The organism is Pedobacter psychrophilus (genome assembly GCF_001652725.1).
GTDB classification, from domain to species: domain Bacteria; phylum Bacteroidota; class Bacteroidia; order Sphingobacteriales; family Sphingobacteriaceae; genus Pseudopedobacter; species Pseudopedobacter psychrophilus.
In genome coordinates this window covers 230,687-288,357 of sequence record NZ_LWHJ01000031.1, presented here as the reverse complement: position 1 = coordinate 288,357, position 57,671 = coordinate 230,687, and the positions used below count along the sequence as shown (strand labels likewise).

The window sequence follows — 57,671 nt, the reverse complement described above, 5'->3', positions numbered from 1 at the left end:
GGCGCTTACAGCAGAGTTCCAGAAGGGGCAGAGATTGTGCAAACTACCGATGATGGCGAAATCATCACTTGGCAAACTAATAAGTATGGAGGAATACTTTTTGCAACAACATTAGACCCATACATAGAGCATGGAATTCGACAAATCACTCATTTAGATAATTATGTTGATAAAATGACTGAATGGCTTTGCGGTATTAAACCTGAAGGAGAATTTGAGTTTATTGATTCGGATTATGGTGTAAATTTGGTTTCTGCTTAAAGTATAATGTTTTGTATAAATTTATAGGGATAGGTTAATTATTAGGAATAAGATTTTCAGGGCTTTGGGTGGGGCATAAGTTGAATCCTTTTAACTTTTCAATATAACCTTATTACTCCTACATAATGGCTATAATCAAAAAAGGATATCATTTTAATCAATAACACAAGCAGAAGGTATCTACAATTAATCAGAAATCAGTTAATCTGATTGATAACAGGCAATTTTATAAAACTATTTAATTCGCCTTCTATTTCATTTGATGATTTCTCTCTCAACTTATCAATGTCATAATGCCTATCAAAAAATTCATCGCACCATAAACAAATGTTTTGTGTAGCTCTTCCTCGTTCTAAAGCATATTCTTCGGTAATTCCAATACTTTCACCCATTTTATAAGGCGTTCCATTGTTTAAAGTTTGGAAAATTGGAGACTCTTTAACTCTTAAAAGCACATCATTTACTTTCTCATTTCTAGCATCACCCATTGCTTTTTTAGTTCCAGGGCAGCAAGGGTTTATCGCCCAAAGCTGAATGCTTAATTCTTCAATTACATCAGTATGACCGCCTAAGAAGTTTTTTGCTCCAGATTGTATCTTACAAAAATTGTGAAGTGGGTCTTGCATCCACAAGTCTTTTTCATATGCTCTTCCTCTTGCCCAATTTCCACCGAGCCACATTTCTTCATTGGCTCCAAAATAAGAGTAAGTTTTCCAGCTTGGGTTAACTTTTTGACGTTTACCCTCTTCATAAACACCCACAGTAATATAAGGCATCACATCCACCAATCCTCTGCTATCAAATAATTCTTTCAGCGGAGCTAATTTTGCACCAGCATGTTTATGAAAACGATCTAAACTTGCAATGCTAAAACTTTTGACACCTTTTTGAAGTAATTCATCTAAAATTTTTGGCTTTAATAAATCGCCATTAGTTTGCAAAGCGATGTTAAAATCATTGCCATATTTTTCTGTAAGGGTATCTAAAATTAGATACAATTGCCTTTTGTCAGCCAACGGTTCACCGCCGCTTAATATAATTCTACCTAAATTTTCTGGTAAATTAGAGATGATTTGGAGACATTCTTCATCGCTCATCCTTTTACCTTTTGGGCCAGAATCATTGTAGCAATGGTCACACTCATCATTACAAAGTTGAGTAAAAACCCAATAGATTGTTCCGTAATCGTTATAATCTCTTTCTGTTTTCAATTTCAAGGGTAGGTAATTAAATTGTTCTGTTTAGTTTTGAAGGGTTTTGTTTGGTGTGGAATACGTCGTTGATTATAATTTCATTGCCATTTGAATTTATAGAATAAATGATTTTATAAGATTTAAAAACCATATACCTGTAAATAATTTCTCTCTTCTTCAAAAATTCTTCTTGTTGACAAATCAAAGGATTTTCTAATAACTTTGCAGGCTCTGAAATAATTTCTGCTCTAAACTTTATAGCAAATGATTTTGATTCTCTTTTTGATAAATAAAAGTAAATTTCATCAAGTTGAAGTTTTGCAAATTTTGACCAAATAATTTTCATTATTACTTGTATTGAGCTAGCAATTCTTCGCTAGTATAAAAATCGCCGTTCTTAATATCAGCTTCAGATTGGTCAATTCTTTTATTCAATTCCTCAATAGATATAGGCTTAAAATGATTATTGTCAAAATCCTTGTCGTAATGTAAAACCTTTTCTAATTCTGAAATAGTAACTTCATTTTCGATAGTTAAAAATTGTTTAACAAATTCTATTTTTCTAGTTTGTAAGTCCATAATTTTTCCTTTTATCAAATATACTTAAATCAAATTTTAAGTTTACAAATTATTCCAAAATTCAATTTCTGATTTTACACCCGTTTTGTCTGCTTCAATAAAATCTTTTTTGCTGTCAAAAATCTCTAATAATCCTTTATCCATATATGAAATTTTATCGCCCATTAATAAAGCTTCTTTTAGATCATGGGTGACAAATAAAGCCGTAATGTTAAATTTTTTGGCAATGGTTTTATACAATTGTTGCATGGTTGCCCGGGTTTCCACATCTAAGCTGCTAAAAGGTTCATCTAATAAAATCAAAGGTGGATTAATGATTAAGGCTCTTCCAAAAGCTACACGCTGTTTTTGTCCTCCAGAAATTTGATGAGGCATTTTCTTATCATGGTCTTTTAACTCTAAACTTTCTAACATTTGCTCTACCTTTTGTTCAACATCGGCGGAAGCCAATTTTCTAATTCTTAAGCCAAAGGCGATGTTTTCAAAAACGTTTAGATTAGGAAATAACAAAGGTTCTTGAAAAAGGTAAACTATATTTCTTTCATTAGAATTTATGTTACTTATATTTTTCTCGTTTAAAAAAACATCTCCTTTATTTTGCTCCTCAATGCCAGCAATTATTTTTAATAATGTTGATTTACCACAACCACTTTTACCTAAAATACTTAAAGTTTGATGTGCTTCTAACCCAAAAGAAACATCCTGGATGACCAACTTATCTTTATATTTTTTTTGAATATGATTGATTTGTAAAAACATTATTTAGCTTGTTGAATGATAAATTTTTTGTTGAACCACAACAAAATTACTGGAGGCAAAATCAATAAACAACAACTTAAAGCTGCATAAAAAATATTTGCTTCGGTAATAAATTGATAAACTTTAATGGTGAGGGTTTCTACTTTTCCGTAACCAATAATACTTGTCAGTCCAAACTCGAACCAAGAGATTAAAAAGCACTGAAAGAAGCAAACTAAGATTAAACTTTTAGCAATCGGCATTACAATTTTACGGAAAGCGTAAGAGGTTGTACCACCCAATGTTGAAACCAAATCTTCATATTGTTTAATTCGCTGGTTCCAAAATCCAGTAAAGAAAATCACACTGTAAGGAAAGGCAATAATTAATTGAGCTAAAATAATTCCTTGAACATTACCGGTTAAACTCATTTTTATAAAGTAATACTTAAGGCAAAGCGCAAATATAACTGGTGATAATGCAAAAGGAAAATAGGTAAGCATCAACAGTTTTTTTCTGTATTTATGATATGCAATATATTTACTGGTAATAAAACCCAAAAGCGTAGCAAACAAAGCAACAGATAAAGCGATGACTAATGAAATTAAAAAACTTGGAGCAATATTTCCTCCGGAAAAAAACAGATAACTCCAGTTTTCAAATGTAAATTGTTGAGGTAATATGGCAGGAAAGCGCCAGTTTTTACTAAAAGAAAGAAAAAATAAAGTAATAATTGGCGTAATAAATGATATCGCCAAAAGCCAAAGTAATATGTTTCGTTTCTTAAATGTCGTACTCATTTTTATTGGTTTTAAGAACAAGCATCAATAAACTTAAAATGATGATGGTATAAATTACCGCGACGGCATATCCTTGTGGAATATCATATAAATTGAATTTTTGGAGTTTTCTTACCGCTAAAACAGAAACCGTTTCTGGTGTAGAACGTCCTAATAAAAGAGGCACTTCATAAGCACCTATCTTAAAAATGAAATACATCACAATATTAGGAAAGCTCTTTTTTAATAAAATTGGAATAGAAATCCTGAAAATCGATTGTCGATTTTTTGCTCCTAAAGAATTTGCCAATTGCGTATAATCATCGATTCTTTCTGTTTGATATAACCCTGTATATAATAGCGTAAAAAAGGGTAAACTCAAGAAAAATTGAGCAACAATAATTCCGAAACTATATTGATCATTTACCAAATTCGGAAACGATTGTATATTATCGATAATACCTAATTGATAACAAATGCGAGATAAAATTCCAGAATTGCCTAAAAACTGAGCAAAAAAGAAAGCCGCAACAATGGATGGAAAAGCCAAAGGCATATAAACCAAATAGGAATAAATGCCTTTACTAAATTTTTTATGGAAAAATATCGCTATAGCCATTGAGATTACAACGCTTAACGTTAACGAGGCAATTGCTAACCATCCACTATAAAGAAAAGAAATTACTACATCATTATTTTCAAATAATGCCGACCAGTTATCTAACGTAAAACCTTGATTTAAACCTCCGATCAAGCCAAAACTATAAGCCAAAGCAAAACCAAAACCTAAAATTAGGGGAAGAATTGCAAATACAAAAAGCAATAAAAATGAAATGATATGTATTGGCTTTTGTTTAGACATCAGCAATAAAACATGAATATTGATATTGTAGAACTTTGGAAATCAACTTTAAACTTTTTTTAATTTTTACTTTTTACTTTTAACCTATAACTTAATACTTATAACCTACTTCTTCTCAATCACTTTCTTCCTAAAATCTTCTGCTACCTTAATCATATACATAGAATGAGGCTCAACAATCGCTTTTGCTAATACCTCTTGTTCTGTCATTCCGTATTTAGGTTTTTCTAAAGCATCGTATTTTGCTTTCATTTCTGGCGTTAATTTAGTAACATCAAAAATTGGTGTTCCACCGCTGTTATTGATGTCGCTTTTTTCAATTTGAGCTTCCGGAGAAATTAAATAATTGATCACAACCAATGCGCCTTCTTTGTTAGTCGCATTAAATGGAACAGCCAAGTAACTAGTATTATGGATGCTACCGGGTTTTAGTACATACCCAATCGTAGTTTTTGGAAATAAACCTTCTTTTATTCCTTTATCAACTGCTGTAAATCCAAAAGAAAAACCAAAATTTACTTCTCCTGTTGCATATAATTGAGCGATGGTGACTGCGCTCTCAGGAAAAGTTTCTCCTTTTTTCCAGAAATATTTCTTATTTCTATTGATGAAATCCCAAAGCTGATTGCTAAGCTTATCGTATTTTTTTTGGTCGAAATCTCCATTTAAATTTTCGCTTCCTCCAGCCAACTCAATTAACCATGTTTTTAATAGTGTATAGCCCGTAAAATCTAAAGATAAGGTGAACTTACCTGGATTTGCTTTCCAATAAGCTTCAAAATCTTGCATACTTACAGGTGGATTTTTCACTTTTTCACCATCTGTCAATGCAATAAAAGACGCTTTACCCCATGGTGCTTCATAACCATTTATCTCTTGTTGAAAATCATATTTAATGATTGGATCTTCATAATTGATAAATTTAGAATTTGGTAATTTATAATCAATTGGGCCAAATAAGCCTTGAAATTGTTGTATTTGGAAAAAAGTTTCTCCATTAATCCAAACCATATCTGTTTGTCCTTTTTCAACACTAGCTTCTTTTTCGCTCATGATGCTGCTCACAATTGATGGGCCTTGACCAGGAATGATTTTTAAAGTAATGCCAAATTTTTCATTAATTTTTGGGACTAATACATCATCGATATATTTATTTGATTTTTTATCACCGGCATATTTCATCCAGGTAACCGTAGTTCCCTTGGCTTTTTGAGTGATTTGTTCCCAAGATTGTTGCATCATTGGGTCATTATTGATATCGGCAGAACCCGATGAGGTCTTTTTATCGTTATTACACGCAATCAAACTTAAGATGGCAAGTGCTGAAAAGAGTGTTTTTAGTTTTAGCATTTTTATAATTTTAAATATCTTAAAAATAATTTTTTAAATAGCTTTGAAAATATGGCAATATTTAGCAATTCAGAATCTTTTCATCAGCACCAAATTTGGAATGTTTTAGTCCAAAAATATGTTGATGCTCATGGCTTTGTAAATTATAAAAGCTTCAAAAATAATGAGACTGAACTTGACGAATACTTAGATTTAATCACCCAAAATCCACCTAAATCCAGCTGGTCAACTTCAAAAAAACTGGCTTATTGGATAAACGCCTATAACGCTTTCACTGTAAAACTCATCATGAATAATTACGGTGTAGGTGATATTAAAGCAATAGGAGCTGCACATCAACAATCTCCTTTTAAAATCTCTTTTTTTAAAATAGGAGAGGAGGATTTTACTTTAGACAGATTGGAACATGAAATCCTTCGTAAAGAATTTAATGAACCAAGAATCCATTTTTGCTTAGTTTGTGCTTCTTTTTCTTGTCCCAAATTTAGAAACGAAGCCTTTATTGCCGATAAATTAGAAGAACAACTGGATGATCAAACCAGTGATTTTATTAATGATCCTGATAAAAACTCGTTAAACCATAACCCAATCGGCATTTCTAGTCTTTTCCAATGGTATTGGAGTGATTTTTCTGCTTATTTTACAGATACTAAATCACTTTTAAATTGGATAAATAAATACTCAAAAACACCAATCAATGTAAATGATGAGATTGAGTATTTACCTTATAATTGTGCTTTAAATGGTATTTAAGCTATAAGTTTTAGGTGATAGGTTTTAAGTATTAGCCGTAAAGTAAAACTTAGAACCTACAACCTAACACCTACAACCTAATCCCTTCTCAACAGACTTTCAATAATTTTTTCCTCAAAACCCGGTAAAGTTTTGTAGGCATATTTCACTTTCCTTTTAGATTTAAAATCATAAGAAACTTCTAAAAACTCTTTTTCTGTTCTGGTATCTCTGCCAAAAAAATTCGAGTCATTTTTCTTAATATTGATTTCTACTGGGATATCTTCATAATATTTAAAGTATTCTGGATGTGTGAAATAACCTAATGGCGTACAATCATAAGGGATAAATCCATCAACGCCAAATGCTGTTTTTGCCCTGGCTATCCAGGGTAATAATTGCTCATAAACCCATTGGTCGCCTTCATGACCGTTTCCATTTAAGCGATCTACATCTACAGATCCCAATAAAATAGAACAGCTACATTCAAATCCAGAAAATAAGAGTGGAATATTGGTATCTAAAATTACTTGCATAGATTCCACATCCTTTTCAAAATTATAATCTAATACAGGTTGATTTCCCAAACCAGGTCTAAACTCAAAATCAGGTTGGCGGCCTAAACAAAAAGAAATTTCTTCTATTTGGCTAGCTAGTTCTGGATGGTTTTTTAAAACTGTAGCAATATTTGTGTTAGGGCCTAAAGCTATAATACTCAGTTTTTCCTTGCGTAAAGCATCGGCTAAAGCTCTTGTTGCATCGTTTTCTATTCCCAAATCATTTGCTAAGTCCGAGCCTTTATAAACAGGTATTTCTGGTCCGTTATGATACCATTTTAAGAATTTTTTTGTGACATCATAGCCATAATCTGCATTGGTTACAATGCTTATACCAACAATTTCAATATTTTTCTGACGTAAAGCCATCATTAAAGTGATGCCATCATCCACTTCTCTTGGCGTTGGCGAAGGGATACCAATCATAATATCGCAATCAAACCATATTTTTTTAGGAGTATTTTCCATCTTCATTATTTTTTATTTTGGGTGTTCCCCGAAAAAAAATCGGGGTCGGGCTTTACACTATATCTTTTTATTTTTCCTCTTTTAAAAACGTTTAAGATGAAAAATAAAAAGGATCCGTTTCAATCCCTAACACAAGGTTTAACTATTTATTAATAATGCCGCTTTTTCAAGTAAGGCCACTTTTTCTTTTAAATCTAAATCTAATGGTAATTGAGCTAAACCTATTAGCCTTCTCATAATCTCTATCCCAATAAATTGCTGAAATAATGTCTCATCAAAATTCTGTGATTTTACATAAAATTTATTTAAAGTTTCAAATACATCATCAGTTTGTTGGGCAAGATGCATGTGCGCATGCAAAACTCCTAAGTCAAACTCGGCTTTACCATAAAAAGCAAATTCTGGGTCAATAACCATTAAACCATCTTTGCTATTTAACCAACTTCCCGGATAATAATCGCCATGTAAAAGGTAGTTGTCATCTGCTAAATAGGATTTGCCTAATTCCGATATTTTGTTTTTTAAAACTTCATCGTTTTTATAGGTCATTGAGATTTTTTGAAGACCAGGTGTTACTGTATCTAAATCAAATCCATTATCTTCTAAAAAAGGATAAATAAAAATATGCTCATGATTTAATGCTCTCAATTTACGGTTCGCCATCAATTCATTTGGCTTAGTTAATTTGAAATTGCTATGCAATTCATGAACAAAGACCGCAGCAAGTTTTGCATCCTCTAAATCCAAAATCTCGCCTTTCTTATATAGTGAAGAATAGTCATTTGCCAGGCCTAAATCTTCCATTATAAGGATATGATGTTTAGCATCAGAAAGCAATATTTTTGGAGTGCGATGTTTTATGAAATGATGCGAGTCAATATGATCATAAAAGGCACTTTCTACCAAAATACGCTCTTTTGGAGCAGCTATGGATGGATATTTTTCTACGTAAGGTCTAGCTTGCTTAATGATGAAAGTTTTATCATCCACAAATAACCTTAAAGTATAGTTCATATTACCTTCTCCAGGTTTTTCCGCTTTTGAAACAACTTCATGAGCTTTAATAAGCTCATGAAGTTGTAAATAATTAGTTATTTCTGAAAGATTATTTTGGTCTAAATTCATTGTTTTCAATTAAAAGTTACCAAATACATAGCGTACACCAAATTGGAATTGACGTGGTGGGGCAGCAGCTCTTATTATTAAAGTATTCGCACTTCTAGGGCCTGGTTGGATTTGATTACTGGAGGCTCTGGTTGATGCAAAACCCGTTAAATTAGTACTATTTAAAAGATTATAAATATCAGCAGAGAATTCTATACCAGATTTATTTTTTAAATTCCATCTGTATTTAGCAGAAAAATCAAATGAAGTTGCGCTTGGTAAACGATCGTTGTTTCTTGTTTCACCAAAAGGTATATCAGCAGGTAATCCTTGGCTTTCTCCATTTCCATTTAAATCTGTAACACCTCCATATTGAGTTGCAATTGCGTAATGAGTAATGGGCTGTCCGCTTTGAAAAAGCATTGCAGGGGTTAGTGTTAAATTTTTTATTGGATAATAGGTAAATAAAGCATTGATAACATGGGTACGGTCATTATCTCCAAATGCATATTCTGCATCCCAATTATTAGCATCTTGCGCTCTAACATTAATTCCTTCTGTATCATTTTTGATTTTTGAAAGGGTATAAGAAAAGCGATAAGAAAATTTTTCTCCTTCACCTTTTGTTTTGGTCATAGAAAAATTTGCTGCTGCATATCTAGCTTTACCAGATGTTTCAGTCATATATACATCTCTCGCAATACCACTTAAATCCTGTCCGCCAATTGTTGCCACAAATTGACCATTAACCGTTTTAATAGGTACCGGTCTGATGCTGTTTGCATAAGTTGTTGTTCTTACAGAACCCGATTGTTGTGGATCAAATGCTGGAGGAGTATTTAAATTCGTTATCCTGTAAAGATCATTTGTATTAGAAGCCACAAGACTCACGTCAAATAATATATTATTTGCTAATTTTCTTTGGTAACCTAATGTATATTGATCTGAATAGGGATTTTGATAACCATTAGGATTTTTTATTCTAAAATTAGAATTAGACTGAAAATCTCTATTTCCTTGTGACTCAGAAGCAGATTTCCCTTGTAAATAAGCAGGTGTTGCGCCTTGTTCAAAAATTGCTCTTAAATTTCCTGGATAGGTTATTCTATCTAAATCTGCATCTTTATCTAAGAGACCTAATCGCTGAAGCTCTGCAAGTTGTTTTTTAAAGTTTGGTGAATTATTACTAAACTGTAGATTATCACTTGTAACAGAATATTTTATTTTATCATAAAATCTTCCTATACCTCCACGGATAACATTATTATCATCTAATTTATAGTTAAAACTAAATCTTGGGCCAATGTTATTTCTATCTCCATGAGTATCGCCAGCTTTAGAAAGATTATCGTAATCATATCTAACACCTAAGTTAATATCTAATTTATCAGTTGCTTTAAAATTATCTTCAGCATAAATATTAAATACATTTTGTCTTACACCAAATACTTTTTGATCCAAATCTACTTTGTATTGTCTCACCTCAACATTAGTTGGAATATCATTAATATCTAAAGCTGCTCCAATATTTCTACTTTTTAAATCCGCCAATTGTTGCGCATTTAACCTAACTGTATAAAAGCCATAGGAGTTTCCAGCGCCTAATAATGCAAAATCTGAAGTAGTAAACTCTGCACCACCTAATAAATAGTGTTTTCCAGCTTTATACCTAAATTTTTGCTGTAATTGATTGGTATATTCATCATCATCAAAAATGTAATCTATAGAACCTATGTTTGCTATTGTTACTCCTGTAGGGTCTTGAACAGTAACACCTGGCTTACCAAAATTTGGTCTGTCTCTATAATTCCATCTAAAAAAAGAAGTTTGAAAATTAGTTTCAGCTTTTAGCTTAGAGTTGATATTGTAGTCATTTTTTAAAGCAATTAAATAAGTTCTGTTTTTTTGTGTAGAACCAGAAGAAGGGAAATTGTTTCCTCCAGTTAAACCTCCACCTTGTGCATCTACATCAAAAGAACCAACATTTGCTCTTAAGCTACTGTGAAAATTTTTGTTCCAATATTGATCAATTTTAGCTGAAGCATAAGTGAAGTAATTTTTACCTCTAACAGCTTCATTAACGCCTAGCTGAGGAACATTTAACAGGTTATCTTTAATATCGTTGGTCTGTTCTAAATTGAAGTAAAAAAAGGTTTTATCTTTTTTAATAGCACCACCAATTCCAACACCCAACTGCTGTCTTTGGAAACCATCTTTAACTTGATTACCATATAAATCTAAACTTGCGAAAGCAGATTTACTATCAACTATAGAACCCGGACGTGTTAAGTAGAAAACTTCCCCAGTAAAATCATTTGAACCAGAACGAGTTTCTAGGTTTACAATTCCATTGCTAGTATTACCATACTCGACAGAATAATTATTTGTTAAAACGCTTACACTTTCTGTAAAACCAAAGGGTGTATTAAACTTAGAATTACCTAAAAAACGTTCGTTATTATCCATACCATCTATTAAATAATTGGTATAAATGCCGCTTAAGCCGTTTATTGCAATACTTGGTGCTTCGTTATAACCTAAAGAAGAAATGGTAATATTTGGCAAACGATATAAACTTTTAGTCACATCTCTTCCTTCAATAGGTAAAGTTTGTATTTGAGCCTTAGATACATATTGAATTACTGAAGCATCTGTTTTATTGATGGTTACAGATTTATTCTTATTATCTACGACTGCAACTTCTTGTAGTTCATAACCGTTTTTTCTGGTTAAAACTAAATTGATTGCCTTGGTTTTTTCATTACTATTAATAGAAACCGTAACAGAATTTGCATTATAGTTTATTGATGGTCTAACTTTTAAAACATATGTTCCTGTTGTTAAATCAGAAAAATTTGCGATTCCTAAAGAATTTGTTGGCGTACTTTTGTTAAAGCCTTTAGTTGTTAAATTAACCTCAATATTAGTGAGGTTTTCTCCATCTGCATTTTTTAGGTTTACAGAAAGAGTAGTTTGCGCATAGGCAAATATGGTTGCAAAAATTGCAACAAAAGAAAGTATAATTCTTTTCATTGAATTAGTTAAAATAGATTAAATAAAATAATATGGGGTTGTTATAAAGCTGAGAAAGCGGGTGGTGGACCTCTAAACAATAAGGTCTCGCTAAGTATTAATCTTAAAAAGGATAAGGTGTGATAAACTGTAATCTTAGGCTCAAGTTTTTTAATAATGTTAATAAAAATCTTAACCAAAATATTTTCTTTAAAATAAACCGAAAAGTCCTTTCCATTATCTATATCAAATAAAATGCTTGTTTTAAAAACAGGGCTTTTAGACTCTTTAAATAGTGAGATTAAATTTTGATAAGTTTTTTTTGTTTGCCAGCCAATAGTTTCAAAAGTAGATTTATTAAAATGTTTTTTTGGAACGCCCATTAAGTAGGTTCCTCCATCTTTTGTGGGACCCAGCACCACATTTCCCTTTTCTGTTTCTACTAAAGCATTTTGAAGATTTTCTAAAGTAAGATTAGGACAGTCATTTCCGATACAAATAACATTTTCATATCCTTTATCATAAATGCTAGAAAATGCATTTGAAATCCTTTCTCCAAAAGTTTTACCGTTTTGGTGGTAAGTATCAATTAAGAAGGTATCTGCTGTTGTTTTTTTAGAAAGATTATAAAAATGTTTTGTTAGATAAGCGGAAATTTTTTTTGTGGCAGTTTTTGAGGATAAATAAGATAAACTTTTAGACCTTGCATCAAAATCTGGTAAATGTGCAAAAAGTATAATCGCTGATTTATTCATTTAATGGAACTATTTTTTCTAATAACGATATTTAATCATCATCGGTTTTGAGTTTCTACTACTAATGTAAAGGATTTATTTGAATTTAAATTTAGTAAATATGTTTATATGATAATATATTCATATATTTGATCCGTTATGACGGATACTTTAAAAAGAAATCTTACCCCACAAAAATTAGAGAAAGCAGCATATATTTTAAAAACGGTAGCTCATCCCATAAGATTGGGAATTATAAATTTGCTTGACGAACATGAACAATTAAGCGTCAACCAAATTTGTGAATATTTAAAATGCGAGCAATCACTTCTATCGCATCATTTAACAAATATGAAGATAAAAGGGTTGTTAAAAGCTGATAAGCAAGGAGTTCAGGTTTTTTACTCTTTAAAAGAAAAAGACTTGATTAAGCTTTTAGATTGTATGGAAAACTGTAACTGCAATATGTAATGGAGTTTCATATTTACATAACTTATTTCCTGGCTTTATTTATTGGTATTTCTTTAGGTTTAACCGGTGGGGGTGGTTCAATCTTAACAGTTCCGGTTTTAGTTTATGCCGCTAGGATAGAACCTGTAGTTGCAACCGCCTATTCTTTATTTATAGTTGGTTTAACCTCTTTAGTTGGTGCTGGAAATTATATTAAAAAAGGAATGGTAAATATAAGGATGGCAATAATTTTTGCTATTCCAGCCTTTATCACTGTTTGGTTAATGCGGAAGTTTGTAATCCATGCTATGCCAGATCATCTTTTTAGCATTGGGAGCTTTGTTATTACAAAAGATTTATTTCTGATGCTATTCTTTGCTTTAATCATGCTTATTTCGGGGTTTAAAATGGTTTACGGAACTGAAAAACAATTTCAGGAAGGTAAGGATATTAAATATTCCCTGGTATTATTTAACGGAATCATAGTGGGGATTTTATCGGGTTTAGTTGGTGCTGGTGGTGGATTTTTGATAGTGCCTGCTTTGGTTTTTTTTATGAGATTGCCAATTCATAAAGCCGTTGGTACGTCATTGCTGATTATCGCCATTAATTCTTTAATTGGTTTTACTGGTGATATTTTGAATTTACCAAATATAAATTGGAGTTTTTTACTCATATTTTCTGCTATTTCATCTATAGGGATTTTCTTTGGGATTTATTTGAACCAATTTTTAAATAGCGAAAAACTAAAAAAAGTATTTGGATATTTTGTCCTCATCATGGCAATCCTCATAATTTTTGAAGAATTATTATGAAAGAAAATTTAGCCTCAGATTATTGGAATAACAGATATAAAAGCGAGGAAACAGCTTGGGATTTGGGAGTAGTATCTCCGCCTATAAAAAAATATATAGATCAACTAAAAAATAAGGAATTAAAAATTCTAATTCCTGGTGCAGGGAATGCTTACGAAGCGATTTATCTATTACAGAATGGCTTTAAAAATGTTACTGTAATAGATTTTGCTTCATTACCATTAAAAAATTTAAAATCTAAATTGACTGATATCAATGAAACTCATTATCAATTAATTAATGATGATTTTTTTAATCACCAAGGTGAATATAATTTGATTTTGGAACAGACTTTTTTCTGTGCTATTGATCCTCTTTTTAGACCAAAATACGTTGACCATTGTTATCAATTATTAAGAGAAAATGGAAAATTAGTTGGTGTACTTTTTAATAAAGAATTCCCATTTGAAGGCCCTCCGTTTGGCGGTAGTGAAAAAGAATATGTAGAATTATTTAAAGATAAATTTAGGATAATAGCTATGGAAATGGCACATAATTCTGCAACACCAAGGCAAGGTTCGGAGTTATTTATAAATTTCTGTGTAAAGAAGTGAAAAGGTTAAAGTAAAAAGTGATAGAAGTCTTATTTTTCATTTATTAGGAAGGGTAACTTTAATACCACAAGATAAAATAAAAGACATGAAAATAGAACAAATTTATACAGGTTGTTTAGCTCAAGGAGCATACTATATTGAAAGTGATGGCGAAGCAGCGATAGTTGACCCATTAAGAGAAACCGCACCTTATATAGAAAAGGCAAAGCAAAATAACGTAAAAATCAAATATGTTTTTGAGACACATTTCCATGCGGATTTTGTGAGCGGACATGTAGATTTAGCTCAAAAAACAGGTGCAGAGATTGTTTATGGTCCTACGGCAGAAACAGGTTTTGATGCACACATTGCAAAGGATAACGAAGAATTTAAAGTCGGTAAAATTATCATTAAGGCTTTGCATACACCAGGACATACACCAGAATCTACCACGTATTTATGTTTAGATGAAAACGAAAAGCCTTATTGCATTTTTACAGGCGATACATTATTTATAGGTGATGTTGGCCGTCCGGATTTGGCACAAAAATCTACAGAAACTACGCCAGAAGCAATGGCTGCTGCGTTGTACGATTCTTTGAGAGAAAAAATTATGCCATTGCCAAATGATGTTATCGTTTATCCTGCCCATGGTGCAGGTTCTGCTTGTGGTAAAAATATGAGCAAAGAAACTTTTGATACTTTGGGAAACCAAAAGGAAACCAATTATGCTTTAAGCGATATTTCTAAATCGGATTTTATCAAAGAATTAACCACAAATATTTTACCTCCACCACAATATTTCCCAAAAAATGCAAAGATGAATAAAGAGGGAATTGATACGATGGATGAAGTTTTTGAGCGAGGTTTAAATGCTTTAAGTCCAGATGAATTTGAACTAGCAGCTAATACAACTGGTGCTTTAATTTTAGACGTACGCTCTCCTGAAGACTTTTCAAATGGCTTTATTCCGAATGCTATTTTTATTGGATTAGATGGATCTTTTGCACCTTGGGTAGGTGCATTGGTTACCGATTTAAAACAACCATTATTGTTGGTAGTAGAAGATGGTAGAGAAGAAGAAACTGTAAAAAGATTGGCGAGAGTGGGTTATGATTTTACTATGGGCTATCTAAAAGGGGGCATGTTAGCATGGAAAAAAGCTGGAAAAGAAATAGATAAAGTAAAAACAATTTCTGCTGATGAACTGAAAAATTTAAAGGATAAAAAAAACTTGCAAGTTTTTGATGTGCGCAAACCCTCAGAATTTGAAGCTGAACATTTAAAAATCACTGAAAATCAACCTTTAGATTTCATAAATGATTGGACAAATAATTTCGATAAGCAAAAGCCTTATTATTTGCATTGTGCAGGTGGCTATCGCTCCATGATTTCATCTTCCATTCTAAAAGCTCGTGGGTTTGAAGATATTATCAATGTAAATGGAGGCTTTGCCGCTTTAAAAGATGCAGGATTTGAAACTGTTGGAAATCATTAAAATAAATATTTGGGCGTTTTAACAGGCTATTCGCTAAATCTTTTTGTGAAAAACAAAAAGGATATCGCTGCTATCCCTAACGCAAAAAAAAACGTCATGTCGAAGATAGGAGACATCTCACCAGAAAGTTTGCCATTATAAAGTGGAACTTATTTGTGAAACCTCTCGTTCCTCGAGGTGACGAAAAAGAGAATAACCACATTTTGAAACTAATCTACGTCTATTTATTACTCATTACACAATACTAATATCTCAATTCTAAATTTAATATGTTAGAAATCATTAGACAACCTTGGCCGTGGTATTTGGCAGGAATATTAATAGGGTTAACCGTACCCGCATTGTTATTATTAGGAAATAAAACCTTCGGGGTTTCCTCATCATTAAGACATATTTGCGCAGCTTGTTTGCCTGCTAAAATTCCGTTTTTTAGTTATAATTGGAAAAAGGAAATCTGGAACTTGTTTTTTGTAGCAGGTATTTTGATTGGTGGTTATATAGGAGCGCAATTCCTGTCTAATCCTGAACCAATTAACATTGCAGCAGAAACCAAGGCACAATTATCCGCCTTAGGTGTTAAAGATTTTAGTGGCTTAATGCCTTTAGATTTATTTGGTGTAGACCAAATATTCACACTGAAAGGATTTATATTTATGGTATTAGGTGGTTTTATGGTGGGTTTTGGAACTCGTTATGCCGGAGGTTGCACATCTGGCCACGCCATTATGGGTTTATCAAATCTGCAAATCCCATCGCTTATTGCAACCATCTGTTTTATGGTTGGAGGTTTCATTTCAACATGGATTTTTTTACCTATCATCTTTAAATTAATTGCCTAATGCAAGAAATAGAAGAATTTGTGATTCAGCATCCACTAGAGTGCGAAGCACCAAACGAACAATTAAAGAACGAAAGTTTATTCGCCAATTTAAAATATCTAATTCTTGGGATTTTATTTGGAGTCGTGTTTGTTAAATCAGAAATCATTTCGTGGTTTCGTATTCAAGAAATGTTTAGGTTATCTGCATTTCACATGTATGGAGTAATTGGAACCGCAGTGCTCGTAGGAGCAATTTCGGTTTTTTTGATTAAGAAGTTTAACGTCAAAACCACAGAAGGCGAAAAGGTGGTTTTCCATCCTAAAACATTTAATAAAGGCCAAATTATAGGGGGCTTAATTTTTGGTTTTGGTTGGTCTATTACAGGCGCATGCCCTGGTCCATTATTCGCTCAAATTGGAAGTGGGTTTTTAGCACTAATTGTTACACTATTAAGTGCAATCGCTGGAACTTGGGTTTATGGAAAGTTTAGAGATAGTTTACCGCATTAAAAAATGAGCGAAGAAGTTTATTTAAAACAAGTAATTCCAGCTTACTTTATTAATCAACCTGAACAAGTAATACTAAGAAAAAGAGTAAAGGAATTAATAGATATAGATTTTGGCTATTTTTATTTCAATGGTGAAAGCAAAGTAGAGAAAACACTTCTATTTGATATTCATGATGAAGAATTTTATAAAATAAATTTCGAATCTGATATTTTAGAATTAAGGGATAGAAAAAATGAACTAAAAATCGTCAATCAACTCAAAAATTTTAGGATTGAATTTTATATTTCTTATGGAAATGTAAATGAAGATTATAGAAATCCTGTAATAATGGGAATCGATGAATTATTGTATTTCTTGACAAAAAAGGTGAATGATAGAATTATTAAAGATATTTCATTTCCTAGATTGGATTATTTAGAATACAATGAATTAGGAGATGATTTTATAAGTTATGGAAGAGTTTTAATAAATAAATACTTTCCTGAATATAAAGGTGAAGTATTTAATCTTTTTGAAATTGATAATGAATTAAAAGAATTATTTGCAGTATCCTCCAATTCTTTAGCCTTTCTTGTCAGATTTAAAGATAGGGTAAAAGAAGAATTAATTGTTGCTAAAGAATATAGTCATATTTCAAATCTCAATATCTATCCAAGATTTAATAATGCAATTGCAGAAACAGCAGGATACATTTATAATATATGGGAAAGAATAATATTTATCTTAAATGAATTTTTTCCAAAGAAAAAAAATAAAACTAATTACCCTCCTTCATACGAGCAATATTTTATAGATAAGAATAAAGAATTTGAAATTAAGGTAGGTTATGTTAATGATGAATTTTTATGGTTTATAGGAGGTTAAAAGATGAACATATAAAGTTAGGGTCTCTTCGTCATCCATTAGTACATTATAATAAATTCAGGGAAGTAAAAGGAATGAGAAGTGCTAAGTTTATGTCAGAATTTCATTCTATAAAGGATATTGAAAAAACAATCAAAGACTATGAAAGTGAAGTATCATTTCTAAACGCAGAACTTTTTAATATTAATATTGCCTTAAGGAAATCATTAATATTAATTGAAAAGTGGTCAAAAATAGAATTGATATGAAACCAGCAAAATTCTACATCTATCGTCACATCATCGCTTTAACCTTTTTAATCATTTTAGGATTAAGATTTGGGAAAATACGTGGAGTTTTAATTGTAATCGTAGTTTATTTGGCACTAAATATGGACGCATTAAAGTGGCTTTACATTCGATATTTTAAGAGAAGAGATGGTTAGGTTTTAGTTTGTTAGTTGATTAGCCAATTTGAACATAACAAACTAATTATCTAATCACCTAACCAACTAACTACCTAACTATCTAAAAAACTAAAAAATGGCAAACTTTAAAGAACTCATTAATCAAGATAAAACAGTACTAGTTGATTTTTTTGCTACATGGTGTGGTCCATGTAAAACAATGTCTCCAATTTTAGAAGACTTAAAAAAAGAGATGGGCGATAAAATAGCTATTATAAAAATAGACGTTGATAAAAATCAGCAAGCTGCCCAAGTTTATAAAGTGCAGGGCGTTCCAACGCTAATTTTATTTAAAAATGGAGAACAAATGTGGCGAAAATCTGGTGTGTTTGTAAAAAGCGAATTAATGAAAATAATCAATCAATTCTCTTGATCAAGATTTTGCAGCTTCCTCTAATTGCTGAATATCAAATTTCGACATTTGCATAAAAGCGTACATCACTTTTGGTGCAGTTTCTGGGTTGTTCATTAACTTACCTAATATTGAAGGAACAATCTGCCAGGAAATACCATACTTATCATCTAACCAACCACATTTCCCTGGCTTGCCACCTTCGCTTAATTTACTCCAATAATGGTCAATCTCATCTTGGTTCTCGCAAGTAATTACATAAGAGTTTGCAGGAGAGAATTTATATTCTGGTCCACCATTTAAGGCCATAAATTTTGTTTCATTCAACTCAAAAATTACGGTTATAGGGTTTTCAGAAATTATTTTAGAATTTTTAAATATCGAACAATAAAAAGTGGCAGCTTCTTTAGCTTTCCCATCAAACCAAAGGCAGGGGAATAATTTATTAGACATAGTTTTTTAGCTTATTAATAAGTTTTAAAAGTAAAGAATTCATTTCGTCATTCCTCATTAAATTTACAATTCTAAGAGTTTGGTTGCTTAGCATTTATCGTCATTTTTCGCTAATTTTGCAGGCTTTTACTACAAAAGCACATTTATTTTTTTATAAGCAGAGAAAGCTTTTTTATGGATAACAAACATATTGACCTTGGCGAACAAAGTGAAGTTGAAGTTTACGGAGCTAGGGTACATAATCTAAAAAACATTGATATATCTTTTCCACGTAATAAACTGGTAGTAATTACTGGTTTAAGCGGTTCTGGGAAATCTTCTTTAGCATTTGATACCATTTATGCCGAAGGTCAACGCCGATATATGGAAACATTTTCTGCATATTCTAGGCAGTTTATGGGCGGTATGGAACGACCAGATGTAGATAAAGTTTCTGGCTTAAGTCCGGTGATCGCTATAGAACAAAAAACAACTTCCAAAAATCCACGTTCTACAGTTGGTACCATTACTGAGATATACGATTTTATGCGTTTGCTTTTTGCCAGGGTTGGTGATGCTTACTCTTATAATACTGGCGAGAAAATGGTTAAAATGTCTGAGGACCAGATATTAAATCAAATTCTGAAACAATTTGATGGCAAGCCAATTAACATTTTAGCTCCAGTTGTAAAAGGGAGAAAAGGGCATTATCGCGAACTTTTTGAGCAAATTAGAAAACAAGGATATTTAAAAGTAAGGGTTGATGGGGAAATAGTTGACGTTGTCCCAAAAATGCAATTGGACCGTTATAAAATCCATGATATTGAAACTGTTGTAGATCGTTTAATTGTATCTGAAAGTGATAAAAAACGTCTTTACACTTCAATTCAATCTGCTTTAAAAATTGCTAAAGGAATTATAAAAGTATCTGACAAAGAGAATAATAGCTATCATTTTTCTAAGTTTTTGATGTGCCCAACTACGGGTGTTTCTTATGATGAGCCTCAACCAAATTCTTTTTCATTTAACTCGCCTTATGGCGCTTGTCCAGAGTGTGATGGTTTAGGATATATTTTTGATGTGGATGAGGAATCTGTTATCCCAAATAGAAAACTGAGTATTATTAATGGTGGTTTAGCTCCTTTGGGCGATTATCGTGAAACTTGGATTTTCCAGGTAATCAAAGCATTAGGAAAAAAATATGGATTTTCTTTATCGCAACCCATTGAAAAGTTAGAATCAAAAGCAATTGATATTTTGCTACATGGTATTGATGAACTGATTACCGTTCCAGTTGAATATAATAAGTGGAATGTTCAAAACTATCAAATTCAATTCGATGGAATCATCAAAATGTTGGAGGAGCAAAATGATAAAAAAGGTGATAATGCTAACCACGATTTAGAAAGTTTCAGGGTATTAAAACAATGTCCTTTATGTGAAGGAGCAAGGCTTAAAAAAGAATCATTACACTTTAAAGTGGATGAAAAAAATATCTTCGAATTAGCTTCAATGGATATTACGAATTTGCAGAGCTGGTTTGAAAACGTTGAGGACAGATTAAGTGAGCGTCAAAATATCATCGCTAAAGAAATTTTAAAAGAAATAAGGTCGAGAATTGGGTTTTTAGTTGATGTTGGTTTAGTCTATTTGACTTTAGATCGTACAGCAAGAACGCTATCTGGTGGCGAAGCACAGCGTATCAGATTGGCAACGCAAATTGGTTCCCAATTGATGAATGTGATGTACATTTTGGATGAACCATCCATCGGTTTGCACCAAAGAGATAACGATAGATTGATTAAAGCTTTAAAAAATCTTCGTGATTTAAGCAATACTGTTTTAGTGGTAGAGCATGATAAGGATATGATCTTAGAAGCTGATTATGTGATAGATATGGGTCCGGCAGCTGGCGTACATGGCGGACAAGTTGTAGTACAAGGCACTGCCGCTGAAGTTTTGGCTTCTCATACTTTAACAGCTTCTTATTTAAATGGGGAAAGAGAAATTGCGATTCCTGAGAAAAGAAGGGAAGGAAACGGAAAAGTTTTGTCACTTAAAAAAGCAAATGGAAATAACCTCAAAAATGTAAGTGTAGATTTTCCCTTAGGAAAACTGATTTGCGTTACTGGAGTTTCTGGAAGTGGAAAATCTACTTTAATTGGAGAAACTTTATATCCCGTTTTAAATAAGCATTTCTTTAGAGCAAAGAAAACGCCCATGCCTTTTAAAGAAATTAAAGGTTTAGAACATATTGATAAAGTAATTGAGATTGATCAAACCCCAATTGGGCGTACGCCAAGATCCAATCCATCGACTTACACAGGCGTTTTTTCTGATATCAGAAATTTATTTGTCGCACTGCCAGAATCACAGATTAGAGGTTACAAACCTGGCCGTTTTTCTTTCAACGTAAAAGGAGGAAGATGTGAAGTTTGCCAAGGTGGTGGAATGAAAGTGATTGAAATGAACTTTTTACCGGATGTACAAGTGCCTTGTGAAGCTTGTGGCGGCAAACGTTATAATCGTGAAACTTTAGAAGTTCGTTTCCGCGGAAAATCAATTTCTGATGTGTTGGATATGAGCATTGAAGATGCGGTTAATTTCTTTGAAAATATTCCCTCTATTTATCGTAAAATAAAAACTTTACAGGATGTTGGTTTAGGTTATATCACTTTAGGTCAGTCTTCTACCACACTTTCTGGTGGAGAAGCACAAAGGGTTAAATTAGCAACAGAATTATCTAAAAAAGATACTGGAAATACATTTTACATATTAGATGAGCCAACTACAGGTTTACATTTTGAGGATATTAATGTGCTTTTAGGGGTTTTAAACTTAATAGTAGATAAAGGAAATACAGTTTTGGTTATTGAGCATAATTTAGATGTGATAAAAGTAGCTGATCATGTAATTGATTTAGGACCAGAAGGTGGTTCTGGAGGTGGAAATATTCTTTATGCTGGTGCACCTGAAGGTTTAATTAAGGTGAAAGAAAGCTTTACAGGGTTATTTTTGAAAAAAGAGTTAGAAAGTATGGCTAAGGTTAAATAGATTTTTTCTTAAATTTATAGAAATCATTTTTTTTAAGAGAATTATCAAAATGAAATATAAACAATCAATTATTCTTTCAAATGTCGCAGAATCTGATGCTAATTTTGAAAAGGCGGAGTTGGATTCCTTTAGAAGAGTTTTGAAAACATCTTATACAGAAAGATTTTATGTAATGACTCGCTTAATGAAAATGGATATAATGTTAAGAAACGCGAAAATTACTCATCAAAAAGATGATAGCCAAATATTATAAATCTCCGTCATGTCGACGTTAGGAGACATCACACAAATAAGTTTAATATTTGAAAAGTAAACTTTGCAAATGAGATTTCTCGTTACTCGAAATGACTGCAATTAGAGGATAAATATTCATTTAGAGATTATAGAAACTTTTTATCCTTAACCATTTTCTAAAAAATCTCTATTTTCACACCAAATTATATTACAACAATCATGAAATTATTAGAAGGAAAAACCGCTTTAATTACTGGCGCATCTAAAGGAATAGGACGTAAAATAGCAGAAAAATTTGCAGAACATGGTGCTAATGTGGCTTTTACTTATTTATCATCGGTAGAAAAAGGAGAAGCTCTTGAGCAAGAACTACAAAGTTTTGGGACACAAATAAAAGGTTATCGTTCTGATGCTTCTAAATATGTGGAAGCAGAGCAATTGATAAATGATATTGTTGCAGACTTTGGCACTTTAGATATTGTGGTAAATAATGCAGGAATTACAAAAGACGGATTGTTGATGCGTATGAGTGAGGAAAATTTTGATGATGTAATAGAAGTTAACTTAAAATCAGTTTTTAATACAACAAAAGCTGCTTCAAAAATTATGATGAAAAACCGTAAAGGTGTTTTTATTAATATGAGCTCTGTTGTTGGCGTACAGGGAAATACTGGTCAGGCTAATTATGCAGCATCAAAAGCTGGAATTATAGGCTTTACAAAGTCGGTGGCCAAAGAATTAGGCTCTAGAAATATACGTAGCAATGTGGTTGCTCCAGGGTTTATCCGTACGGAAATGACAGAGGTTCTAGATCCAAAAGTTGTGGAAGGTTGGGAAAAGGATATTCCGCTTAAAAGGGCAGGAGAGACGGAAGATATAGCAAATGTTTGTGTGTTTTTAGCTTCGGATATGAGTGCTTATATAACTGGGCAAGTTTTGAGTGTTTGTGGAGGAATGCTTTAGGAGAGCAAAGATTTAAAGATTAAATAATAAAGATATAAGAGTGGAGTTTTACTTCGCTCTTTTTTGCAAATCAATTTTTATTTCCTTTCCAAAACATAAAACCTCATATTTACTCATTAAATATGCCTCTATTATTCTCATTACTTTTTAACGATTTAAGCGCTTGGTTCATAATACCTTGTTTAATACTGGGTTTTGGGTTTGCCTGGTTATTATATCGAAAAAGTAACCATGAAAATAAAAATTTAAAAGCCATATTATTTACTGCAAGATTTATCCTCATCAGTCTATTAGCTTTTTTATTGTTGTCTCCGCTTTTAAAATCTATTAAGCAAAGGTTGGAAAAACCGCTTATTATCATTGCACAAGATGCTTCTGCTTCTATTGCTTTTGCCAAGGATAAGAGTTTTGATACCTTAAAATACCATCAAGATTTTAAAAAGCTGGCTTCCAGTCTATCAGATAATTATGATGTTAAAATTTTAAATTTTGGTGATGGGATCAATAACGATTTCAATTTTAAACAAACCCAAAAGCAAACAGATTTTTCACAACTTTTCAATTATATAAAAGATCAATATCCCAATCAGAATATTGGGGCTTTAATCTTAGCATCTGATGGAATTTATAATCGTGGTGCAAATCCAATTTCTGATATAAAAAAACAATTATTTCCAATTTACACCATTGCTTTAGGAGATACCATTCCCAAAAAAGATTTAATTGTTTCTCCCATCAATTATAATAATTTGGTGTATTTAGGTAATGATCATGAAATAGAAATACCTGTTTCCTCATATATGGCTAAAGGTTTAAATTCTACTTTGAAAATCAACACTAATGATGGTCAGTCAAAAAACATTGCTTTAAGTATCGATAAGGATAATTGGAACAAAACATTCAAAATCAATTTAGAAACAAAGAAAAAAGGCATTCAAAAAATTGTTATTCAGGCTAGTACAATTAAAGATGAATTAACTACAGAAAATAATACGCAGACAATTTTTGTGGAGGTTTTAGATGGAAAAGAAAAAATCTTGATTCTGGCAGACGCTCCACATCCAGATATTAGCGCCATAAAACAAGCTATAGAAAGTAATAAAAATTATGAGGTAAAGGTGGCTTTCGCCGATGATTTATTAAAAGATATAAAGGATTTTGGATTGATTATCTTTCACAATCTTCCTTCTAATGAACACCCAATCAATCAAGTTTTTGAGCAAACAACTCAAAAATCTAAATGGTTTATTATTGGTACGCAAACCAATACATCGGCTTTAAGCCAAAAACAGAATTTGTTAAATGTAAGTGGTAACAATGCTTCACAAGATTATTTAGCGGCTTTAAATATGGATTTTACCGCTTTTAGCTTAAGCGATGAAAGCAAAATTTATTTAAATTCATTAGCTCCTTTAAATGCTCCTTTTGGGAATTACAGCTTAAAAAACGCCGGATTAGTTTTGTTAAACCAACAAATTGGAAATGTAAAAACAAACGCTCCTTTGTTAGCTTTTGGCAATGATGCTGGTGTTAAAACTGCTATTTTAACGGGTGAAGGAATTTGGCGTTGGCGACTTGAGGATTTTAAAAAAAATGAAAATCATAATGCTTTTGACGAACTAATTTCAAAATCTGTACAATACTTAAGTGCAAAAAATGATTTAAGAAAGTTTAGGGTTTACCCAATAAAAACAAGATTTGCAGATAATGAACAGATTATTTTAAATGCAGAACTTTATGATGAAGCTTATAATCTGAATAATGAGCCTGATGTAAGCATTGATTTAAAAAGTAAATCAGGAAAAAAATATAGTTTTCAATTTACAAAAATAGGAAAATCATATCAGTTAAATGCAGGATTTTTACCGGCGGACGAGTATACTTTTGAAGCGAAAACCAAACTCGGAAAAAATCTATTCAGTGCCAACGGGCAATTTTTAATAGAGCAAATAAACATTGAATTAATGCATACTACAGCAAACCATCAGTTATTATATAATATGGCGAATGCTAGTGGCGGACAAATGGTTCAACCAAAGAATCTTTTAAGTTTAGAAGAGCTAATTCCTAAAAACGAAAAAGTAAAAACCATTAGTTATGAAGAAAAGAGTTACGATGCTTTAATTAATTTAAAGTGGATATTTGCTTTAATCATGCTTTTATTAAGTGTTGAATGGTTTTTAAGAAAAAGAAATGGCGCTATATGATTTAAATGTTGGAGAGGTAATCACAGTTCTCGGAACTTTTTCATTTGCTGTATCTGGCGCTTTTGCAGCCATGCAAAAAAGGCTGGATGTTTTCGGTGTACTTATTATTGCTTTTGCAACTTCGGTTGGAGGCGGTACTTTAAGAGATATTTTAATTGGCGATACTCCTGTTTTTTGGTTAAAAAATGCCAATTATTCTTTGTTGATTTTAATTACAGGAATATTAGCCATGATATTTTGGAAGAAAATTAAAATGTTAAAAATCACCTTATTTCTTTTTGATTCATTAGGGTTAGGATTTTTTACAGTTGTCGGTTTACAAAAAGGCTTAGCTTTTGATTTAAGTCCAGGTATTTGTGTTGCCCTAGGCACTGTAACTGGTTGTTTTGGAGGAATAGTTAGAGATGTTTTGTTAAATAATATCCCGCTTATTTTTAGAAAAGAAATTTACGCAACTGCATGTATTATTGGCGGTTTGGTTTATCTTTTATTGAGATATCTAGACTTGGATGAAGCAATTGTGAAATTTACCGCGGTAGCTGTTGTTTTTTTGATTAGGATTGTTGCAGTAAAATATCAATTATCTTTGCCTCGTATTTATTGATTTTTTGCAACTATTTCAAATTTTCCGCCACTAATTTCACTAATAATCACTAATCTGAAACGATAAAAATATTTAACAAATCTGCGTCAAATAAGATTTATCCTGTTAATTTTAAAATCTGGCAAATCAAGATTCAGACAAATTAAATTTCTACCTGGAAACCCAAGTTCCAATTCCTAAACCAAATGACATAATTTTTGGTTTACCGTTAACAAGTGCAAAACCATCTATTTCTTGATAATTATAAATAGCTTGTAAAAAATATTTCGATTTTTTCCTTGTGGTAAGAATTGCACCAATACTCGCTTCATAATTTAAGCCTTTATCATAACCATCAAAAATCCTCACAGCATAACCAGCACCACCTTTAATAAAAAAGTTAAGGTCATCATCACTAATCGGTTTTAATAATTGATGTAAGTTTCCACTAAAACTTAACGTATTAAAATTTACTCCGTTGCTACTATTGGTATTTCTAAAAGTTGCGTTTTCTAATCCAATTCCAAAACCAGTTTGCGGGGTTCCCAAACCAAAAACAGTTTTTATATGTAAAGAATTTATCTTTTGACTAAGAACTGCGTCATTTAGGCCAAAAGTATAACTCAAAGAACTCCAATTAAAAAATTTAAAATCAGTTTTGATTTTTTCCTTTTCTTGTGCAAAAATTTTATTACCTATCAAAAGAGATAATAAAATGGAGAAGAATATTTTTTTCATTGTTTAATTTTAATTTAATGAAGTAAAGATATAGAATTAGCACATAAACGTAATTAAAGCATGATGATTACATTCCCTTAATCGGGTTTTTTACATTATGTTTGCAAACCTTAATAAAGACTGCTTGTTTTTTGGAAATGCTGAAATTAGATCAGATTAAAAAACCCATAGAAAAAGAGATTGACGCTTTTGAAGAGAAGTTTAAAGCTTCAATGCAAAGTTCTGTTCCGCTTTTAGATCGCATCACGCATTATATCGTAAAGAGAAAGGGCAAGCAAATGCGACCAATGTTCGTTTTCTTTTCTGCAAATATTTGTGGCGGCATTACTGAATCTACTTATAGAGCTGCATCATTGGTAGAATTGTTGCACACTGCAACTTTAGTACATGATGATGTGGTAGATAATTCTTTTGAGCGACGTGGTTTTTTCTCTATCAATGCTTTATGGAAAAATAAAATCGCGGTTCTGGTAGGCGATTATCTTTTAGCAAAAGGTTTACAACTTTCTGTTGATAATAGTGAGTTTAAACAGCTAAAAATCGTATCCGATGCTGTACAACAAATGAGCGAAGGCGAATTGTTGCAGATTGAAAAGGTTCGTAAAATGGATATTAGCGAAGCCATTTATTATGAGGTAATACGTCAAAAAACAGCTTCTTTGATTGCATCTTGTTGCGCTGCAGGTGCTGCTTCTGCTGGTGCCGATGATGAAACCGTTAAACTGATGCATTCTTTCGGAGAAAATATCGGAATTGCTTTTCAAATAAAAGATGATTTATTTGATTTTGGCGTGGATGATGTAGGTAAACCCAAAGGAATTGACATCAAGGAAAAAAAAGTAACTCTTCCGCTGATTTACGCTTTAAACAAAGCCGATAAAGCAGAAAAAAAGAAAATGATCAATTTGGTTAAAAACCATGATGATGATCCTCAAAAAATAAGTCAAATTATAAATTTTGTTCAACTAAGTGGTGGTTTGGCTTACGCCGAGGAACAGATGATGAAATATCAAGCAAAAGCATTTGAAATCATTTCTAAATTTCCTGAATCAGCATCTAAAACAGGATTAGAGCAATTGGTACGTTTTACCACAGAGAGAAAAAAATAAATGAGTCACGAATTAATTTTCTTTGGGGCATTTACCCTGTTTATCATATTAATGCTATCGCTGGATTTAGGGCTTTTTCACAAAAAAGATAGTCCGGTAACCCTAACACAAGCAGCAATCATGAGTGCGGTTTGGGTATCTTTTGCTATTGCTTTCTATTTCTTTTTAAAAACAGAAGGGCAACAACTTCATAATATTATAAACCAAACGCAGCTAAGTCAGATTGTTAAAGACAATCAGCATAATATTACTTTAAACTCTGGCAATTTTCAAGAGAACTTAAATAAGTATAATGATAACCTAAGCTTAGAATTTATCACGGGTTATGTGATAGAATACGCTTTATCGGTGGATAATATATTTGTTATGGTTTTGATATTTACCGCTTTTGGAGTAAATGAAAAATACTATCACAGGGTATTATTCTGGGGAATTTTGGGTGCAGTTGTGATGCGATTTATCTTTATTTTTTTAGGTGCGACGCTTATAAATGAATTTGGTTGGATATTGTACATTTTTGGTGCCTTTTTAATTTACAGTGGCGTAACTATGTTTCTGAGTCGTGATGAAGATGAAAAGATTGACCCCGATAATCATAAAGTAGTAAGATTAGCTTCTAAGTATTTTCCTGTCCATCCAGAATATGTGGGCAATAATTTCTTCCATAAAAAAAACCATAAATTATTTATCACCCCATTATTTTTAGTTCTGTTAGTTATAGAATTTACCGATGTAATTTTTGCGGTAGACTCTATTCCAGCCATTTTTGCGGTGACTAAAGATCCATATATTGTTTTCTTTTCTAACATATTTGCAATTTTAGGTTTGCGATCTATGTTTTTCCTTTTGGTAAACGTGATAGATAAATTCCATTATTTAAAAACTGGCTTAGCAGTTCTTTTAGTATTTATCGGCGTAAAGATGCTAGCTCACCATTGGTTAGTTGCATGGGGATTTACCACTGTTGACTCTCTTTTTGTCATTTTAGGCATTCTAACTGTTAGCGTTGTAGCTTCTTTAATTTTTCCAAAAAAGAAGAATAGTTAAATAGACTTAAAGAAAATAAATTATAAAACTTCAATCTGCTTGATAGGTTAAATTATGAAAATCATTTAATCCTGTAAATCAAGCTTCATAAATTTTTTCATCCCTAATTTAAGATATTAAACTTCATCATATTTCTTGTAAAGAAAGTATTGGCTTAAAATTAGCTTATCTTTTTTTATAAAATTAATTTATGCAATCAGATATAGAAGAAAAAATTAATATTAGTGGCATGGGTGCCATTTTACATGATAAGGGAGTGTTTTTTAGAGTATGGGCGCCACATGCAAAAAAAGTTTTTGTAATGGGTGATTTCAATAATTGGACATCTAATGAACTAGAATTAGCACATGAAGACAATGGATATTATGGAGGCAATGTAGAAAACGCAAATGTTAAAAACGAATACAAGTTTGTTATCATTACGCAGGACTATGAGGAGCTACCTAAAAATGATCCATATGCAAGAGAGATGACCAATTCCAATGGTAATTCTGTTGTTTACGATAATGGTAGTTTCAATTGGGACGATGATGAATCATTTATGCCTTACTGGAATGAAGCTGTAATTTATGAACTTCATTTAGGTACTTTTAATGTTAAAGAAGAAGGAAAACCGGGAGATTTTTATACGCTGAAAGAAAAGATTCCTTATTTAAAAGAATTAGGTATTAATGTGATAGAAATAATGCCACCCTACGAGTTTCCTGGAGGTTTTTCTTGGGGTTACAATCCGTCATACCCTTTCGCTATAGAAAGCGAATATGGAGGACCAGATGCACTAAAAGAATTAGTTAAAGAAGCTCATAAAAATGGAATAGCAGTTATGTTAGATGCTGTTTACAACCATTTTGGTCCATCAGATTTAGATTTATGGCAGTTTGATGGTTGGAGTGAAAATGATAAAGGAGGAATTTATTTTTATAATGATTGGCGTTCAAATACACCTTGGGGAGACACCAGGCCTGATTATGGGAGGGAAGCCGTTCGTAATTATATAAAGGACAATGCCCGAATGTGGTTAGAAGATTTTCATATTGATGGATTGAGGATGGACATGATTCCTTATATAAGAAATGTCAATGCAGATGAAAATCCAGATGGGAAATTAGAGGAAGGATTAATTATGTTACGGGATATCAATCAAGAAATTACAGAGAAATATCCATATAAATTAACAGTTGCTGAAGATTTACATAAATTAAATTGGGTTACAGATAGAGTAGGAGATGGAGAAGGTTTAGGATTTGGAAGTCAGTGGGATGCTGCATTTGTACATCCAGTTCGTAAATTGTTGACAGTTCAGCATGATGAAGATCGAGATATGAATGTAGCTGCTGAAGCACTTCTTCATCAATATAGCGGAGATTATTTTAGGAGAGTTATTTATACTGAATCTCATGATGAGGTTGCGAATGGAAGTGCAAGGGTTGCAGAAGAAATTGCTGCAGATGATGTAAATAATTGGTATTCTAAAAAACGGGCTTCATTGGGCATGGCTATGGTTTTAACTGCACCCGGAATACCAATGATATTTCAAGGGCAAGAACTCCTTGAAGATAAATGGTTTTCTGATACTGATCCTATTGATTGGAGCAGGCTAAAAGAACTAAAGGGTTATCATAATCTGCATAAAGATTTAATAACATTAAGAAGAAATTTATCTGGTGTTACGGCTGGTTTAACCGGACAGCATATTCAAATTATCCGAACAGATAATGAGCAAAAAATTATAGCTTATCAGCGATGGAAAGATGGCGGTATTAAAGATACTACAGTTGTAATCTTGAATTTTTCTGGTAATGATAAAGTTGTTTATAGAATCGGTTTCCCATCGGCAGGACTATGGAAAGTAAGGTTTAATTCAGATTATAAAGGTTATAACGAAGAGTTTGAAAATTACCAATCTTATGATGTTGAGGCTTTCGCCGAGGCTTGTGATGGATTTGAACATAGCGCAGAAATTTCTATAGCTCCTTACACTGCTTTGATTTTATCGCAAGATTAATTGTTTAGTTAACTAGCAAACAAAAAAGCTGAAAGATTTGAAAATCCTTTCAGCTTTTTTTATTCAAATTTTAATTGCTTGATAGAATCCTTATCCAAGGCATTTCACAATGATTTTAATATTTCCCTCTTTAAGTTTAAGATTTTCCCCTCTTAAAAAATAAATCAATGTTATTTTTATAAAACAATTATAAACCGATTCGACCAATTTTATTCAATTATTTTAATTAAGCACTGTTTAATTAATCTTGATTCCATGAAATAACAATCGTGATTTATAAATTTCTGTAAACCAATTTATTAACCAATTATGAATAAAAAAACCTTACTTTTTATTTCATTAGTAGCACTTGCTTGTTCGGCTAATGCACAATCGCAAACCTGGAAATATGATTTTGGAGAAACGGAGGCTACATTTAATCCAAATCCAGGTCAAATTTCCACATCATTTTTACCTAAGCCAGGTTTAAATACTTCCAAAACCTTAAAACAGGTAGCTAGAGTTCGTACAGGTTCAGACGGAACAGGCGAGCTTAATTTAGTAAAAACTGGGGCAAATTTTATTAAAGGAGTAGGATTAGAAATAGTACCAGCAGTAGCTAATTCTAAATTCTCCATCTATAATATTGAAGGTACAGCATTATCAAGCATGTCCTTTCAAATCAAGTTTGATGGCTCTAACATAGGTCAATTTATGTTTGCTAATGGTAATTCCACGGATAAAGAAGATTTGTTTCAAGGAAATTCTAACATTAAAGAAACCAATACTGAGATTTTTGTAGGCTTGAGATGGAATTTAACCGAAGCTAATGAAATCAAGTTTTATAACAGAGTTGAAAATAAATGGATAGGTGTTAAAGGGATTTCTTTTTTAAAAAATACTGAATACAATATTGAAGTTTTTAGTAACAATTCTTTAACAGAAGAAACCTATAAAAAAGAAGGAGACCATATCTTAAAAGCAAATACTTATGAAGTTTGGGTAAATGGCAAAAAAGCTATCACTAGTGTTGGAGGTTTAACTCCTGCAGCTATAATTAATGCCTTTACAATTGTGGGTTACAAACCTAAAGACACAGAAGTTAAACCAAAACTATGGGTTGATAATTTAACCTATTCAGATCATTTATAAAATCCAATTAAATAATAAACTAATAAACATTTAAAACCAATTAACATGAAAAAATTATTACTAACATTAATGCTATTTACAATTGCAACATTTGGGTTTACACAAACTGTAGAAACTTTTACTACTCCTGGCACTTTATCTTGGGTATGCCCGGCAGGTGTAAACTCAGTAAAAGTTGAAACTTGGGGCGGTGGCGGCGGTGGCGGTGGTGTCTCTAATGTCGCAGGTCGAGTTGGCGGCGGCGGTGGCGGCGGGTCTTATGTTATAAACACCAATGTAGCTGTAACTCCAGGAATGACGTATACTTTTGTAGTAGGTGCTGGCGGTATTGCTGGTACTACAACTCAGGTAACTAATTTCGGGCTTCCAGGTGGTTTTTCGAGATTTACAGGTGATGCAATAACGGTAACTGCAAGTGGTGGGACTGGAGGCAGTGGAGGTACTACCGCAGTGCCTCAAGGTAAAGGTGGTGTTTTAGGTGGTTTATATGGGTTTAATAATATTGTTGCAGGAACAGCTTCATATACTGCAGGAACTACAACGGTTACTATTTCTGGTGGAGGGGGAACAGGAGCAGTAGCTGCCATTTCTACTGCTAGTAGTACGGTCGCAAATGTTGCACCTACCAATATGGGATCTAGTTATACAAGTGCCCCAAGTATAGTTATTACAACATCAGGTTCAGGTACTGGCGCTAGTGCATCAGCATTGGTTAATCCAGATATTAATGCAGGAGGAACAATTACATTAGGGCAAAATGGATCAAACGCTACAACTACAGATAGCGGAGCTGGTGGTGCAGGAGCAATGGGTGGCGCAGGTGGCGCTTCTGTTCCACTAGCTGTATCAGGAAGTACTTCAGACGGTATTCCTGGTATTGCCCCTGGCGGCGGCGGCAGCGGGTCTACTACCAATACTACTACAACTAAAGCTGGTAGTCTTGGCGCTGCTGGACAGGTAAAATTGACTTATACTTCCACTTTACCAGTTTCATTAACCACTTTTACTGCTCAAAAGCAAGCAGCTGGTGTCCAGTTAAAATGGAACACATCATCCGAACAAAATAATTCTCATTTTGATATTCAAAGATCTGTTGATGGTATTAACTTTTCTGACATCGGTAAAGTAAATGGAGCTGGAAATAGCAATACTTCTTTAGATTATTCTTTTACAGATAAAAGTCCATTATCAGGTACAAATTATTACCGATTAAGCCAAGTGGATTTTGATGGAAAAATAACATTATCAAATCCCCTTTCGGTTAATATGGGCTTCAGTAATTCAAGCATGACGGTTTATTTATCAACAAACTCATCTAATATAAATATTAATTTATCTACAGATAGAGCTTCTGCAGGGCAATTAATTATCTATAACATCGGTGGCCAAAAAGTATATGAGCAAGATTTATCTTTAAATAACGGTAGTAACGATTTATCTATTAACCTACCAAATGCAGATAAAGGCGTTTTCGTTGCAACTTACACAAATGGTGCGCAAGTTTTGAGGACTAAATTTGTTAGATAACATACTTAATAATTATTTAAAGAAAAATGATTTAGCGATTAACTGGTAGATAGAATTATATCTACCAGTTTTTCTAATTCAAAATTTACTACCTCAAATTTAAGATGAAAAAATTAGTTGCACTTTGTTCTTTATTGATTGCTTCAATTATTGCTAATGCCAATTTTGGAATTAAAAGGGATAATTTTTTTTTAAAATCTCATACAGTGCTTTTTAAAAATAAGTTAGAAAAAAATAAACTTAAGATTTTTTTAAAGCTGGATGATTTTGATGCAAAGAATGGAAATAGTGCTGCCACACCAACAATGGACTATTTGTTGAGCAAAAAAATTAAAGCCGCAATTGGTTTTATTGCCATTAGATGCGATGAGTCTGCATTGAGTGTTTATGCACCTTACCTTAATGCGAAAAATAATAAAGGAGAGCAACTCTTTGAGGTTTGGCATCATGGTTTAGATCATATTAATCCAGAATTTGATGGGAAAAATTACGATTATCAAAAAGCTCATTTTGAACAAGCAGATAAATTAATGAAAGATTTATTTAGGCTTCAAATGCATTCTTTTGGTGCTCCATTCAATCACAATGATGCTACTACAAATACAGTAATTTCAGAAAATCCAAATTATAAGATTACCATGTTTAATAAACCAGCCGCAGATTCTCAATCAGGAATTTTAAATCTGGAGAATAGGGTAAATATGGAAATAGCCACAGGTAAGCCAGATTATGAGGCCTTTGTTAAAAACTACAATAGCAAAAAAGGTTCTTATACAGATTATATGGTTTTACAAGGCCATCCAAAATTTTGGAAAGCAGAAGAATTAAATCAGTTTATAAAAGTTATAGATTTTCTAATCTCCGAAGGATGTGAATTTGACTTGCCATATAATTATTATCAGTCTATAAATTCAAAAACAACCAAGCCAAAGCAAACGCAAAAAATAACTTTCGATGCTTTATCGGTAAAAAAAATAAACGATTTAGATTTTGATCCAAAAGCAAAAGCCAGTTCTGGTTTAAAGGTTTTATACAATAGTTCTAATTCTACGGTAGCTACAATCCTGGACGGAAAAATTCATATAGTTGGAGCAGGTACAACTGTAATTACTACTTCACAAATGGGTGATACAAAATTTAATTCAGCAGATTATATTTCTCAAACCCTAAAAGTTGATTAAAATTCTCATCTAAAATATGAAACAGATTTTTAAAAGTTTGCTATTATGTATTGTGATTACAATAAGCACTCTGTCTTTTAATTATGCACAGACATCATCATTAGTTTCTTTGGATGGCCAAGGAAAATTAGTTTACAATGCTGATGCAAAAGGTAATAAAGTGCCAGATTATAGTGGTATTGGTTATAAAAATAGTGAATCCATTATACCAACTATTCAAGTAGTAAAAACTGTTAATGCAATTGTTGGCGATAATTTAAGCAACATCCAATCAGCTATAAATGATGTAGCAGCAATGCCTATAGATGCTAATGGATTTAGAGGTGCAATTTTATTCAAAGCGGGAACCTATAATATCAGCGATGCAATCAATATAACAGCAAGTGGTATAGTTTTAAGAGGAGAAGGAAGCGGAACACATCTTATAGCCACTAAAACTTCACAATTTGATTTAATAAATTTCAAAGGAGCCTTAAGTACTGGAATATCAAGTTCAAGCATTAAAGCAATAACTGATACCTATGTGCCTATTGGCACAAAACAGGTAACGGTTGTAGCTGGTCATACCTTTACTGTTAATGATAAAGTCTTTTTTCACAGAATTCCTAATCAAGCTTGGATAAGCTTATTAAAGATGGATATTTTGACCACTTTGCCTGGTGCAGACGGAACAACGACAAATTGGCAAGCCGCTGATTATGATATTTATTACGAAAGAAAAGTTGTTGCTGTAAGTGGGAATCTTATCACTTTAGACGCACCTGTAATGGATATGATTGATCCAACTTATGCTACTGCCGAGTTAATGAAATTTAATGATTATAGAATAGAGAAATGTGGTATAGAGTATATGAAAATCTCTTCTACTTATGCTTCTTCTACAGATGAAAATCATGGATGGTCAGCTATTGTGTTTAATAATATTACGAATTCATGGGCTAAAAATATCGACGTTTATTATTTTGGATATTCGGCTGTAGAAATCCAATCTAAGGCAAGTTTCATTACTGTTGATGCTTGCAAAATGCTAGATGCAAAATCAACAATTGATGGTGGAAGAAGATATTCTTTTGAAATTACCGGACAACGATCTTTAGTGCAAAATTGTGTTACAAGAAATGGAAGACATGATTATGTAAATGGAAGCAGAACCGCTGGGCCTAACGTTTTCTATAATTGTAATGCTACGCAACAGATTAATGATATTGGTCCACATCACCGTTGGGCTACAGGAATTCTTTTTGATAAAATCACCGGAAACGGAAATATGAATGTACAAAACAGAACCGTTTCGGGTTCCGGACATGGATGGGCGGGTAGCCAAATCATGTATTGGAATTGTAAAGGAAATAGAATGGCTATTCAAGATCCACAAGGAGACCATGTGAATTGGTCTGTAGGTTTTATCGGTACAATAACCAATGTTGGCGATATGACTACGGAGCCTTTAGGAATAGTAGAATCTAATGGGATAAATATTGTTGCAATTCCGAGCTTATTTAAGGCTCAGCTTAACGAACGTTTACTATCAGCTTCATTACCTGTTAGTTCTGATTTAATTTTTAATAGTTCAACTACATGGACTTGCCCATCTGGTGTGAATTCTGTAGAAGTAGAATGTTGGGGAGCGGGTGGAAGTGGCGGCACAGCTACGGGAACGTTAGGAAGAGCAGGAGGCGGAGGTGGAGGTGGATCTTACGTAAAAAATGTTGTAAGCGTAACTCCGGGCGTAGTTTATACAATTACTGTAGGTATTGGTGGAGTTGCTGGAGCAACATTATCTGCAAATTGCAGTGGTAAACAAGGTGGTAAAACTGAATTTTCTGGTCCATCTATTACAGCCGTTACTGCTTCTGGTGGTGCAGCAGGAACTGGGGCAAATTCTCATAACGGAGGCGGCGTAGGTGGTATTTTGGGAGGAATTTATGGTATATCTATAGCAAATGTGGGTAGCGGTTATTCAGGAACACCTACTGCAACTATTTCAGGTGGGGGTGGTAATGGTGTTACTTCAAAAATATCAATATCATCTGGTGCATTAAGTTTTATTACTGCATTAAGTCAAGGTTCAGGCTATACAAGCGTACCAACTGTTGCAATTATTGGAAATGGAATTAATGGAACAGCAACAGCTTTAGTCAGTTTAGATTTAGATGCAGGTGGTTCAATTATTACTAAAGGTGTAGATGGAAATGACGGTGTTTTTGCTTCAAATAGCGGAGCCGGAGGAGATGGTGCAAATGGAGGTTCTGGAGGGGATGCCTTAGCAGTAGAAGCTTTAGGTATTGCTGGCGTAGCCCCAGGTGGAGGCGGCAGCGGTGGATATTCTTCTGGTAATTCTAAAGTTGGGGGTGTTGGTGCAAATGGTCAAATTAAAATCACCTATTTAACAACTTTACCCGTTTCGTTAACGTCATTTACAGCTCAAAAACAAGCTTCAGGTGTTCAGTTGAAATGGAATACCTTATCAGAAAAAAATAATTCTCATTTTGATATACAAAGATCAACAGATGGTGTTCAGTTTTTAAATATTGGTAAAGTGAATGGATCAGGTAATAGCAGTGCATCATTAGCTTATTATTTTATTGATAAAAGCCCAGCATCTGGCATAAATTATTATCAATTAAGTCAGGTTGATTTTGATGGTAAAACTTCGTTATCCAATCCAGTTTCGGTAAATACAGGTTTCATTAATAGCACTATTCATGTTTTTTCTATACCACACTCAACTAATTTAAATATTAATATTTCTTTAGAGCAAGCTTCATCAGGGCAATTGGCTATTTATGACCTAAACGGAAGAAAGGTTTTTCAGCAAGCGGTAACTTTAAATAAGGGAAATAATGACTTTGTAATTAGTATGTTAAATGCAGATAAAGGTGTTCTTATTGCAACGTATAGCGACGATTTGCAATTATTAAAAAAGAAGTTTATTAGATAATTTTTTTAGTCAAACATATAAAGCAGTAGAAAATGAAAAATTTAATCACAATTTGTTTATTGATAACAATTAATACAAGTATTTGGGCCCAGGATGCACCTGAACAAATTAAAAAAGTAACCTTTCCTGTCGGATATTCAAGTCAGTTAAATTTGGTTTATACAACTGCGCCAAATTGGGAAGGTAAAATGGATTTATATCTTCCTCCTAAAAGTAAAGGGCTATCACCTGCCATTATTAATATACATGGAGGTGGCTGGAGTTCGGGGACAAAAGATACTCAAGGAGGTTTTAACAGTTATTTTAATAAAGGATTTTTGGTGGCAAATATTGCTTACCGATTAAGTGGGCAAGCTGCGGCTCCTGCAGCAATTGAAGATACTAGATGCGCTTTAATTTATTTGATAAAAAATGCCAAAACTTTAAATATCGATGTTAATAAAATTGTAATTATGGGTGGTTCGGCTGGTGGTCATTTAGCATTGATGGGCGGTTTATTGGCTAACGATAATAGGTTTGATACCAATTGTGCAGGTGAAAAAAGTGTAAAAGTAGCAGCCATAATAGATAAATACGGAATTGTTGATGTAGGCGATAAAAGATATGGAAGCTTTAGATCAGGGTCTGAGAAAAAATGGCTTGGAAATAAAGTAGCTGATCAATCTTTCATAGAATCTGTTTCTCCAATTTATATAGTTAAAAAGGATAGTCCGCCTATATTTATAGTGCATGGCGATGCCGATCCAACAGTACCCATTCAACAATCGTATGATTTGAAAAAAAGATTAGATGAGGTTAGTGTTAAGAACGAGATGATGATTATTCCAGGTGGTTTGCATGGCAAATTCACAAGTGAGCAAAATGCAGAAGTAAATGAAGCTATTTTGGAATTTATTTACAGTTTGGATGCTTTTAAGAAATGATTTTACGCTGATTTTTATTAGGATGCAAAACATCATTAAAATTAATTTTATAATTTTCTTTCTATTTTTTGGTGCCAATGTGGTTGCGCAACAACACCCAAGTTTAATGTTAACTAAAGTAAATATTGTAGCAATTAGAAAAGGTTGTGACAGTTTGCCTATTTTAAAAACTTCTTATTTAGCTTTAAAAGCTGATGCTGATGAAGCATTATCAACTACTATAAATGTTCCAAAACCAGTAGATGGAGGCGGAGGATATACTCATGAGCAACATAAAAGAAACTATACCTCACTTTTAAATTGCGCCACAGTTTATCAAATTACAAGCGAAAAAAAGTATGCAGATTATGTTAAAACAATGCTTTTGGATTATGCTGGTAAATACCAAAATTGGCCAAACCACCCTAAGTCAAAATCATTGGATGATGCTGGCAAAATATTTTGGCAAAGTTTAAATGATTATGTATGGCAAATTTATGCAATACAAGCTTATGATTTAGTCTATGATACATTAAATAAGACAGAGAGAGATAAAATCGAAAATGAATTGTTTATTCCTATTTTAAAATTTTTTACAGAGGATAGAAAAGTTGTTTTTGATAAAATTCACAACCATGGTACATGGAATTTAGCCGCAGTTGGTATTACTGGTTATGTATTAAACAAACCTGTATATGTTAAAAAAGCAATTTACGGGTCTAATTTAGACGGTAAAACGGGTTATCTAGCTCAAATTAATAAGTTATTCTCTCCTGATGGATATTATATGGAAGGTCCATATTATCAAAGATATGCACTGCTGCCTTTTATCCTTTTCGCCAAAGCGATACAAAACTATCAGCCCGAGCTAAATATATTTAAGTACCGAGATGAATTATTGGCAAAGGCCATACATACTTCTTTACAAACCACTTATACCAATAAAGTGTTTTTTCCTATTAATGATGCTATAAGGGATAAAACATTTGAATCAATAGAGTTGGTTTACGGTAGTAATTTGGCTTACGCAGATATAAAACCCGATGCAGATTTGTTAGATATTGTACAGCAACAAAATAAGGTTATCATTTCTGATGCTGGTTTAAAAGTTGCCTTAGCAATAGCTCAAAACAAAGCTGTACCATTTAATTATCAAACATTATGGATTAAGGATGGTGCTAAAGGAGATGAAGGAGGAATAGGCGTTTTACGCTTCGGACAAAATATAGATCAACAATGTTTAGTTTTAAAAGCAAGCTCTCAAGGTATGGGTCATGGTCATTTTGATAGGTTGAATTTGCTTTTTTATGATAACGGAACTGAGCATTTTTATGATTATGGCTCAGCTAGATTTTTAAATATTGATACCAAAGGTGGTGGTAATTATCTGCCAGAAAACCAGACATGGGCTAAGCAAACTGTTGCTCATAATACCTTAGTTGTAGATCAAACCTCACAATATCAAGCGCAATTATCCTTAGCAGAAAGTAACCACCCAACATTACTTTACTTTAATAATACCCCAAAATTAAAAGTAGTTAGTGCAAAAGAGGATCATGCTTATGAAAATATATCATTAATTAGAACATCGGCTTTGCTTAAAATTGATGAAACAGAAAAACCTTTATTGATTGACGTTTTTAAAGTTATTGCAGATAAGCCACATCAATATGATTTACCTTTTTGGTACCAAGGTAAAATTGTAAACACGTCTGAGAAAATCATTGCTCAAAGAAACAACTTAACCGCTTTAGGAACGGATTTTGGATATCAACATTTATGGCTAAATGCAGATAAAAAATTATCATCAGCAAGTGGATTTATAAGTGTTTTAAACAAAAACAGATTCTATACTACTCATTTTACTTCTAATCAGCCTTTAAAAATAAAGTTAGTTTCCATTGGAGCTAATGATCCTGATTTAAATTTAGCAGAAGGTAAGGCTTTTATTTTATCTCAATCAGACTTCAAAAATCAAACCTTTATTAGCGTTACTGATACGCATGGCAATACAAATCCAGTTAAAGAAACAGTAACTGATGCATCAAGTATCATTACTGACTTAAAACTAGTTGAGGATAGTATCACCCAAACAACTATCAGCTTTAAAGCAAAGGATAAACTTTACATTTATCAAATCAATTATCAAAATAAAAATAATTATATAAATATTAGATAAAACACTATGCAAAGCAATTTATTTCAAATAGAAGAAGAAACCCCTTGGGAAGATTTAGGAAATGGCATTAAAAGACAGATTTATGGGTATGATGATAAAATTATGTTAGTTAAGGCGAAATTTGAAGAGTTAGCGGTTGGTGTTTTACATCAACACCATCATTCGCAGGTAACTTATGTAGAGAGTGGGGTTTTTGAAATGACCATTGGTGCAGAAGTAAGAATTATAAAAAAAGGAGATGGTTATTATGTGCCGCCACATTCTATACATGGTTGCGTATGTAAAGAACCGGGTGTTTTAATAGATGCTTTTACTCCTCATAGAGAAGATTTTTTAAAAAGTTAAACTTTTTAAAATCTTTTGAGACTCGTAGATATTTCAAAAATCACTTTTAGGTTGTCTATTGATTATGAATTCTATTCCTAATATTGGATGAATAATAACAGAAAAATTGGGTTGACAACTGAACCTTACGGATTTCAATAATCTTACAATAATAGGATCAAAAATATTCCTAGTTTATTTAAAGAACAGTTATAGGAAAGATTAAAAACTAAAAATGCTATTGACTAAATCACTTATTTATTAGTAGCAAAAAAGGTAGTAACAGTTACAAGCCATTTAATTATGATTAAATTTTCAATATCCAAAATTAACAACTTAACTATTTTTAGCATTCTAGTTTTAATTTGCTCGCTATTTTTTGGTTTTATCCAAAATAAGAAGAATAAAATAATAGTTTCTGATTCTAATCAATTAAAAATGGCTTTAAAATATGCAAAAGCTGGTGATTCTATATTTTTAAAAGACGGAATTTATGAAGGAAAATTTGTGATCGAAGCTACTAATAGTGGAAATAAAAATAAGCCCATTGTGTTAATCGGGTCTAAAAATGCTGTTTTAGATGCTGGTACTATTGAAACTGGTTACGTTCTATCTCTAAAAGCAAACTATTGGCAAATTAAAGGAATTACTTTAAAAAATGGTTTAAAAGGTTTAATAACCGATGGGGCTAATTATAATTTAATAGATGGGATTTTTGTTACTCAAATAGGGGAAGAGGCAGTGCATTTTAGAAATTTTAGCAAACACAATATTATTCAAAATTCAGAAATAACCTATACCGGTTTAAAAACTCCCGACTATGGAGAGGGTATTTATATCGGTACTGCGGTTAGTAATTGGGCAAAAATATCTAATGGCCTACCAGACAGGTGCGATTCTAACAAAGTGATAAAAAATAAAATTGGACCTTATATAGCGGCAGAGTGTATTGATATTAAAGAAGGTACCACCGGAGGTTTAATTAGTGGAAATACATTTAACAGCCAAGGAATAACTGGTGCAAATAGTGCTGATAGTTGGATTGATGTAAAAGGAAACGCTTATTTAATAGAAAACAATATAGGTTATAATGTGCAGCCTTCTGTTTTATTAGATGGTTACCAAATTAATTGTGCGGTAGCAGGATGGGGTTGTGGTAATATTTTTAAGAGTAATATAAGTGATGTTTCAGCGGCAGGTTTTGGCTTTAATGTAAGGTTAAAAAGTAGTAAAGGAGAAGCTACTGGTAACTTAATTTATAACAGCAATACGGTAAAAAATGCAATGAGTGGCTTAGCAAACATTCCAACAATAAGCAAATAGATTTATGAAAATAAAAGGCTTAAGATGGTGGATTATATCTTTAATTGGTTTAGCTACCATTATTAATTATGTGGATAGAAGTGCTATCAATATTTTATGGCCATACATTTATACTGAATTTGGCATTGCAGATGCTGACAATAAAAGTGCCTTGGCGGTTATAACCACTTTTTTTATGATTGCTTATGCATTGGGGCAAACTTTTACCGGTAAATTGATGGATAGTGTAGGTACGAGAATTGGAATGACTTTATCAATTATAGGGTGGAGTATTTCAATTTCTTTACATGCATTTGCCAGATCTTTATTTTCGTTTAGCATTTTTAGATTTATGCTAGGCTTTAGCGAAGCAGGAAATTGGCCAGGAGCAACTAAAAGCAATGCAGAATGGTTTCCACCTAAAGAAAGAGCATTAGCACAAGGTATTTTTGGTGCAGGCGCTTCTCTTGGGTCTGTAATTTCAGCACCAATTATAGTTTTACTTTATGTTGCATTTGGTTGGAAAATTACTTTTGTCTTAATAGCTGGTTTAGGTTTAGTTTGGATTATTCCTTGGTTAGTAATTAATAAGGCTACACCAGATAAACACCCTTGGTTAACAGATAAAGAAAGAAATTTTATTCTAGATAAACCAAAAGAAAGTACCCATTTAACAATAGCAGAAGCACCAATTTTAACATGGAAAGAGCTATTAAAATTTAGAAACACCTGGGGTATAATTATGGGTAGATTTTTTATTGACCCAGTTTGGTGGTTATTTGTAACGTGGTTACCCACATTTTTAAAAGAATCTTTTGCATTTGATATTAAACAAATTGGATCATTTACTTGGGTACCTTATTTATTTGCTGCAATAGGCAGTTTAGCGGGAGGATATTTTTCTTCAAGGCTGGTGAAAAATGGTATTGACGCGGAAAAGGCTAGGAAAAATGCAATAGCAATAGGTTGTACAATTATGATAATTTCTTTATTGGCTATTCTATATTATTTATCAAACTTAAAAGAAACACCAATTTTTGCCATGTTACTAATAGGAACTACACTTTTTGGATTTCAATTTTTAATAGGTAATCTTCAAACATTACCCTCTGATTATTTTAACGGAAAAAATGTTGGAACTGTTGCTGGTATGGCCGGCACCGCAGCTGTACTCGGCACTTTATTAACAACATGGGCAGTACCCATTATTACTAAAACAAGTTACGTGTCCTTCTTTGTACTAGCAGCCGTATTAGTTCCTTTAACTTGGATAAGTATCAAATACATCACTACAAAAAAAGTAATATCTAATAAAATATAATATGCGTTTAAAAAATAAGGTAGCGATAGTTACAGGTGGATCAAGAGATATAGGAAGGGCAATTTCAATTCAACTTGCAAAGGAAGGTGCAAATGTAGTAATCAATTATTTTGGCAATAAGCAAAATGCTGATGATACGCTTGCTTTAATTAAAGATTTTGGAGGAAATGCAATCACAGTTAAAGCTGACATGACAAATTATGTTGAAGTTGAGAATTTAGTTAAGGAAGCCAGAACCGCTTTTGGTGATGACATTCACATATTGGCTAATGTTGCAGGAGGATTGATAGCTAGAAAACCAACATCTGAAATGGATGAAGAATTTTGGGATTTAGTAATGGGTATTAATCTAAAATCTGTTTTTTTTGCTGTTAAAGCTGTAAGCCCATTTATGCCTTCAGGTTCTGCCATTATAAATTTTTCATCATTAGCTGGTAGAGATGGTGGCGGTCCCGGAGCCAGTGCTTATGCTACTTCAAAAGGTGCAGTGATGACTTATACAAGGGCTTTAGCTAAAGAATTTGGTGTTAAAGGTATTAGAGTAAACGCAGTTGCTCCAGGTATGATAGCTACTGCTTTCCATGATACATTTACAAAACCAGAAGTAAGAATAAACGTTGCCAATAGCACTGCTTTAAAAAGAGAAGGTGAAGCAAATGAAGTTGCGCAATTAGTAGTATATTTATGTTCAGATGAAGCTTCCTTTATTACGGGAGCAAACATTGATATCAACGGTGGATTAAGTTTTTCTTAATTTTGCTTACCAATTATAAATTCTTAAATAAATTGACCTTCAGGATAATTAGATACCTCATTAAGATTGTGTGTGTTAGCGCCATACTTATATGCTTTTTATCTTGTTTAAAGGCTCAAGAAATTAAAATAGCTTTTGATAAATTAACTGTAGAAGCCGGTTTATCTCAAAGTAGTGTATTATCAATCACTCAAGATAAAAAGGGTTTTATGTGGTTTGGGACTAAAGACGGTTTAAACCGTTATGATTCTCAGCAATTCGAAGTTTTCAGACATCATGAAAATGATCCTAACTCATTAAGTAGCAGTCAGAGTATTGGTGCACTTTTAACAGATAGAAAAGGTAATCTATGGGTAGGCACACAAGATGGATTAAATAAATATCAACCAGAAACTAAATCATTTGTTCGATATATAAATAACCCAAAAAATAAAAAAAGTTTAAGTAATAATACCATCAGATCTATTTATGAAGATAGACAAGGTAATATTTGGATAGGAACAGAAGATGGACTTAACAAGTTAAATAATGACGGAAGTTTTGAAAGATACTTTTGTAACAATTCTCTGGGAGCGGGTGTAGTAAATGCAGCTATTAACTCAATTTATCAGGATAGTAAGTATACATTATGGGTAGGTACAAAAAATGGTTTAGTTAATATTAATTTTAAAAAACAAGGTGCTAAATTCTCGACATACTTTCATGACCCTAATAATTCTCAAACACCAATTTCAAATGATATTACTTCAATTGTAGAAGATTTTAACCATAACATTTGGTTAGGTCATCATTTTAGTGGTTTAGATTTTTTTGATAGAGTAAATAATAATTTTAAGCACATTAATGGTAATGAGTTAGATAACAAATTTGGAAGTAATAATATAAGAAAAATATTGGTAGCCAAAGATGGACTTTTATGGATTGCTACCTTAAATGGAATAAGAATATATGATCCTGTTAAAAATAGATTTGATAATAATATTCATGATCCAGAAAATCCAGGTAGTTTAAATCAAAACTCAATTTATAATTTATATCAAGATAAAGCAGGTTCTATTTGGGTAGGTACTTATTTTGGCGGAATAAATGTTTACCATCCAAATGCAATTCCATTTACAACCTATAAACATAACTCTTATAAAAACTCTTTAAGTAGTAACATTATTAGCGCTATTGTTGAGGATAAAAACCATAATTTATGGATAGGTACTGAAGCCGAAGGGCTAAATTTTTATAACAGGCAAACAGGTCAGTTTACAAATATCAAAAGCAGTAAAAATTCTATCAGTTCTAATTTGATAAAGTCAATGGCAATTGATCAAAATCAAAATCTTTGGATTGCAACCTATAACGGCGGGATTGATTTTTATGATTTAAAAACCAAAGTTTTTAAAAACTATATTTTAAATAAGGATTCGTATCAAGAAGCCAATAGAATTATTTATCTCACTATAGATGATAAAAATAGAGTTTGGGTGGGCACAAGAGGCAACGGTTTATTTCTTTATTCTTCTGCATCTAATCGATTTATAGCATTACAGAATAGTAAATCTCAATTTAAATTTAGTGAGGGCAATATTTCCTACCTGTTTCAAGATAAATCTAAAACCTTGTGGGTAGCTACTGATAATGGGCTTTACTATTTAAAAGATGGCTCGGTAAGTTTTAAAAGTTTAGTATCCTCAAACACATCATTTCTGAAACACATCAATTGTATCAATCAAACAGAAGATGGTAAAGTATGGATTGGAAGTTATGATGAAGGTATTGCAAGTTTTACTTTTAAAAATAATGCTCTTAAATTTTATACTGTTAATAATGGGTTGCCTTCCGATAATATTGCATCAATAGTAGAAGATAATAATCAGAACTTATGGATCAGTACTGACAAAGGACTAGCCCGCATGAATGATGATAAGTTTAATGTTTATAACATTAATGATGGTTTGCCAGGAAATATTTTCAACTATCATTCTTTTTTATTAGATAGTAAAGGAGAGTTGTTTTTTGGAGGTTATAATGGTTTAGTTAGTTTTCATCCCGAAGATATTATAGAAAATAAAATTGCTCCTCAAATTGTGTTTACACATCTGCGAGTTTTTAATAAAGAGGTTAACATCAATGATGATTCGAAAATTTTAAAAAAGTCAATTGATGAATCGGATGAACTTATTTTTTCTTATCAACAAGATTTGTTTAGTATAAGTTTCTCGGCTTTAAATTTTGTAAAATCAAAAAAGAATAAATATGCTTATAAATTAAAAGGATATGAAGAGGAATGGAATTATGTAGATAACCCAACCGCAGTTTTTAACAATGTACCAAGTGGGAGCTATAATTTATTAGTGAAAGCTTCTAATAATGATGGGGTTTGGAGTGAAAATGATGCCTCTCTAAAAATTGTAATAAGACCACCTTTTTGGAGAACATGGTGGGCTTATTTGATTTATTTTGCAATACTAGCAGGTGGTTTATATTTTGTTTTAAGATTTATATTTATCAGAGCATTATTAAAAAGGGAACATGATGTTAACCAAATGAAACTAGATTTTTTCACCAATGTATCTCATGAAATACGTACACCTCTTACCTTGATATTAGGTCCTTTAGAAAAAATGTTACATGATACAGAAGATAATTTGATATTTAACGAACAGCTTCTCATTATCAATAAAAATGCAAAAAGACTGATGAAGTTAGTTAATGAACTGATGGATTTTAGAAAGATAGAAAGTGGTAATATGAAACTAAATCTATCTGAAAATAATATCGTAAGTTTTGTTAATGAAATATTCTTATCATTTGAAGAATTAGCTAAACAGAAAAATATAGATTACACATTTAAGGCTCATCAAGATATCATTAAGGTGTATTATGATAAAGAGCAGTTAGAAAAAGTGATTTTCAACTTATTATCAAATGCATTTAAGTTTACTGCTAAAATAAATTCAAGAGTACATTTAGATTTAAAACAGACAGACCAATATGTTTATCTTAGAATCACTGATAATGGGATGGGAATCCCGGAAGAAAATAAGAAAAATTTGTTCACTAATTTTTATCAGGTACCAAATCATCAACAACGTAATGTAGGTACTGGAATTGGGTTGGCATTATCAAAAAATATAGCAAAACTTCATCATGGTAATTTAGTTTTAGAGCAAAGCGATGTTAACACTACTTTTTGCTTATCGTTAATGATTGGTAATTCACAATATAAACCTCATGAAATTAATATAATTGAAAACAATGATTATGATTTTCAATTAGATACAATTGATAATGATTTTTTTCTTGATGAGCTCAAAATCAAAAATGCAGGAAGAAGTATTTTACCTTTAATTCTTGTGGTTGATGATAATTTAGAAATTAAAGAATTCATTATAAGTACATTAATCCCTTTTTATCAGATTGTGGCTGCGTCCAATGGTAAGGAAGCATTAGAATTGGCATTCGAAAAAATACCAGATGTAATAATTAGCGATGTAATGATGCCAGAAATGGACGGATTTGAACTTTGTACAGAACTAAAACAAGATATCAGAACAAGGCATATTCCTATTGTACTACTAACAGCTAAATCTAGCGAATTGAACGAATTGGAAGGCTTAAAAACTGGGGCAGATGTTTATTTAACAAAACCGTTTAGTACTACCAAATTAAAACTGATAGTAGAAAATTTAATTTCTCTACATCAAAACATGAGAGAAAAGTTTTCTCAACAGTTTACATTACAACCTACAGATTTTCAAATAGTTTCATCTGATGGTGAATTTTTAAATAAGGTATTAAAACTTTTAGAAGCAAACATTGACAATATTGATTTTAATGTAAATCTATTTGCTTCGGAAATAGGGATGAGTACCCCAGTTTTCTACAAAAAGATTTTTGCCTTGACGGGATTAACTGTAAACAATTTTATAAAGTCAATCAGATTAAAAAGGGCTTTACAATTGCTACAGCAAAAAGCTGGTAACATATCCGAAATTGCTTATATGGTAGGTTTTAATGATGCAAAGTATTTTAGTAAAGAATTTAAAAAACAATATGGCAAATTACCTTCCTCTTATAATTAATATTCCTAATAAGTATTAATCTCTCGTAAATAAATATAATCACTTGTTTATTGATAGATACTAAAGTCTAATCAAATCTTCTTAATAACTTTTTTAGTAAGTCATTTTAATGCTAAATAAGGTTAAATACATGTAAATCAAAAACTTAAGAAAAAACACTTTTAGTTTAAGATTTTATCCATCAATAAATTTATTTAATATTAGTTTAGTTGTACCAATTATAAGGTCTTAAAGTCAATAACTATGCAGTTTTAATAATTGCTATTTGTAATTATTTGTTGATTTTTTTTGAGCCTTTAAAAAACCAAATTATAACCAACTATTATGCTAAAATTATTTACTAAAAAAACAGTAAAGAGTAAAAACAAAATTTGTCAAACTTTACTTTTAATCGCTCTAATTTTAAACTTAGGTAACTTAACTTACGCTCAAAACACTAAGATTAAAATTACTGGTAAAATTATCGATCCTCAGGGAGAAGGTATTATTGGTGCCAGCATTAAATTAAAAGGCTCAACAACTACTGCTGCTACAGCAGATGCTAACGGAAATTACAGTATTACAGTGCCAAATGTAAAATCTACATTAATTTTTTCAAGCGTTGGCTTCTCAACTAAAGAAGAAATTGTAGGAGCTAAAAAAATTATCAATGTTACTTTAGAAGATGATTCTAAATTGTTGAGTGAAATTGTTGTGATAGGTTATGGTGAGGTTAACAGAAAAGATTTAACTGGTTCTGTTTCATCTGTTAATATTGCTGATTTAACTAAAGCGCCTGTAGCTTCCTTTGATGATGCCTTGGCGGGTAGGATTGCGGGTGTTCAAGTAACTTCTCCAGATGGCCAACCAGGTGCCGCACCAAGTATTATAATTAGAGGAGGTAATTCTGTAACACAAGATAATTCCCCACTGTATGTGATAGATGGTTTTCCGATTGAAAATTTTGATAATAGTTCTTTAAACCCATCAGATATAGAATCGATTGATGTATTAAAGGATGCTTCTTCGGCAGCTATATATGGTTCTAGGGGAGCAAATGGCGTCATTATTATAACTACAAAAAGGGGCAATATTGGTGTGCCTAAAGTAACTTATAAAAATTACTTTGGTCTTCAAACCAATACCAATAAAATAAATTTAATGGATCCATATGAATTTGTGAGATACCAAATTGATGTTGATTCTATTCCTGCAGTAGGGAGTAGTAGCTATATAATTTATGATATTTTTAATCCTGTTATTAATCCAACGGGTACAAAATCTTTAAATGATTATAGAGTAGATGGAATTGATTGGCAGGATCAAATTTTTAGAACGGCACCAATGCAAAACCATGAAGTTGCTATTAGAGGCGGTAATAAAGATACAAAGTATGGTATAACTACTTCTTATTTTAATCAAGATGGTACATTAATAGCATCTGACTTTAAACGATTTCAATCTAGATTAACATTAGATCAAGCACTAAATAAAAAATTAAAACTTGGTATAAATGTGAATTATAGCAATATTGTTGCTACAGGAGGGCAAATAAGTGGACAGTCTACTACGTCTGATGCTTTTTTAATTAGTGCTTGGAGGTACCGACCAATTACCACTAAATTAGATGATTTAGACGATTTATTAGACGATGCTCAGGATCCATCATTAGCAGATTTTACAGCTACAAATTATCAATGGAATCCTATTTTGACCAGAAATAATGAGATTAGAAATCGCAAAACAGCTTTAATTACAGCAAACGCTAATTTAGATTATGCGTTCAATAAGAATTTAAAATTAAAGGTAACTGGCGGTATAAATTCTAAATCATTTAAAAACGAATCTTTTAATACCTCTCAATCAAGATTAGGGAGCACACTAAGCACTTTAGGTAATGGTGGACCAAACGGTTCAATTGCTATTACTGGCACTGATAATTTTATAAATGAAAATGCTTTAACTTTCAATAAGATTTTTAAACAAAAACACCTATTAAATTTATTGGTGGGTACTTCAACCTCACTCAATAAAGTTAATCTTTCTGGTTTTGGTGCAACACTAGTGCCTAATGAAAATTTAGGTATTAACGGATTAGGACAAGGAATTCCACAATCTGTAGCGACCCAAAGCAGACAAAATACTTTAGCATCTTTTTTAGGTAGAGTAAATTATGGTTACCAATCTAAATATTTAATTACTGCAAGTTTTAGAGCCGATGGTTCATCCAAATTTGTAGGCGATAATATTTGGGGTTACTTTCCATCGGCTTCTGCTGCTTGGCGCTTAAGCGAGGAGAAATTTTTAAAAAATAATAAGATTATTACCGATGCTAAATTAAGAACAAGTTATGGTGTAATTGGAAATAATCGTGTTTCTGATTACGCATCATACGCAGTCTTAGGTACGGGTGGTTCTAATTCTTATTCAAATAATAATAGCTTTTCTACAGGTTCTTATCCATTAACCTTAGCAAATCCTTTATTAAAATGGGAAACTACAAAAGAAGTAGATTTAGGTGTTGATTTAGGATTTTTTAATCAACGCATTATATTAGTGGCAGACTATTACAATAAAAATACCTCTGACTTATTGTTGAGTTCTGATTTGCCAGGGAGTAGTGGTTATACAACTGCCTTTCAAAATATAGGATCAGTACAAAATCGAGGATTTGAATTTTCATTAACAACTGTTAACGTTGCTAATAAAAAGTTTAACTGGAGTTCTAACTTCAACATTTCATTCAATAGAAATAAAATTTTAGCTCTTACTTCAGGTCAACAAAAATTAGAAACAATCGCAAGATGGTCATCAAGTAATACCATTGGATTAAGTCCAGGATATCTTGCTGAAATAGGTCGTCCAATTGGTATGTTTTATGGTTTATTATCTGATGGTGTTTATCAATACAGTGATTTTGATGCTACTGTAAACACTACAACCAGGGTTACCACCTATCTATTAAAACCTGATGTTGCTTCTGCTAATCCTAACAGGGCATTAATACAACCAGGCTTTTGGAAGTTTAGAGATATAAATAACGATAAGTTTATTAATGTAAATGATTTAACGATTATCGGAAACCCAAATCCTGATTTTATTGGCGGTTTATCTAATAATTTTAGATATAAAGGTTTTGATTTAAATGTTTTCTTACAGTTCAGCTATGGTAATGAGATTATGAATGTTAATCGCATTTTGATGGAAGGTGGAGGTGGGGTAGCTTCTACAAAGGCTGCTAATCAGTTTGCATCATATTCAGACCGATGGACTCCTACAAATCAAAATAATGAATACGCTGCTGCAGGAGCGGGTGGAAGAGCTCCTTCTTTTTATCCATCTAGAATTGTAGAAGATGGATCTTTTTTAAGACTTAAAACTGTAAATTTTGGTTACAATTTTAATTCGACAATCACCAAAAAAATAAAATTGAATGGATTAAGATTTTATGCATCTGCACAAAACTTACTAACTATTACGGGTTATCAAGGTTTAGATCCAGAGGTTAATACTTTTGCATCCGCACTTACGCCAGGTTTAGATTTTTCCGCATATCCTAGAGCCCGAACTATCACTTTTGGATTTGATATCACATTATAAATAAAAGCTATTTAAACAATTAACCTTCTATAAAAAGAAGTGGAGTTTTAATAAAAAATATAGAGATGAAAAAACAAGTTATAACATTATCGATATTATTAAGTATTAGCCTAAGCGGTTGCGAGAAATTTTTAACAGAATTACCTCAAGATACTGCATCTCCAGAAACATTTTTTCAAACAGGAGATCAATTAACATCAGCATTAATGTCTGTTTACTCCCCATTGGGAAGTACAGATGAATCAACTTATTCTAGATTTCTGTCTTTAGAAGCAGATGCTGCCACTGACGAATTTAGTTTAAGAAGTGCTGGCGGTATAGCTGCAAATACCTACAACGCAAGTGCGTCTTATATTAACTTTACTCGATGCTGGAATAACCTTTATTTAGGCATAGAAAGAGCTAACTTTTTATTAGAAAAGTTAGAAACATCTACCGCACCTTTAGCTGATAAAAACCAAGTTAAAGGAGAGGCTTTATTCTTAAGAGGATATTATCATTTTCTATTAGTGAGTTATTGGGGAGATGTTCCGCTTAGGTTAACCACTACCAAACAAGCTTCTGATGTAAACAGACCTAGGACTCCGGCAAAAGAAGTTTATGATCAAATTATTAAAGACATGACAGAGGCAGAAGCTTTAGTAAAAACAGCTACTGCATGGGGGGTAACTATAACAGGTAGAGTTTCTAAGACAGCTGTAGAAGGAATTTTATCTAGAGTTAATTTGCATGCTGCTGGTAGATTAAAAGATAATAGTTATTTACCTGCAGCGGTATCTTGGGGTAAAAAAGTAATAGCTAGTAATGAGCATCGTTTAAATCCAGATTATAAACAGATCTTTATTAATCAAAGTCAAGATGTTAATGATAATAAAGAGTGTTTGTGGGAAGTAGAATTTTTAAGAGATGCAACAGGTATTTATTCTGAGTATGAAAGATTTGGATCTACTTATGGCCCTCAAAATAATAATGAAAAAGTAGGTGGTTTTATGCAGGGTGTTTATTATGCAACAGGCACATTATATAGCTCTTATGCTGATGGAGATTTACGTAGAGATTGGACTATTTCTAATTATTTATATGTTAATACAGATGCAGCACAAGGCAAAGTTTATACCAACCCCGCAACTGCTTGGAGACGCCCTTTAGCTAAATGGCGGAGAGAATACCAAAGTCCCGCAGCTGCCGCAATTAAAAACTTTGGACCAACAAATTTTCCTTTGCTAAGATATTCTGATGTTTTATTAACCTTAGCCGAAGCTGATAATTTAATAAATGGGCCAACTGCAGAAAACATAGAATACGTAAACCAAGTTAGAAGAAGAGCTTATGGGGTAACTTTAGTGGGTAGAAATATCAAAACTTTGAGAGTTACAACTGCTGGTACAGGTTATACATTAAATTCTATCGTAACATTTTCTGGAGGAGGGGCTACTAAAGATGCAAAAGCTGTGATATCAGCAGTTAGTAGCGGAAGAATTACAGCCATCACCATAGTAGATGGAGGTGCAAATTACACTACCAACCCTACTATTACTATAACTGGTGGCACTGGTGCTGTAATTACACCAACAATTAGTAATATTTCTGATCCTGAACTACTTCCTGCAGATTATTCTTCTTTACCCGTTTTCAATACATTTATTGTGAAAGAACGTAGCAGAGAGTTGACAGGAGAGGGGCATCATAAATTAGATTTATATAGATGGGGAACATTTTTGACAACTATGCAAGCAATGATACCTATTATAACTACTAATTTCAGTACTGTACTAGCTGCCTATACCAATGTTTCCGCAAGAGATGTTGCGTTTCCAATTCCTATCCAAGAGATGTCTCTTAATCCGGCAATGGCGGGTAAACAAAATCCAGGATGGGAATAAATAAATAATAAAGACCTCTAGAATTATTTTCTAGAGGTTTTTATCTTAAAATGTTTTTTATAACATTTAAAATAACACTCAAATTTTGTTAATCTACAAACTTTAAAATTGATATTTTAACAACAAATAATAAAGTGTCTTCAAATTCTATAACAACATCCAATTAATTGTAAATACTATTTCTTTTAAGATAATCCCCTTTATTCTTTAATAATATCCCCTTAATTAAGTTGTTAGACTTCTACATTAGCTTTACCAATTATTTAATATCATTTCATAATGAAGCGAATTTTATTACTTTTTATAACTATTATTTTTATTGTCTGTAACAATCTTTATAGTCAACAAGCTCAAAGACTAAACAACGATTGGGAATATTTAAAAAGTGATTTGGGGGGTATTTGGGAAGCAAATCGTCCAGCTAAAGTAGGCAGTTCTGAAAGTGTTCCTCTTTGGACAAAAGTTACACTTCCACATTGTTTCAATGCGCTAGATGCAGTTGACCCAGATGTGAATTATTATCAAGGTCCTGGATGGTATCGCTCCAACCTAAGAATTGAAAATCCTTATCAAAATGGCAGAACAATTTTAAATTTTGAAGGAGCCGGACAAAAAACACAAGTTTACGTTTACAATACCAAAGTAGGAGAACACGTTGGCGGTTATGATGAATGGACAGTTGATATTACTGATGCAGTAGAGGCCTTTAAAAAAGATACTGTTTTTAATGGTCGATTTAAAGGAAAAATTCCGATTTCAATCCGTTGTGATAATTCGAGAGATTTGGAAATGATTCCTTCAGATCTTTCTGATTTTAATATTTATGGTGGCATATATCGTTATCTTAATTTAGTATATACGCCCCAATTAAGTTTTGATAAAATTTTCGCTTTAGCCGAAGTTGATGCGGCTGGTAAATTAGGGACTTTAAAAATTTCTTCTCGATTTTATAATCCTAAAAATATTCAAAATGCTAGTCTAAAAATCAAAATAACCGATCCTAACAATAAAATTATCAGCGAAAGCGAAAAACAGTTTACAGCTTTAAAATTAACAGAAGAACTAGCTCAAATCCAAGTTAAGAAACCAATGTTATGGTCTCCAGATGCTCCAAATTTATATAAAGTAGAGATTACAGTTGAGCAACACGGAGAAGAAGCTTCTCATACAGAAAAAGTAGGTTTCCGAAATTTTGAATTCATAAAAAAGGGTCCTTTTATGTTAAACGGGAAACGTTTATTATTAAGAGGAACACATCGTCACGAAGATCATGCTGACGTTGCAGCAGCAATGACAGAGGGTATGATCCGTACTGAAATACAAATGATGAAGAATATGGGCGTAAACTTTATCCGATTGGGTCATTATCAACAATCGCGTATCGTTTTGAACCTTTGCGATAGTTTGGGTATAATGGTATGGGAAGAAATTCCCTGGTGCCGTGGTGGTTTAGGTGGACAAGTATATCAGGCGCAAGCCAAAAGAATGCTCACCAATATGATAGAACAGCACTACAATCATCCCGCAATAATTATTTGGGGTTTAGGTAACGAGAACGATTGGCCTAACGATTTTACCACTTTTGATGAAAGCAAAATTAGAGCTTTCATGAGCGAACTTAATGATTTGAGTCATAAAATAGATAATACAAGGATGACCGCTATTCGCCGCTGCGATTTTTGTAAGGATATTGTAGATGTTTATTCTCCATCTATTTGGGCGGGTTGGTATCGTGGAATATATACTGATTACAAAGAAATTACGGAAAAAGAATTTGATAGCGTTGATAAGTTTTTACACGTAGAATGGGGTGGTGATAGCCACGCTGGCAGACATTCAGAAAATCCTGATGATGCAGTAAGTAAAGTAAACAGATCAAACAAGGGAGATGAAAGAGATGGAGATGCCTCGCTTTTTGGTGGAAGCGCAAGGGTTTCTAAAGATGGCGACTGGAGTGAATCTTACGTTTGTAGTTTAATTGACTGGCATTTAAAAGAACAGGAAACAATGCCATGGTTAAGCGGAAGTGCCTATTGGCCATTTAAAGATTTTTCGACTCCTGTTAGGCCAGATAATCCTGTCCCTTATGTAAATCAAAAAGGGGTTATAGAACGAGACTTCACTAAAAAAGAGTCTTATTATGTTTTTCAATCTTATTGGACAAATAAACTAATGGCGCACATATACGGACACAGTTGGCCAGTACGTTGGGGAGATAAGGATGAAGATAGAATGGTGAAAGTTTATGCTAATGCAGATGAAGCAGAACTATTTGTAAACGGAATAAGCCAAGGAATTAAAAAGCGTAACAGTCAGGATTTCCCTGCTGCTGGTTTACGTTGGATGGTGAATTATAAAGAAGGACACAATACTTTAAAAGTTGTGGCTAGAAAAGGAAAAGAATCAGTAATTGATGAAATTATCCAAGATTATCAGACCGCTAAATGGGGTAAACCAACAAAACTGATTTTGGAAAAAATAGCTGATGATAACGGAAAAATCACCATTCAGGCTAAGTTATTAGATGCCAATAACATATTATGTCTTAATGCAAAGAACGTAATTGAGTTCGGTTTAACCGGAGATGGGAAATTAATTGATAATCAGGGAACTTCTGTTGGATCAAGAAGAGTGGAGTTGTATAATGGAAGAGCAGTGATCAGTTTATATACCAATGGAGGAAAAAGTATTACTTCTGTTAAAACGGATGGAATAGCTACGGCATTTTTAAGTCTATAAATATGTTCAGGACGTTTGGTATAATCTTCATCTTTTTAGTTTTTCAGAGCTGTTCTCCTAGAATCAAAACTGAGAAATCTTCGATTGCAAAACAAGCAGAAGACGTTTTAAAAAAGCAAACCTTAGCCGAAGCCGATTGGGCAATGTTGCAAAAACCAGAAACGTTAACTAATACACTATCGCCCCGAAGTGATGGAGGTATTCATGATTTTTACTCGGAAGGAGATTATTGGTGGCCAAATCCAAAAGACCCAAACGGACCATATATTCAAAAAGACGGTTTAACTAATCCTGATAATTTTACAGCGCACCGTTCTGCGATGATTCGTTTCAGTAAAATTATTGGTGCTTTAGCATCAGCATATAAAATTACTGCTGATGAAAAATATGTAAAACAGGCAGTTTTACATTTAAAAGCTTGGTTTGTTAATCCTGAAAGCTTAATGAACCCCAATCTGGAATATGCACAAGCCATTAAAGGATTATTTAAAGGGCGTGGAATTGGAATTATAGATACCATTCATTTATTAGATGTTGCTCAAGGGACTTTAATAATGAGTTCTCAAATTAATCCAGCAGATTTAATAACCATAAAAAATTGGTTTGACGATTATTTAAAATGGTTAATGACCAGCAAAAACGGCAACGATGAAATGAATGCTAAAAATAACCATGGCACTTGTTTTACTTTACAAATTGCAGGTTTTGCTAAATTAACAGGCAATCAGGAATTGTTAGATTTATGTATCAACAGATATAAAGCCC

47 protein-coding genes (2 of these 47 running past the window's edge) are annotated in these 57,671 nt (G+C 32.4%); 34 read left to right on the top strand and 13 right to left on the bottom strand.

The annotated features are described in order from the left end of the window. Positions 1-261 carry the end of a hypothetical protein gene (locus A5893_RS16595; RefSeq protein WP_068823707.1) on the top strand. Its footprint begins 396 nt before the window's first position, so 261 of the gene's 657 nt are visible here — the last part of the coding sequence; its start codon lies beyond the left edge, outside the window; it ends in the stop codon at positions 259-261. A gap of 197 nt (positions 262-458) precedes the next feature. Here A5893_RS16595 and A5893_RS16590 read toward each other — a convergent pair whose 3' ends face one another. The 7 genes from A5893_RS16590 to A5893_RS16560 form a co-directional block, all read right to left on the bottom strand. After that, the gene (locus tag A5893_RS16590; RefSeq protein ID WP_068823706.1) at positions 459-1,472 is read right to left on the bottom strand and encodes a radical SAM protein; all 1,014 of its coding nucleotides are present in this window, start codon (positions 1,470-1,472) and stop codon (positions 459-461) included. Between the two features lie 16 nt (positions 1,473-1,488). Continuing rightward, positions 1,489-1,800 carry a type II toxin-antitoxin system RelE/ParE family toxin gene (locus tag A5893_RS16585; protein WP_068823705.1) on the bottom strand — a complete coding sequence of 104 codons (312 nt, stop codon included), beginning with the start codon at positions 1,798-1,800 and terminating at the stop codon, positions 1,489-1,491. Positions 1,801-1,802: 2 nt separating this feature from the next. Then, complete coding sequence (locus tag A5893_RS16580) at positions 1,803-2,033, bottom strand: hypothetical protein (RefSeq protein ID WP_068823704.1); 231 nt, start codon at positions 2,031-2,033, stop codon at positions 1,803-1,805. Positions 2,034-2,075: 42 nt separating this feature from the next. Continuing rightward, the gene (locus A5893_RS16575) at positions 2,076-2,792 is read right to left on the bottom strand and encodes an ABC transporter ATP-binding protein (protein WP_068823703.1); all 717 of its coding nucleotides are present in this window, start codon (positions 2,790-2,792) and stop codon (positions 2,076-2,078) included. Further along, entirely contained in the window at positions 2,792-3,571 is a 780-nt protein-coding gene (locus tag A5893_RS16570) for an ABC transporter permease (RefSeq protein ID WP_068823702.1), read from the bottom strand. Before A5893_RS16570 ends, A5893_RS16575 begins: the two co-directional genes overlap by 1 nt. Then, entirely contained in the window at positions 3,555-4,412 is an 858-nt protein-coding gene (locus A5893_RS16565) for an ABC transporter permease (RefSeq protein WP_068823701.1), read from the bottom strand. Before A5893_RS16565 ends, A5893_RS16570 begins: the two co-directional genes overlap by 17 nt. Positions 4,413-4,517: 105 nt before the next feature. Further along, positions 4,518-5,762, bottom strand: coding sequence for an ABC transporter substrate-binding protein (locus A5893_RS16560; protein WP_068823700.1), 1,245 nt, complete (start codon positions 5,760-5,762; stop codon positions 4,518-4,520). A gap of 51 nt (positions 5,763-5,813) precedes the next feature. Between A5893_RS16560 and A5893_RS16555 the strand changes: the two genes are divergently transcribed. Further along, positions 5,814-6,515, top strand: coding sequence for a DUF547 domain-containing protein (locus tag A5893_RS16555; protein WP_068823699.1), 702 nt, complete (start codon positions 5,814-5,816; stop codon positions 6,513-6,515). A gap of 77 nt (positions 6,516-6,592) precedes the next feature. Here the strand turns inward: A5893_RS16555 and A5893_RS16550 are convergent, their stop codons facing one another. From A5893_RS16550 to A5893_RS16535, 4 genes are all read right to left on the bottom strand, one after another. Continuing rightward, on the bottom strand, positions 6,593-7,525 hold the full coding sequence (locus tag A5893_RS16550; RefSeq protein WP_068823698.1) for a nucleoside hydrolase: 933 nt from the start codon (positions 7,523-7,525) through the stop codon (positions 6,593-6,595). Between the two features lie 132 nt (positions 7,526-7,657). Beyond that, positions 7,658-8,644 carry a phosphotransferase gene (locus A5893_RS16545; RefSeq protein ID WP_068823697.1) on the bottom strand — a complete coding sequence of 329 codons (987 nt, stop codon included), beginning with the start codon at positions 8,642-8,644 and terminating at the stop codon, positions 7,658-7,660. 9 nt (positions 8,645-8,653) lie between these two features. Continuing rightward, positions 8,654-11,656 (bottom strand): TonB-dependent receptor, encoded by a 3,003-nt coding sequence (locus A5893_RS16540; protein WP_068823696.1) that lies wholly within the window; start codon positions 11,654-11,656, stop codon positions 8,654-8,656. 41 nt (positions 11,657-11,697) lie between these two features. Then, positions 11,698-12,390 (bottom strand): TIGR04282 family arsenosugar biosynthesis glycosyltransferase, encoded by a 693-nt coding sequence (locus A5893_RS16535; protein ID WP_068823695.1) that lies wholly within the window; start codon positions 12,388-12,390, stop codon positions 11,698-11,700. A gap of 138 nt (positions 12,391-12,528) precedes the next feature. Here A5893_RS16535 and A5893_RS16530 point away from each other — a divergent pair, with 138 nt between their 5' ends. The 9 genes from A5893_RS16530 (at position 12,529) to trxA (ending at position 18,716) form a co-directional block, all read left to right on the top strand. After that, entirely contained in the window at positions 12,529-12,840 is a 312-nt protein-coding gene (locus A5893_RS16530; protein WP_068823694.1) for an ArsR/SmtB family transcription factor, read from the top strand. Next, positions 12,840-13,634 (top strand): sulfite exporter TauE/SafE family protein, encoded by a 795-nt coding sequence (locus tag A5893_RS16525; RefSeq protein WP_068823693.1) that lies wholly within the window; start codon positions 12,840-12,842, stop codon positions 13,632-13,634. The genes A5893_RS16530 and A5893_RS16525 overlap by 1 nt, the downstream gene beginning before the upstream one ends. Continuing rightward, positions 13,631-14,227 carry a class I SAM-dependent methyltransferase gene (locus tag A5893_RS16520; RefSeq protein ID WP_068823692.1) on the top strand — a complete coding sequence of 199 codons (597 nt, stop codon included), beginning with the start codon at positions 13,631-13,633 and terminating at the stop codon, positions 14,225-14,227. Before A5893_RS16525 ends, A5893_RS16520 begins: the two co-directional genes overlap by 4 nt. A gap of 85 nt (positions 14,228-14,312) precedes the next feature. Beyond that, positions 14,313-15,704, top strand: a complete 1,392-nt coding sequence (locus tag A5893_RS16515; protein WP_068823691.1) for an MBL fold metallo-hydrolase — start codon at positions 14,313-14,315, stop codon at positions 15,702-15,704. 269 nt (positions 15,705-15,973) lie between these two features. Next, a complete protein-coding gene (locus A5893_RS16510) occupies positions 15,974-16,543 on the top strand; it encodes a YeeE/YedE family protein (RefSeq protein ID WP_068823690.1) in 570 nt (189 codons plus the stop codon). Next, positions 16,543-17,034, top strand: a complete 492-nt coding sequence (locus A5893_RS16505) for a DUF6691 family protein (RefSeq protein ID WP_068823689.1) — start codon at positions 16,543-16,545, stop codon at positions 17,032-17,034. Before A5893_RS16510 ends, A5893_RS16505 begins: the two co-directional genes overlap by 1 nt. Positions 17,035-17,037: 3 nt before the next feature. Further along, positions 17,038-17,898: a hypothetical protein gene (locus A5893_RS16500; protein WP_068823688.1), complete on the top strand. Its 861-nt coding sequence runs from the start codon at positions 17,038-17,040 to the stop codon at positions 17,896-17,898. 244 nt (positions 17,899-18,142) lie between these two features. Then, complete coding sequence (locus A5893_RS16490; RefSeq protein ID WP_068823686.1) at positions 18,143-18,322, top strand: hypothetical protein; 180 nt, start codon at positions 18,143-18,145, stop codon at positions 18,320-18,322. A 97-nt stretch (positions 18,323-18,419) separates the two neighbouring features. Beyond that, on the top strand, positions 18,420-18,716 hold the full coding sequence (gene trxA, locus A5893_RS16485; protein ID WP_068823685.1) for a thioredoxin: 297 nt from the start codon (positions 18,420-18,422) through the stop codon (positions 18,714-18,716). On the opposite strand, the gene A5893_RS16480 is transcribed toward trxA, so the two are convergent. Then, positions 18,717-19,148: a VOC family protein gene (locus tag A5893_RS16480; protein ID WP_068823684.1), complete on the bottom strand. Its 432-nt coding sequence runs from the start codon at positions 19,146-19,148 to the stop codon at positions 18,717-18,719. It abuts the gene before it with no gap. A 174-nt stretch (positions 19,149-19,322) separates the two neighbouring features. Between A5893_RS16480 and uvrA the strand changes: the two genes are divergently transcribed. From uvrA to A5893_RS16455, 5 genes are all read left to right on the top strand, one after another. Continuing rightward, complete coding sequence (gene uvrA, locus A5893_RS16475; protein WP_068823683.1) at positions 19,323-22,181, top strand: excinuclease ABC subunit UvrA; 2,859 nt, start codon at positions 19,323-19,325, stop codon at positions 22,179-22,181. 49 nt (positions 22,182-22,230) lie between these two features. Then, positions 22,231-22,434: a hypothetical protein gene (locus A5893_RS16470; protein ID WP_068823682.1), complete on the top strand. Its 204-nt coding sequence runs from the start codon at positions 22,231-22,233 to the stop codon at positions 22,432-22,434. 200 nt (positions 22,435-22,634) lie between these two features. Beyond that, positions 22,635-23,378: a 3-oxoacyl-[acyl-carrier-protein] reductase gene (fabG, locus tag A5893_RS16465; RefSeq protein WP_068823681.1), complete on the top strand. Its 744-nt coding sequence runs from the start codon at positions 22,635-22,637 to the stop codon at positions 23,376-23,378. Positions 23,379-23,500: 122 nt separating this feature from the next. Further along, entirely contained in the window at positions 23,501-25,585 is a 2,085-nt protein-coding gene (locus tag A5893_RS16460; RefSeq protein ID WP_068823680.1) for a hypothetical protein, read from the top strand. Next, the gene (locus A5893_RS16455; protein ID WP_068823679.1) at positions 25,572-26,189 is read left to right on the top strand and encodes a trimeric intracellular cation channel family protein; all 618 of its coding nucleotides are present in this window, start codon (positions 25,572-25,574) and stop codon (positions 26,187-26,189) included. Before A5893_RS16460 ends, A5893_RS16455 begins: the two co-directional genes overlap by 14 nt. A gap of 150 nt (positions 26,190-26,339) precedes the next feature. On the opposite strand, the gene A5893_RS16450 is transcribed toward A5893_RS16455, so the two are convergent. Further along, complete coding sequence (locus tag A5893_RS16450; protein ID WP_068823678.1) at positions 26,340-26,906, bottom strand: hypothetical protein; 567 nt, start codon at positions 26,904-26,906, stop codon at positions 26,340-26,342. A 137-nt stretch (positions 26,907-27,043) separates the two neighbouring features. On the opposite strand from A5893_RS16450, the gene A5893_RS16445 reads away from it, so the two are divergent. The 18 genes from A5893_RS16445 to A5893_RS16360 form a co-directional block, all read left to right on the top strand. Next, positions 27,044-28,015: a polyprenyl synthetase family protein gene (locus A5893_RS16445; protein WP_068823677.1), complete on the top strand. Its 972-nt coding sequence runs from the start codon at positions 27,044-27,046 to the stop codon at positions 28,013-28,015. After that, positions 28,016-29,062 (top strand): TerC family protein, encoded by a 1,047-nt coding sequence (locus tag A5893_RS16440; protein ID WP_068823676.1) that lies wholly within the window; start codon positions 28,016-28,018, stop codon positions 29,060-29,062. It begins immediately after the preceding gene. A 190-nt stretch (positions 29,063-29,252) separates the two neighbouring features. After that, on the top strand, positions 29,253-31,067 hold the full coding sequence (locus A5893_RS16435) for an alpha-amylase family glycosyl hydrolase (protein ID WP_068823675.1): 1,815 nt from the start codon (positions 29,253-29,255) through the stop codon (positions 31,065-31,067). A gap of 309 nt (positions 31,068-31,376) precedes the next feature. After that, positions 31,377-32,198: a hypothetical protein gene (locus tag A5893_RS16430; RefSeq protein ID WP_068823674.1), complete on the top strand. Its 822-nt coding sequence runs from the start codon at positions 31,377-31,379 to the stop codon at positions 32,196-32,198. A gap of 45 nt (positions 32,199-32,243) precedes the next feature. Continuing rightward, entirely contained in the window at positions 32,244-33,725 is a 1,482-nt protein-coding gene (locus A5893_RS16425) for a glycine-rich domain-containing protein (protein ID WP_068823673.1), read from the top strand. 104 nt (positions 33,726-33,829) lie between these two features. Beyond that, positions 33,830-34,906 carry a polysaccharide deacetylase family protein gene (locus tag A5893_RS16420; RefSeq protein ID WP_068823672.1) on the top strand — a complete coding sequence of 359 codons (1,077 nt, stop codon included), beginning with the start codon at positions 33,830-33,832 and terminating at the stop codon, positions 34,904-34,906. A 16-nt stretch (positions 34,907-34,922) separates the two neighbouring features. Beyond that, positions 34,923-37,847 carry a glycine-rich domain-containing protein gene (locus A5893_RS16415; protein WP_068823671.1) on the top strand — a complete coding sequence of 975 codons (2,925 nt, stop codon included), beginning with the start codon at positions 34,923-34,925 and terminating at the stop codon, positions 37,845-37,847. Between the two features lie 32 nt (positions 37,848-37,879). After that, on the top strand, positions 37,880-38,770 hold the full coding sequence (locus A5893_RS16410; RefSeq protein WP_068823670.1) for an alpha/beta hydrolase: 891 nt from the start codon (positions 37,880-37,882) through the stop codon (positions 38,768-38,770). Then, positions 38,721-40,928 (top strand): heparinase II/III domain-containing protein, encoded by a 2,208-nt coding sequence (locus tag A5893_RS16405; protein WP_232456883.1) that lies wholly within the window; start codon positions 38,721-38,723, stop codon positions 40,926-40,928. Before A5893_RS16410 ends, A5893_RS16405 begins: the two co-directional genes overlap by 50 nt. Before the next feature lie 6 nt (positions 40,929-40,934). Beyond that, a complete protein-coding gene (locus A5893_RS16400; RefSeq protein WP_068823669.1) occupies positions 40,935-41,273 on the top strand; it encodes a cupin domain-containing protein in 339 nt (112 codons plus the stop codon). A 417-nt stretch (positions 41,274-41,690) separates the two neighbouring features. Beyond that, positions 41,691-42,575, top strand: a complete 885-nt coding sequence (locus A5893_RS16395) for a right-handed parallel beta-helix repeat-containing protein (protein ID WP_232456882.1) — start codon at positions 41,691-41,693, stop codon at positions 42,573-42,575. 4 nt (positions 42,576-42,579) lie between these two features. Further along, positions 42,580-43,875 carry an MFS transporter gene (locus tag A5893_RS16390; protein ID WP_068823668.1) on the top strand — a complete coding sequence of 432 codons (1,296 nt, stop codon included), beginning with the start codon at positions 42,580-42,582 and terminating at the stop codon, positions 43,873-43,875. Between the two features lies 1 nt (position 43,876). After that, the gene (locus A5893_RS16385; RefSeq protein WP_068823667.1) at positions 43,877-44,629 is read left to right on the top strand and encodes an SDR family NAD(P)-dependent oxidoreductase; all 753 of its coding nucleotides are present in this window, start codon (positions 43,877-43,879) and stop codon (positions 44,627-44,629) included. A 32-nt stretch (positions 44,630-44,661) separates the two neighbouring features. Beyond that, positions 44,662-48,705 carry a hybrid sensor histidine kinase/response regulator transcription factor gene (locus A5893_RS16380; RefSeq protein ID WP_082911474.1) on the top strand — a complete coding sequence of 1,348 codons (4,044 nt, stop codon included), beginning with the start codon at positions 44,662-44,664 and terminating at the stop codon, positions 48,703-48,705. Positions 48,706-49,029: 324 nt separating this feature from the next. Then, positions 49,030-52,284: a SusC/RagA family TonB-linked outer membrane protein gene (locus A5893_RS16375; RefSeq protein WP_068823665.1), complete on the top strand. Its 3,255-nt coding sequence runs from the start codon at positions 49,030-49,032 to the stop codon at positions 52,282-52,284. 65 nt (positions 52,285-52,349) lie between these two features. Continuing rightward, positions 52,350-54,167 carry a RagB/SusD family nutrient uptake outer membrane protein gene (locus A5893_RS16370; RefSeq protein ID WP_068823664.1) on the top strand — a complete coding sequence of 606 codons (1,818 nt, stop codon included), beginning with the start codon at positions 52,350-52,352 and terminating at the stop codon, positions 54,165-54,167. Between the two features lie 279 nt (positions 54,168-54,446). Next, complete coding sequence (locus tag A5893_RS16365; RefSeq protein WP_068823663.1) at positions 54,447-56,906, top strand: glycoside hydrolase family 2 TIM barrel-domain containing protein; 2,460 nt, start codon at positions 54,447-54,449, stop codon at positions 56,904-56,906. 2 nt (positions 56,907-56,908) lie between these two features. Then, positions 56,909-57,671, top strand: the 5' portion of a protein-coding gene (locus tag A5893_RS16360) for an alginate lyase family protein (protein ID WP_068823662.1). 407 nt of this gene lie beyond the right edge of the window; the window shows 763 of its 1,170 coding nt (coding positions 1-763); it begins with the start codon at positions 56,909-56,911; the stop codon falls past the right edge of the window.

Excerpts from the sequence above, each read along its gene's own strand:
- A5893_RS16425 (WP_068823673.1), top strand. The coding sequence starts at position 32,244 with ATGAAAAAATTATTACTAACATTAATGCTATTTACAATTGCAACATTT.
- A5893_RS16400 (WP_068823669.1), top strand. The coding sequence starts at position 40,935 with ATGCAAAGCAATTTATTTCAAATAGAAGAAGAAACCCCTTGGGAAGAT.
- A5893_RS16505 (WP_068823689.1), top strand. The coding sequence starts at position 16,543 with ATGCAAGAAATAGAAGAATTTGTGATTCAGCATCCACTAGAGTGCGAA.
- A5893_RS16490 (WP_068823686.1), top strand. The coding sequence starts at position 18,143 with ATGAAACCAGCAAAATTCTACATCTATCGTCACATCATCGCTTTAACC.
- A5893_RS16375 (WP_068823665.1), top strand. The coding sequence starts at position 49,030 with ATGCTAAAATTATTTACTAAAAAAACAGTAAAGAGTAAAAACAAAATT.
- A5893_RS16420 (WP_068823672.1), top strand. The coding sequence starts at position 33,830 with ATGAAAAAATTAGTTGCACTTTGTTCTTTATTGATTGCTTCAATTATT.
- A5893_RS16585 (WP_068823705.1), bottom strand. The coding sequence starts at position 1,800 with ATGAAAATTATTTGGTCAAAATTTGCAAAACTTCAACTTGATGAAATT.
- A5893_RS16570 (WP_068823702.1), bottom strand. The coding sequence starts at position 3,571 with ATGAGTACGACATTTAAGAAACGAAACATATTACTTTGGCTTTTGGCG.
- A5893_RS16510 (WP_068823690.1), top strand. The coding sequence starts at position 15,974 with ATGTTAGAAATCATTAGACAACCTTGGCCGTGGTATTTGGCAGGAATA.
- A5893_RS16550 (WP_068823698.1), bottom strand. The coding sequence starts at position 7,525 with ATGAAGATGGAAAATACTCCTAAAAAAATATGGTTTGATTGCGATATT.
- A5893_RS16470 (WP_068823682.1), top strand. The coding sequence starts at position 22,231 with ATGAAATATAAACAATCAATTATTCTTTCAAATGTCGCAGAATCTGAT.
- A5893_RS16430 (WP_068823674.1), top strand. The coding sequence starts at position 31,377 with ATGAATAAAAAAACCTTACTTTTTATTTCATTAGTAGCACTTGCTTGT.
- A5893_RS16440 (WP_068823676.1), top strand. The coding sequence starts at position 28,016 with ATGAGTCACGAATTAATTTTCTTTGGGGCATTTACCCTGTTTATCATA.
- A5893_RS16535 (WP_068823695.1), bottom strand. The coding sequence starts at position 12,390 with ATGAATAAATCAGCGATTATACTTTTTGCACATTTACCAGATTTTGAT.
- A5893_RS16480 (WP_068823684.1), bottom strand. The coding sequence starts at position 19,148 with ATGTCTAATAAATTATTCCCCTGCCTTTGGTTTGATGGGAAAGCTAAA.
- A5893_RS16525 (WP_068823693.1), top strand. The coding sequence starts at position 12,840 with ATGGAGTTTCATATTTACATAACTTATTTCCTGGCTTTATTTATTGGT.
- A5893_RS16455 (WP_068823679.1), top strand. The coding sequence starts at position 25,572 with ATGGCGCTATATGATTTAAATGTTGGAGAGGTAATCACAGTTCTCGGA.
- A5893_RS16515 (WP_068823691.1), top strand. The coding sequence starts at position 14,313 with ATGAAAATAGAACAAATTTATACAGGTTGTTTAGCTCAAGGAGCATAC.
- A5893_RS16560 (WP_068823700.1), bottom strand. The coding sequence starts at position 5,762 with ATGCTAAAACTAAAAACACTCTTTTCAGCACTTGCCATCTTAAGTTTG.
- A5893_RS16575 (WP_068823703.1), bottom strand. The coding sequence starts at position 2,792 with ATGTTTTTACAAATCAATCATATTCAAAAAAAATATAAAGATAAGTTG.
- A5893_RS16540 (WP_068823696.1), bottom strand. The coding sequence starts at position 11,656 with ATGAAAAGAATTATACTTTCTTTTGTTGCAATTTTTGCAACCATATTT.
- A5893_RS16405 (WP_232456883.1), top strand. The coding sequence starts at position 38,721 with ATGAAGCTATTTTGGAATTTATTTACAGTTTGGATGCTTTTAAGAAAT.
- A5893_RS16565 (WP_068823701.1), bottom strand. The coding sequence starts at position 4,412 with ATGTCTAAACAAAAGCCAATACATATCATTTCATTTTTATTGCTTTTT.
- A5893_RS16385 (WP_068823667.1), top strand. The coding sequence starts at position 43,877 with ATGCGTTTAAAAAATAAGGTAGCGATAGTTACAGGTGGATCAAGAGAT.
- A5893_RS16365 (WP_068823663.1), top strand. The coding sequence starts at position 54,447 with ATGAAGCGAATTTTATTACTTTTTATAACTATTATTTTTATTGTCTGT.
- A5893_RS16460 (WP_068823680.1), top strand. The coding sequence starts at position 23,501 with ATGCCTCTATTATTCTCATTACTTTTTAACGATTTAAGCGCTTGGTTC.
- A5893_RS16435 (WP_068823675.1), top strand. The coding sequence starts at position 29,253 with ATGCAATCAGATATAGAAGAAAAAATTAATATTAGTGGCATGGGTGCC.
- A5893_RS16410 (WP_068823670.1), top strand. The coding sequence starts at position 37,880 with ATGAAAAATTTAATCACAATTTGTTTATTGATAACAATTAATACAAGT.
- A5893_RS16395 (WP_232456882.1), top strand. The coding sequence starts at position 41,691 with ATGGCTTTAAAATATGCAAAAGCTGGTGATTCTATATTTTTAAAAGAC.
- A5893_RS16555 (WP_068823699.1), top strand. The coding sequence starts at position 5,814 with ATGGCAATATTTAGCAATTCAGAATCTTTTCATCAGCACCAAATTTGG.
- A5893_RS16545 (WP_068823697.1), bottom strand. The coding sequence starts at position 8,644 with ATGAATTTAGACCAAAATAATCTTTCAGAAATAACTAATTATTTACAA.
- A5893_RS16450 (WP_068823678.1), bottom strand. The coding sequence starts at position 26,906 with ATGAAAAAAATATTCTTCTCCATTTTATTATCTCTTTTGATAGGTAAT.
- A5893_RS16500 (WP_068823688.1), top strand. The coding sequence starts at position 17,038 with ATGAGCGAAGAAGTTTATTTAAAACAAGTAATTCCAGCTTACTTTATT.
- A5893_RS16415 (WP_068823671.1), top strand. The coding sequence starts at position 34,923 with ATGAAACAGATTTTTAAAAGTTTGCTATTATGTATTGTGATTACAATA.
- A5893_RS16390 (WP_068823668.1), top strand. The coding sequence starts at position 42,580 with ATGAAAATAAAAGGCTTAAGATGGTGGATTATATCTTTAATTGGTTTA.
- A5893_RS16370 (WP_068823664.1), top strand. The coding sequence starts at position 52,350 with ATGAAAAAACAAGTTATAACATTATCGATATTATTAAGTATTAGCCTA.
- A5893_RS16530 (WP_068823694.1), top strand. The coding sequence starts at position 12,529 with ATGACGGATACTTTAAAAAGAAATCTTACCCCACAAAAATTAGAGAAA.
- A5893_RS16445 (WP_068823677.1), top strand. The coding sequence starts at position 27,044 with ATGCTGAAATTAGATCAGATTAAAAAACCCATAGAAAAAGAGATTGAC.
- trxA (WP_068823685.1), top strand. The coding sequence starts at position 18,420 with ATGGCAAACTTTAAAGAACTCATTAATCAAGATAAAACAGTACTAGTT.
- A5893_RS16580 (WP_068823704.1), bottom strand. The coding sequence starts at position 2,033 with ATGGACTTACAAACTAGAAAAATAGAATTTGTTAAACAATTTTTAACT.
- fabG (WP_068823681.1), top strand. The coding sequence starts at position 22,635 with ATGAAATTATTAGAAGGAAAAACCGCTTTAATTACTGGCGCATCTAAA.
- A5893_RS16520 (WP_068823692.1), top strand. The coding sequence starts at position 13,631 with ATGAAAGAAAATTTAGCCTCAGATTATTGGAATAACAGATATAAAAGC.
- uvrA (WP_068823683.1), top strand. The coding sequence starts at position 19,323 with ATGGATAACAAACATATTGACCTTGGCGAACAAAGTGAAGTTGAAGTT.